This window comes from Bradyrhizobium sp. WSM4874, assembly GCF_055811835.1.
On record NZ_JBVVPR010000042.1, the window covers coordinates 1 to 55,977 of the forward strand.

Annotated in this window: 56 protein-coding genes and 1 pseudogene; 20 read left to right on the top strand and 37 right to left on the bottom strand. The window is 58.8% G+C overall.

What is annotated here, in order from left to right:
• Positions 1–242 precede the first annotated feature (242 nt).
• The 3 genes from AC0L3P_RS31200 to AC0L3P_RS31210 form a co-directional block, all read right to left on the bottom strand.
• Entirely contained in the window at positions 243–2,660 is a 2,418-nt protein-coding gene (locus AC0L3P_RS31200; RefSeq protein ID WP_354129571.1) for a patatin-like phospholipase family protein, read from the bottom strand.
• The gene (locus AC0L3P_RS31205; RefSeq protein WP_354124931.1) at positions 2,650–3,708 is read right to left on the bottom strand and encodes a hypothetical protein; all 1,059 of its coding nucleotides are present in this window, start codon (positions 3,706–3,708) and stop codon (positions 2,650–2,652) included. Before AC0L3P_RS31205 ends, AC0L3P_RS31200 begins: the two co-directional genes overlap by 11 nt.
• A 95-nt stretch (positions 3,709–3,803) precedes the next feature.
• Positions 3,804–5,198: a metallophosphoesterase family protein gene (locus AC0L3P_RS31210; protein ID WP_354129570.1), complete on the bottom strand. Its 1,395-nt coding sequence runs from the start codon at positions 5,196–5,198 to the stop codon at positions 3,804–3,806.
• Positions 5,199–5,673: 475 nt separating this feature from the next.
• Between AC0L3P_RS31210 and AC0L3P_RS31215 the strand changes: the two genes are divergently transcribed.
• The 3 genes from AC0L3P_RS31215 to AC0L3P_RS31225 are packed head-to-tail and all read left to right on the top strand — an operon-like array spanning position 5,674 to position 10,205.
• Positions 5,674–6,819: a phage tail protein gene (locus AC0L3P_RS31215; RefSeq protein WP_473307906.1), complete on the top strand. Its 1,146-nt coding sequence runs from the start codon at positions 5,674–5,676 to the stop codon at positions 6,817–6,819.
• Positions 6,820–6,821: 2 nt separating this feature from the next.
• A complete protein-coding gene (locus tag AC0L3P_RS31220; RefSeq protein WP_473307908.1) occupies positions 6,822–9,734 on the top strand; it encodes a hypothetical protein in 2,913 nt (970 codons plus the stop codon).
• 9 nt (positions 9,735–9,743) lie between these two features.
• The gene (locus tag AC0L3P_RS31225; protein ID WP_354129566.1) at positions 9,744–10,205 is read left to right on the top strand and encodes a hypothetical protein; all 462 of its coding nucleotides are present in this window, start codon (positions 9,744–9,746) and stop codon (positions 10,203–10,205) included.
• Between the two features lie 100 nt (positions 10,206–10,305).
• Here AC0L3P_RS31225 and AC0L3P_RS31230 read toward each other — a convergent pair whose 3' ends face one another.
• On the bottom strand, positions 10,306–10,527 hold the full coding sequence (locus AC0L3P_RS31230) for a hypothetical protein (RefSeq protein WP_473307910.1): 222 nt from the start codon (positions 10,525–10,527) through the stop codon (positions 10,306–10,308).
• Positions 10,528–10,999: 472 nt separating this feature from the next.
• Here AC0L3P_RS31230 and AC0L3P_RS31235 point away from each other — a divergent pair, with 472 nt between their 5' ends.
• The 4 genes from AC0L3P_RS31235 to AC0L3P_RS31250 all read left to right on the top strand — a co-directional run bounded on the left by AC0L3P_RS31235 (position 11,000) and on the right by AC0L3P_RS31250 (position 15,056).
• Positions 11,000–11,704, top strand: a complete 705-nt coding sequence (locus tag AC0L3P_RS31235) for a hypothetical protein (protein WP_354129564.1) — start codon at positions 11,000–11,002, stop codon at positions 11,702–11,704.
• Between the two features lie 66 nt (positions 11,705–11,770).
• Positions 11,771–12,046: a hypothetical protein gene (locus AC0L3P_RS31240; protein ID WP_473307912.1), complete on the top strand. Its 276-nt coding sequence runs from the start codon at positions 11,771–11,773 to the stop codon at positions 12,044–12,046.
• Positions 12,047–12,215: 169 nt separating this feature from the next.
• Positions 12,216–13,796: a S8 family peptidase gene (locus AC0L3P_RS31245; protein WP_473307914.1), complete on the top strand. Its 1,581-nt coding sequence runs from the start codon at positions 12,216–12,218 to the stop codon at positions 13,794–13,796.
• 1,056 nt (positions 13,797–14,852) lie between these two features.
• Complete coding sequence (locus AC0L3P_RS31250) at positions 14,853–15,056, top strand: cold-shock protein (RefSeq protein WP_473307916.1); 204 nt, start codon at positions 14,853–14,855, stop codon at positions 15,054–15,056.
• A gap of 373 nt (positions 15,057–15,429) precedes the next feature.
• Here the strand turns inward: AC0L3P_RS31250 and AC0L3P_RS31255 are convergent, their stop codons facing one another.
• On the bottom strand, positions 15,430–15,609 hold the full coding sequence (locus AC0L3P_RS31255) for a hypothetical protein (RefSeq protein WP_247412147.1): 180 nt from the start codon (positions 15,607–15,609) through the stop codon (positions 15,430–15,432).
• A gap of 65 nt (positions 15,610–15,674) precedes the next feature.
• The gene (locus AC0L3P_RS31260; RefSeq protein ID WP_473307918.1) at positions 15,675–16,166 is read right to left on the bottom strand and encodes a helix-turn-helix domain-containing protein; all 492 of its coding nucleotides are present in this window, start codon (positions 16,164–16,166) and stop codon (positions 15,675–15,677) included.
• Here AC0L3P_RS31260 and AC0L3P_RS31265 point away from each other — a divergent pair.
• Entirely contained in the window at positions 16,165–16,389 is a 225-nt protein-coding gene (locus AC0L3P_RS31265) for a DUF6894 family protein (RefSeq protein WP_473307920.1), read from the top strand. The two genes, AC0L3P_RS31260 and AC0L3P_RS31265, sit on opposite strands and share 2 nt — an antisense overlap.
• A gap of 155 nt (positions 16,390–16,544) precedes the next feature.
• Here the strand turns inward: AC0L3P_RS31265 and AC0L3P_RS31270 are convergent, their stop codons facing one another.
• From AC0L3P_RS31270 to AC0L3P_RS31295, 6 genes are all read right to left on the bottom strand, one after another.
• Positions 16,545–16,769 carry a hypothetical protein gene (locus tag AC0L3P_RS31270; RefSeq protein ID WP_473307922.1) on the bottom strand — a complete coding sequence of 75 codons (225 nt, stop codon included), beginning with the start codon at positions 16,767–16,769 and terminating at the stop codon, positions 16,545–16,547.
• 12 nt (positions 16,770–16,781) lie between these two features.
• Positions 16,782–17,555 (bottom strand): DUF4145 domain-containing protein, encoded by a 774-nt coding sequence (locus tag AC0L3P_RS31275; RefSeq protein WP_473307924.1) that lies wholly within the window; start codon positions 17,553–17,555, stop codon positions 16,782–16,784.
• A 418-nt stretch (positions 17,556–17,973) separates the two neighbouring features.
• Complete coding sequence (locus AC0L3P_RS31280) at positions 17,974–18,300, bottom strand: hypothetical protein (RefSeq protein WP_473307926.1); 327 nt, start codon at positions 18,298–18,300, stop codon at positions 17,974–17,976.
• Positions 18,301–18,328: 28 nt separating this feature from the next.
• Positions 18,329–18,946 carry a hypothetical protein gene (locus tag AC0L3P_RS31285; protein ID WP_473307928.1) on the bottom strand — a complete coding sequence of 206 codons (618 nt, stop codon included), beginning with the start codon at positions 18,944–18,946 and terminating at the stop codon, positions 18,329–18,331.
• A gap of 202 nt (positions 18,947–19,148) precedes the next feature.
• Positions 19,149–19,778, bottom strand: coding sequence for a hypothetical protein (locus AC0L3P_RS31290; protein WP_473307932.1), 630 nt, complete (start codon positions 19,776–19,778; stop codon positions 19,149–19,151).
• Positions 19,775–20,584, bottom strand: a complete 810-nt coding sequence (locus AC0L3P_RS31295; protein WP_473307934.1) for a hypothetical protein — start codon at positions 20,582–20,584, stop codon at positions 19,775–19,777. The genes AC0L3P_RS31290 and AC0L3P_RS31295 overlap by 4 nt, the downstream gene beginning before the upstream one ends.
• A 629-nt stretch (positions 20,585–21,213) precedes the next feature.
• On the opposite strand from AC0L3P_RS31295, the gene AC0L3P_RS31300 reads away from it, so the two are divergent.
• Positions 21,214–21,393 (top strand): hypothetical protein, encoded by a 180-nt coding sequence (locus AC0L3P_RS31300; RefSeq protein ID WP_247542505.1) that lies wholly within the window; start codon positions 21,214–21,216, stop codon positions 21,391–21,393.
• A gap of 204 nt (positions 21,394–21,597) precedes the next feature.
• Here AC0L3P_RS31300 and AC0L3P_RS31305 read toward each other — a convergent pair whose 3' ends face one another.
• Both AC0L3P_RS31305 and AC0L3P_RS31310 read right to left on the bottom strand, forming a co-directional pair.
• A complete protein-coding gene (locus AC0L3P_RS31305) occupies positions 21,598–21,867 on the bottom strand; it encodes a hypothetical protein (RefSeq protein WP_473307936.1) in 270 nt (89 codons plus the stop codon).
• Between the two features lie 2,045 nt (positions 21,868–23,912).
• Positions 23,913–24,470, bottom strand: a complete 558-nt coding sequence (locus AC0L3P_RS31310) for a DUF2939 domain-containing protein (RefSeq protein ID WP_473307939.1) — start codon at positions 24,468–24,470, stop codon at positions 23,913–23,915.
• Between the two features lie 1,323 nt (positions 24,471–25,793).
• Between AC0L3P_RS31310 and AC0L3P_RS31315 the strand changes: the two genes are divergently transcribed.
• Positions 25,794–26,675 carry a hypothetical protein gene (locus AC0L3P_RS31315; RefSeq protein WP_473307943.1) on the top strand — a complete coding sequence of 294 codons (882 nt, stop codon included), beginning with the start codon at positions 25,794–25,796 and terminating at the stop codon, positions 26,673–26,675.
• On the top strand, positions 26,593–27,516 hold the full coding sequence (locus tag AC0L3P_RS31320; protein ID WP_473307947.1) for a vanadium-dependent haloperoxidase: 924 nt from the start codon (positions 26,593–26,595) through the stop codon (positions 27,514–27,516). The genes AC0L3P_RS31315 and AC0L3P_RS31320 overlap by 83 nt, the downstream gene beginning before the upstream one ends.
• A gap of 163 nt (positions 27,517–27,679) precedes the next feature.
• On the opposite strand, the gene AC0L3P_RS31325 is transcribed toward AC0L3P_RS31320, so the two are convergent.
• Complete coding sequence (locus AC0L3P_RS31325) at positions 27,680–27,850, bottom strand: hypothetical protein (protein WP_473307950.1); 171 nt, start codon at positions 27,848–27,850, stop codon at positions 27,680–27,682.
• A gap of 282 nt (positions 27,851–28,132) precedes the next feature.
• Between AC0L3P_RS31325 and AC0L3P_RS31330 the strand changes: the two genes are divergently transcribed.
• Positions 28,133–29,242 carry an HlyD family secretion protein gene (locus tag AC0L3P_RS31330; RefSeq protein ID WP_473307952.1) on the top strand — a complete coding sequence of 370 codons (1,110 nt, stop codon included), beginning with the start codon at positions 28,133–28,135 and terminating at the stop codon, positions 29,240–29,242.
• A gap of 117 nt (positions 29,243–29,359) precedes the next feature.
• On the opposite strand, the gene AC0L3P_RS31335 is transcribed toward AC0L3P_RS31330, so the two are convergent.
• The 14 genes from AC0L3P_RS31335 to AC0L3P_RS31400 all read right to left on the bottom strand — a co-directional run bounded on the left by AC0L3P_RS31335 (position 29,360) and on the right by AC0L3P_RS31400 (position 41,823).
• Positions 29,360–29,803 (bottom strand): hypothetical protein, encoded by a 444-nt coding sequence (locus AC0L3P_RS31335; protein WP_473307955.1) that lies wholly within the window; start codon positions 29,801–29,803, stop codon positions 29,360–29,362.
• 424 nt (positions 29,804–30,227) lie between these two features.
• A complete protein-coding gene (locus tag AC0L3P_RS31340) occupies positions 30,228–30,743 on the bottom strand; it encodes a hypothetical protein (protein WP_473307957.1) in 516 nt (171 codons plus the stop codon).
• On the bottom strand, positions 30,725–31,282 hold the full coding sequence (locus tag AC0L3P_RS31345) for a hypothetical protein (protein ID WP_473307959.1): 558 nt from the start codon (positions 31,280–31,282) through the stop codon (positions 30,725–30,727). The genes AC0L3P_RS31340 and AC0L3P_RS31345 overlap by 19 nt, the downstream gene beginning before the upstream one ends.
• Positions 31,283–31,287: 5 nt before the next feature.
• Positions 31,288–32,106, bottom strand: coding sequence for a TIGR04255 family protein (locus AC0L3P_RS31350; RefSeq protein ID WP_473307961.1), 819 nt, complete (start codon positions 32,104–32,106; stop codon positions 31,288–31,290).
• 89 nt (positions 32,107–32,195) lie between these two features.
• On the bottom strand, positions 32,196–32,420 hold the full coding sequence (locus tag AC0L3P_RS31355; RefSeq protein ID WP_473307963.1) for a hypothetical protein: 225 nt from the start codon (positions 32,418–32,420) through the stop codon (positions 32,196–32,198).
• 385 nt (positions 32,421–32,805) lie between these two features.
• Complete coding sequence (locus AC0L3P_RS31360; RefSeq protein WP_473307966.1) at positions 32,806–33,519, bottom strand: FkbM family methyltransferase; 714 nt, start codon at positions 33,517–33,519, stop codon at positions 32,806–32,808.
• 362 nt (positions 33,520–33,881) lie between these two features.
• On the bottom strand, positions 33,882–34,889 hold the full coding sequence (locus AC0L3P_RS31365; protein WP_473307969.1) for a COG3904 family protein: 1,008 nt from the start codon (positions 34,887–34,889) through the stop codon (positions 33,882–33,884).
• A gap of 83 nt (positions 34,890–34,972) precedes the next feature.
• Complete coding sequence (locus AC0L3P_RS31370; RefSeq protein ID WP_473307972.1) at positions 34,973–35,218, bottom strand: hypothetical protein; 246 nt, start codon at positions 35,216–35,218, stop codon at positions 34,973–34,975.
• Between the two features lie 166 nt (positions 35,219–35,384).
• The gene (locus AC0L3P_RS31375) at positions 35,385–35,846 is read right to left on the bottom strand and encodes a hypothetical protein (protein WP_473307974.1); all 462 of its coding nucleotides are present in this window, start codon (positions 35,844–35,846) and stop codon (positions 35,385–35,387) included.
• Between the two features lie 396 nt (positions 35,847–36,242).
• Positions 36,243–36,683 (bottom strand): hypothetical protein, encoded by a 441-nt coding sequence (locus AC0L3P_RS31380; protein WP_473307977.1) that lies wholly within the window; start codon positions 36,681–36,683, stop codon positions 36,243–36,245.
• Between the two features lie 76 nt (positions 36,684–36,759).
• The gene (locus AC0L3P_RS31385) at positions 36,760–37,143 is read right to left on the bottom strand and encodes a hypothetical protein (RefSeq protein WP_473307979.1); all 384 of its coding nucleotides are present in this window, start codon (positions 37,141–37,143) and stop codon (positions 36,760–36,762) included.
• Between the two features lie 367 nt (positions 37,144–37,510).
• Entirely contained in the window at positions 37,511–39,916 is a 2,406-nt protein-coding gene (locus tag AC0L3P_RS31390) for a DUF3987 domain-containing protein (RefSeq protein ID WP_473307981.1), read from the bottom strand.
• Between the two features lie 148 nt (positions 39,917–40,064).
• Positions 40,065–40,265 (bottom strand): helix-turn-helix domain-containing protein, encoded by a 201-nt coding sequence (locus AC0L3P_RS31395; protein WP_473307984.1) that lies wholly within the window; start codon positions 40,263–40,265, stop codon positions 40,065–40,067.
• Positions 40,266–40,335: 70 nt separating this feature from the next.
• Positions 40,336–41,823, bottom strand: coding sequence for a tyrosine-type recombinase/integrase (locus AC0L3P_RS31400; RefSeq protein ID WP_473307987.1), 1,488 nt, complete (start codon positions 41,821–41,823; stop codon positions 40,336–40,338).
• A gap of 394 nt (positions 41,824–42,217) precedes the next feature.
• On the opposite strand from AC0L3P_RS31400, the gene AC0L3P_RS31405 reads away from it, so the two are divergent.
• The 3 genes from AC0L3P_RS31405 to AC0L3P_RS31415 all read left to right on the top strand — a co-directional run bounded on the left by AC0L3P_RS31405 (position 42,218) and on the right by AC0L3P_RS31415 (position 44,522).
• Complete coding sequence (locus tag AC0L3P_RS31405) at positions 42,218–42,424, top strand: helix-turn-helix transcriptional regulator (RefSeq protein WP_354210765.1); 207 nt, start codon at positions 42,218–42,220, stop codon at positions 42,422–42,424.
• Between the two features lie 69 nt (positions 42,425–42,493).
• Positions 42,494–42,769, top strand: a complete 276-nt coding sequence (locus AC0L3P_RS31410; protein ID WP_354210766.1) for a hypothetical protein — start codon at positions 42,494–42,496, stop codon at positions 42,767–42,769.
• Positions 42,750–44,522 (top strand): DUF3987 domain-containing protein, encoded by a 1,773-nt coding sequence (locus AC0L3P_RS31415; protein WP_354210767.1) that lies wholly within the window; start codon positions 42,750–42,752, stop codon positions 44,520–44,522. Before AC0L3P_RS31410 ends, AC0L3P_RS31415 begins: the two co-directional genes overlap by 20 nt.
• A 96-nt stretch (positions 44,523–44,618) precedes the next feature.
• On the opposite strand, the gene AC0L3P_RS31420 is transcribed toward AC0L3P_RS31415, so the two are convergent.
• The 5 genes from AC0L3P_RS31420 to AC0L3P_RS31440 form a co-directional block, all read right to left on the bottom strand.
• A complete protein-coding gene (locus AC0L3P_RS31420) occupies positions 44,619–44,855 on the bottom strand; it encodes a hypothetical protein (RefSeq protein WP_354210768.1) in 237 nt (78 codons plus the stop codon).
• A 725-nt stretch (positions 44,856–45,580) separates the two neighbouring features.
• A complete protein-coding gene (locus tag AC0L3P_RS31425; protein WP_473307991.1) occupies positions 45,581–45,757 on the bottom strand; it encodes a hypothetical protein in 177 nt (58 codons plus the stop codon).
• Complete coding sequence (locus AC0L3P_RS31430; RefSeq protein ID WP_473307993.1) at positions 45,754–45,876, bottom strand: hypothetical protein; 123 nt, start codon at positions 45,874–45,876, stop codon at positions 45,754–45,756. The genes AC0L3P_RS31425 and AC0L3P_RS31430 overlap by 4 nt, the downstream gene beginning before the upstream one ends.
• A gap of 85 nt (positions 45,877–45,961) precedes the next feature.
• Positions 45,962–46,186, bottom strand: a complete 225-nt coding sequence (locus AC0L3P_RS31435) for a hypothetical protein (RefSeq protein WP_473307995.1) — start codon at positions 46,184–46,186, stop codon at positions 45,962–45,964.
• Between the two features lie 8 nt (positions 46,187–46,194).
• On the bottom strand, positions 46,195–46,761 hold the full coding sequence (locus tag AC0L3P_RS31440) for a phosphatase PAP2 family protein (RefSeq protein WP_473307998.1): 567 nt from the start codon (positions 46,759–46,761) through the stop codon (positions 46,195–46,197).
• Positions 46,762–47,389: 628 nt separating this feature from the next.
• Between AC0L3P_RS31440 and AC0L3P_RS31445 the strand changes: the two genes are divergently transcribed.
• The gene (locus AC0L3P_RS31445) at positions 47,390–48,355 is read left to right on the top strand and encodes a TIGR03885 family FMN-dependent LLM class oxidoreductase (RefSeq protein ID WP_473308001.1); all 966 of its coding nucleotides are present in this window, start codon (positions 47,390–47,392) and stop codon (positions 48,353–48,355) included.
• A 545-nt stretch (positions 48,356–48,900) separates the two neighbouring features.
• Here the strand turns inward: AC0L3P_RS31445 and AC0L3P_RS31450 are convergent.
• Positions 48,901–49,191, bottom strand: a complete 291-nt coding sequence (locus tag AC0L3P_RS31450) for a hypothetical protein (protein ID WP_473308003.1) — start codon at positions 49,189–49,191, stop codon at positions 48,901–48,903.
• A 334-nt stretch (positions 49,192–49,525) separates the two neighbouring features.
• Between AC0L3P_RS31450 and ligD the strand changes: the two genes are divergently transcribed.
• The 3 genes and pseudogenes from ligD (at position 49,526) to AC0L3P_RS31465 (ending at position 51,414) form a co-directional block, all read left to right on the top strand.
• Complete coding sequence (gene ligD, locus AC0L3P_RS31455) at positions 49,526–50,449, top strand: non-homologous end-joining DNA ligase (protein ID WP_275174546.1); 924 nt, start codon at positions 49,526–49,528, stop codon at positions 50,447–50,449.
• 522 nt (positions 50,450–50,971) lie between these two features.
• Positions 50,972–51,147: pseudogene (locus AC0L3P_RS31460) on the top strand (DUF3606 domain-containing protein).
• A gap of 57 nt (positions 51,148–51,204) precedes the next feature.
• Positions 51,205–51,414, top strand: a complete 210-nt coding sequence (locus tag AC0L3P_RS31465; protein WP_275174545.1) for a hypothetical protein — start codon at positions 51,205–51,207, stop codon at positions 51,412–51,414.
• A 68-nt stretch (positions 51,415–51,482) separates the two neighbouring features.
• On the opposite strand, the gene AC0L3P_RS31470 is transcribed toward AC0L3P_RS31465, so the two are convergent.
• Positions 51,483–53,255: an adenylate/guanylate cyclase domain-containing protein gene (locus AC0L3P_RS31470; protein WP_473308007.1), complete on the bottom strand. Its 1,773-nt coding sequence runs from the start codon at positions 53,253–53,255 to the stop codon at positions 51,483–51,485.
• A 376-nt stretch (positions 53,256–53,631) separates the two neighbouring features.
• Here AC0L3P_RS31470 and AC0L3P_RS31475 point away from each other — a divergent pair, with 376 nt between their 5' ends.
• Entirely contained in the window at positions 53,632–53,961 is a 330-nt protein-coding gene (locus AC0L3P_RS31475) for a hypothetical protein (protein WP_473308010.1), read from the top strand.
• 321 nt (positions 53,962–54,282) lie between these two features.
• On the opposite strand, the gene AC0L3P_RS31480 is transcribed toward AC0L3P_RS31475, so the two are convergent.
• Positions 54,283–55,845 carry a winged helix-turn-helix domain-containing tetratricopeptide repeat protein gene (locus tag AC0L3P_RS31480; protein ID WP_473308012.1) on the bottom strand — a complete coding sequence of 521 codons (1,563 nt, stop codon included), beginning with the start codon at positions 55,843–55,845 and terminating at the stop codon, positions 54,283–54,285.
• Positions 55,846–55,977 lie beyond the last annotated feature (132 nt).

The window sequence follows — 55,977 nt, forward strand, 5'->3', positions numbered from 1 at the left end:
ACGCTATGCGCAGCTCAATCGCCCTCCGCACCTCGACGAATTCGAATGACCTCGGCGCCCTGCTCGCAGTCCAAAGGCGGCAAAGCCGCTCCGCTAATTTCGTAAATTCGAGAAGTCCAAGGATTCTCTGCGCGTTTATTGTGGCGCGTGCGCCGCTACTTAGGCTTGAGCGTAGTCGACCGCTGATGCGCACCTGATAATCTATAATCTACTTAGCGCGCTTTCGCTGCGATCGCCGAGTTTCACGGAAACGGAAATCGCAGGGGTTCGGTTCGCGGCTCGTTTTCGAATTGGGCCGCTATGGCCCCCTCGCACACGTCGTATCCAAAGTTGACGAGGTCCTTTTTATCCGCCTCGTTCAAAGGCGCAAATCGCGTCGCGAGCGCGGCAAGCTCCGATGCCCGCGTTGGACTTATCTTTGATCCGTACTTCTCGAAATTTCGGATCGACCAATATGCACCTCTCTTGTTGTTGGTTTCGAGCGCTTCTATAACCTGTCGACGACGTAGAAGGCGAAGCTGATGATCCAGGACCTCGACGGTGCGAACGGCTTGCTCGACAAATCCAGCGATCCCACCCTTGGGTTCGGGGTTGTCCGGCGAGTCTACGCCGCCGTCGCAAACGAAGATCGTCTTATGCCGCCTCCACGCTGCCTCTAGCCCCAAGTTGTCGATCAGGCTTCCTGTCGCCAAATAGACCTTCTCACGAAACCGGAATTCCGCGCTGTTAGGCGGCTCCCACTTCGCCGTGCCCAAGTGCAAGACAAGGGGGGAAAGGGTTGGCGGTAGGGCGTTCGATGCTGCTACCGCGATCGCGATAAGCTCTGGGTAGTCACGAATGATGCCCGTTACGGCGTCGCCGATATAGGACTTGGAGAATCGGAAGAGCGAGACACGCTGTAGATTAGTGGAGCTGAACACGAAAACAGGTTGGTCCGGCAAGTCTTGCAAAGTCTTTTCACCAAACAGAAAGCTCGCCAGCTTTCCGGCCATCACGTCGGCAGGATTGCGTCCCGGCAAAAGGCCGAGCAAACTCGACGTTACGTCAATACTCTGGTCGGCGAATTCAAGCAGCGGCTTGGCGATTACGTCTGAGAAGTTTACGGCGACGCCGCCAACGAAGGAGAGTTCGTTCCAATGCATACCGAGCACGCCGGCAACGACCGATCCGCCAGCCACGCCCGAAACTCGTCCTAGTCGAGCTAAATAGCCGAGGTCGTTAAGGCGCCATACTGCACCGAGATCGAAGAGCATGGCGCGATAGCCGCCGCCCGAGAGACAAAGGGCTATTTCGCGCCCCGGAGAATTCGGAGCTTCATCGGGCTCCTCGCGGGAAGATACCACCTGAGCCTGAGCCGAGAGGCTAGACCGCTGTTCGCGGCGAAGCTTCCAGTTCCAAAGTACGAGGCCGACCGTGTCGTGGCCAATTGCAAAACAAGGTACCACGCCGCCTTCCCCATCAACGACCTTGATCGGCTTCAGGAGACCCGCCGTCAGGAGTATTCCCGTCGTCTCTCCGAAGCCCAGTTGTGTCCCGGCAAGCCTCTCCTCCAAGTCGGCTTCGCTCTTGATATCGGTCGTTACCGTGCCATCAGGCTGAAGTCGGAGTAAGTCGCATAGCGCCTCCTTCCAGAAAGTCACCTCCTGCTCAGCTTTGAGAGGAGGGAGTCGAAGTGCGGTGCCGCGGTCATGTAATGCCTTGTGCACAAAACGTTCGATCGTTCCTTCGACGTTCCCGAGTTCGGCCAGATCGGCGAGTGTGATTTCGTTTGCTTGCCGCGATCGCATCAATGAGTAGAGCTCGCTGAACGCAATCTGCAGAGCACCGAGCCGACCAAGCGGTACTTTATCGAGTTGTTCGATCGCGCTTTCTATTACGTCCTCGTCGATCGTGAAGCCGAACCGCTGTGCAGGTCGCTGCAACGCTTCTTTGATTTGCGACTTCGTCAATTCGCCGAGGTAGTAGTCAGTCAATCCCGTGCCACGGAAGCCCATTCGTAGATGCGAGGCGAATCTGCCAAGATACTCTGTGCGGAGAGAGACCACGATCTTCATCGCAAACCTAGCGATCGAGAACGCGGAAAGGAAATCAAAGAACGCGTCGCGAGCCTTGGATTCAAAGGCGGGATTGGCCAAGGTTAGGACCTCTTCTCCTTGATCGATGATCAAGACCAGCGTGTGCGGGACGATGAGGCTTAACCGTTCGAGCACGCCGAGCAACACGGAAGGATCCCGGCCGGCCGACCGGACGAACGCAGCCGCTTTGACTGCGGCCGGGTCCGGTAGGGCGGCTCGCAAGTTTAGCTTTCGTTCTCCGGTCGGCGTTTGGATAGTTAACGGGTTCGAAGTGAATTCGAATACCGCGTTAGCTAGCTTAGCTAAAGGATCTGCCGTCGAACTGATGAAAACGTCTCGAGTCTTGCCTCTGCGGGCGAATGCGATCCCCGTATCCCCATCTTCCAAATAGGGAATGATGCCCGCTCGCAAAAACGAGGACTTTCCGCAGCCGGTAAGACCGTGAAGAGCGAGAATCCGAGTATTAGAGTCCGCAAGGAACGTCGCGCATCGTCTGATGTCGACATCGCGGCCCGCGAAGAGATGAGCGTCGTCCTCTGTATATGAGGCGAGGCCCTTGTAAGGCTGCTGGCTCTCACTGGCCATGGGGTATCTCCAGCCGTCCGCTTCCGACTACGTCGTCAGAGAAGTTCGTTTGCTTTGAGAGGCTTGGTGCTCCATCCTGGCACATCCGAAAATTCGGGTGCGCGTAGATCCCGTAGACAAGACTTAGAGGGAAATGATCGCGATAGAGGCGGCTCATCGCCTCTCCGAGCGTTTTACCGTCCTTGAATAGCAAGTGGAGCAGCGAGGTGCTGAAACGCAACGCAAAGACGTCCGGAACATCCGTCTCGGTGCCCACAAATCCAACATGCCCGGTCACGCTTGCCGGCAGCAGGAATGTTCCTCCAGGGTCGGCTGCAGCCGTACGGCACCCGTTGATGAAAACGAGGCAGCCCGTCTCGTTGTCTCGTTTGGTATCTGCCAAAATCAGAAAAAGCCCGCTGGCGTTGATAGTGTCGTCGGTTCCAATAGCGAGCTGATTCGGAGTTGCATGACAGTAGAAGTACAGAAGGCCGATTTGCGACGCGCGTTCTTGCCATGAATCCTTCAATGCCTGTTCGGTGTTGATAGGCATACCGTAGCGCTCGTCCAACCAAGCGGAGAAGCTTTTCTCGACCTCCGACGAGATGGTGTCCTTCGCTTTGCCGAAGACAGATGGATGAGCGACTCGAAGCATGCCGAGCGACGATGCATCGCCGACCTGGCTAGGTTTGATTCCGATGTAGCGCACGGTCGTATCGTGGGCGAAGCACCAGAATTGATGATAGGTGTGCCACCATGCTGTTTGCTCAATCCCCCGCCAGTCATCCGGCAAGAGTTCCGGGTCTCCGGAGTACATGAGGCCCCAAGGTACCAATACGCTATCGGCTACTCTGAATTCGATGCGGAAGGGCTCGCCGAGCGAAGCGTAGTATTTTTTGACGCCTGCGGCGTCTTCGTCGCCTTCCATCCTCAGGAACAGCGTTTTGTAAAGCGCGTTTCCCTTGCGCGCCAGCTGCTTGAGAATTGGCGCGGCAGTTTCGGCCTTGTCCTTTAAGCAATGGTTCACGAGCTCGAGAAGTACTTTGCGGATGTCGGCGGCATAATCCAAAACCGCTTGCCTGTTGATCGTGTACGGTTGCCACTCGTTCCACTGTACCCTGAACCGAGTGGGCCCATGCTCGTGGATTTCGACGTGGACCGTCCTCACGTTACCATCCTCTCGCGCCAGACCTCCATGGTCGCATGCTCTTCGCCCGGTTTGACCTGTACGTAGCGAAGAGAGTAGGGGAAGTTTTCGTAAGAGCCGGTCTTCAGAATGTGCCATGGCCGAGTTTTTTCTTCGGGCGCGAAGCGGTAGTAGCGCGTCCAAGATCCGGTGTTAAAGTAGGTAAGACCAGGCACCTTCCGGTCGTGCGGTTCGTGAGTATGGCCCATGATCACCGTATTGACTCCACCAATGGCCGCCTCTGTGGCGCCGACGTAGAGATCTTCGGTTTCGTTGACCTTGTACGCCTCCTTCAGGCTCAGCGTGCCTTCCTGAGCGCCGAGCAGCGCCGCGGACTTCTCGCCGAGACTGGATACGAGTTCGGGGTGCTCGGTGAGATATTCGGCGAGCAGCTCAAGATTTTCGGGTGTGGCTACGAACGTGACGAGCTTCATCGGAAGCTCGAAGCCGCTTCCACGCAAGGCGCGCGTCAGGACTTCGAGCTCGGGGGCGGTAGCTTCGTCCACCCATTTGGCCAACAGTTGTAGCCTGTCGGAGCCGATGGGTGCCTCTATCGTCAGGAGATCTTCCTTACGCGTCGCCGCGATCTTGATCGCGTACGCGAGCATTTTTGCCACGCTGACCGACGCGTCGAGCGGGGCCCAGCCGGGTGTCAGCGCAGATGCGCCGAAGATATGAAAGAAACGGGAGAACGGCTTGACGTTGTCGACGTAGGGGTAACGCGCGTCTAGCCCATTGAGATATTTGATCAGAAAGCGCGTGCCGACGCACTCGTACAAACGATCATTCCCGTCCTTCCCCTTCAGAATGGGCGGCTCGTTCGCGCTCCAGCGATCGTGCCCGTTCACATGGAAAGAATTGACCTTGTCGTATCGATGACCATGTTCGATGTGCAGCCAATTCATTCCGTTTGGGTGATAGTGGCTTTCAAGGCAGAACGTGAGCTTCTTGGAGCCTCGATCGACGCCAACAAACTCCGCGAAGCGTTCTCGGACCCGCGGCCAGAAGAAGTCCGGATCGTGGTTGCCCGGCATGATTACTAGGTGATTGCGTCCGTCCGCGAGAAAGTCCTTCAGTGCAACAAATGTCCCGCGATGTCGCGTCTGAATATTGGCAAGCTTGTTCAGCGATTGCTGCTCGGTGAAGCATAAAGGGATGCCGTCTTGCGTCTCGGATTCGAGTGACGATCCCGTCCAAGGAGATGCCTGCACAAAGTCCAGAAAGTCGCCATTTATGACCAGCTCGACGTGTTCGGACCGTTGCTTGAGATCGGTCAAGAAACCCGCCAGATGCGCCTCCAGCTCGTCATCGAAGTCATCGAGATCTCCGTCACTGATGTGAAGGTCGCTGATAACGGCTAGTAAGCGCTGCATGCCGCTCTCCCTTGCGAGATAGCCATGGTCAGGCATTCGATCATTGCTTCCGTACGGGCGAATTGCAATCATAAAGTGTGAAGATTGAGAAGCGCCAACCCCTCCTATCGCGGGAAGGAGCTCGCTATCAGCCGCTCTGAAAGCCGGACAATTGCCTAGGTCGATGTTCCATCAGCCTGCTCAGAGCTGTGAGGTCCGCCTTGGGTCCAAAGGCCGACCTTTGGAGGCGGATTGGGCCAAGTCCGCTAAGGGCCATTTAACCTCACTGGGCTCGAGAGAGCTCTTGGAGATTGTGCGAAGTCGAACAACAATTCCGCTTCCGCAGCTCGTGGAGGAGCAAAACGGAGCCTGAAGTGTCCCTAATGTTCCGCTAACCACTCCAGAGTCATAATTGATCTCACGGACGTCTAAGCCGCTTCGCCGACGGCACCCACCGCGCAATCCCGCGCTCTTCCTCTCACCCCGCCGGCGGCAGATGTCCTCAACCCCCTACAACCGACAGAATTCGTTTGCGCTTTTCAGCGCTGAAAATCCATCAAAGCAGCAACCCGGCACCGCTCTCGACGCCGAGTTCAATGCCGTCAAGATCGCTGTCGACGACACCCAACAGAACCTGGCCAAAATCCAGGATGACGATGGCGCTTTGAAGCGGGGAAGCGTCGGCAAAGCGCAGTTCGACAGCAGCGTCACACTCGGTTTCGCGGCCCCGGCGCAATGGGCAAGCGGCGTCCTCTACGACGCCAGCATCAGCACGGTCTTCTACAACTCGATTTTCTACATCGCGAACGTCACGCACACGTCTGGTGCGTCGTTCGAAGCCGACAAATGGGATGAGATCGCCGACTTCACCGCGGCCGCTGCGATACCGGACGGCTCCATCACATTCATCAAACTGGCCGACGGCGCGGTGGCCGCGAACAAGCTTGCCGACGGCGTCGTGGCGAATTCCAAGCTCGCGACTGGTTCGGTCACGACGAACAAATTGGCCGATGCCAACGTGACGTACCAGAAGCTCGACATTTTGGGAATCCTCACCCCCCTGGCCAATCTTATGCTTCCGGCCGGCATGGTCCTCCCATACGCCGGCGCTTCTGCACCGTCTGGGTGGCTGTTTTGCACCGGTCAGTCGGTGCTTCGCACTGATTACCCAACGCTGTTCAGTGCGATCGGAACGGTGTTTGGATCGGCCGACGGTACTCACTTCAATGTGCCTGACATGCGAGGCCGCGTGCCCGCCGGCGTCGACGGAGGCGCAGGCCGCCTCACGGATGCTATCGCAGGCATCGATGGGTTGGGCGACGCGGGGGGCGCTCAATCTCAAACGCTGTCTCTTGCGCAGCTACCGATAGGCATCACGGCGACGAGCACGGGCACGACTACCCTCACGGGCACAACCGATAATTATACGGCTTGGACGACAACGAACTCGGCCGGTTCGGCTTCGCCCGGCGGCAGCCAGCTCACTGTTCCAGGGGCGCCCGGCGGGCAATTTGGGAGAATGACCTTAAGCGGAAGCATCGCAGCCGGCAGCGTCAATGTCACTTCGAACAACACCGGCGGTGGCGCGCACTCAAACGTTCAGCCAACGTTGGTTCTCAATTACATCATCAAGGCCCACTGACGGTGCCGCAGATCATCGATTTCGAAGGTCAGCAGCACGAATTCCCCGACGACTTCACGCCGGCGGACATTCAGCGCGCGCTCGCGAGCGTACCGGCCCAGGCCGCGCCCGCCGCGCCGCAGATGGCCGTTCCGGTGACGACGCCGAGCGGGCGCATCTACGTGGCGCCTGCCGACGTGCCGCAACAGCCGAAGCCCATCGACCGCCCCGCGTCGCTGCTCCCGAGCAGCGTCGGGGGCGCCGTGCGCGACTTCACGGTTGGCGCCCAGGGCGTCGGCAAGGGGCTCACCGACATCGTCACCGGCCCGTTCGACCTCGCGGCCGGCGCGCAGAACCTCATCACCGGCGGCATCAACAAGCTGGCCGGCACGAACATCCCGCAAGCGATCCCGGCGTCCAAGCTGGTCGAGAAGGCCACCTCGGTCCTCCCGGGCATCGATCCCGCGACGATGTCCTCGAGCGAGAAGCTCGCCTATGACGTCAGCCGTTTCGGCACCCAAGCCGTCGGCACTGGCGCCATGCTGGCGGCTCGAGCGCCGAGCGTCGCCGCTGCGACAACGCGCTCGGAGACGCCCATCGGGCGTGTGCTCGATCACATGGCCAGGCCATACACGGACGCGCCGGCGCGGACACTGGTTGGGGATACGATCGGCGGCATGGGCTCCGGCGTAGCGGTGAACGGGGCGGACAACTACGTCCCCGAGCACGCCGTCGTCGGGGACACATGGCCAAAGGCGATTGCTAACGCGCTTGCGCCTGTCGTTGGAGCCGTCGGCGCGAACAGCCTCCAAGGCACAGCGGAGGGACTTGCGGGCCTAATTCGAAACATCGCGACAAAGTCCTTTGGCTCCGCCTCTGCGCCGATCCCGCTCAATCCGAACACCAAGGCGCCGTACAGCAGCGCTGACGTTGACCGCGCAGCCGCCAAGATCCAAGGCACCGCGTCTGGCTCGCCCCGTGCGCTGGCGCAGGACATACGCGAGAATGCGGCAGCGTTGTCGAAGCCGACTGAGGCAGGAGTCGAGCCGTTGCAAGGCTCGGCCATGCCGACTTCAGGCCTCCTTTCACGCGATCCTGGTCTTATCGCCGCGGAGCAGGGCGCGCGCCTCAAGTCTTCACCTGACTTCGTCAAGCGCGACCAGAATGTCAAAGCCGCAGCCGCAGAGCGCGTCGAAGCTGTGCGGGACCCGGAGGCTGACCTGGGTGCCGTGATGCGCCGCGCTGCGCAGGCGCGTGAGGAGCGAATGGGCGCCGCGGAGAGCGACATCCTCCAACGGGAGGATGCGACCCGAACTGTTGATCAAATCCGGGCAGACCAAGGGGAACCGCTCAGCGCGCTCGCGAACAGCGAAGCCAAGGCAAATGCTTCGCGACGACTGGATGAAGCCCTGGTAGACCGAACCTACATCCCGGCTCGAGCCGAGAAGAACCGGCTGTTCGATACAGCGGCCGGGCGGCATGAGGAGCTCCCCGCAGACGAGATATTTGGCGCAATCGATCGCGTCCGCCGTCAGGCAAGCGGGCTGGCCCCAGGCGTGCTGCCAGAGGACTTCATGCGGCGGCTGAATGCCCTTCGTCCACAGATCGTTGAGCATCCGCCGGAAAGCGGGCAGATGGTCAACGTCGGCGGGCCGGGCACCGCATTTGGCGGCGATCTGGCCGATCTGCGTAAGTTCATCGGCCCGGCTATCGAGCGCGCGCAATCATCTGGCAATTTCGACTTGGCCGACAATCTTTCCGTTCTAAGGCGCGCGGTGAACCGGACAATCGAGGACGCGCCAGGGTATTCAGAAGCCAATGCTAACTATCAGCGCTTCGCTGAGCGCTTCCGCCCGGAGCGAAACGATGAAACAGCACGGTTCACGCGCGAGCTCGATCGTGGCGGGCAGAACGCTGATGGTGAGCTCAACAGGGGCTCAACGCCTCCGAGCGCTACGGCAGATCGGTTTTTGGCGGCGCCGGAGAAAGCAGCCAGCCTGACCCGCACGCTCGATGGGTCACCGGCGGCTCCGGCCGGATACGCGGCGCTTCGCGATTATCTTCGTGCGGACTTGGCCAAGTCGGCCCTCAACAATGACGGCACGGTCAACTCGATGCGCGCGAACGCTTGGGCGCGAAACAATGCGGACGTGTTGGCGCAATTTCCGGCGGTACGGGGCGAGTTCGACGAGATCGCCGCCGCCGCACGTCGTGGGGAACAGATGTCCGCGCAGGCGCGATCGGATCTTGATGCTGCTCGCGCCGCCCGCGACGTGACAGAAGCTGAAATCGATCGCTCCGCTGTCGGCACCTTGTTTCGCGAGGATCCTCGCGACGTCGCGCAGAAGCTCCTCGGCGGCAAGTACGACGCCGGGACCAAGCTTGACGAGATCAACGCGCTTATCAAGAACGACCCCCAAGCGGTGCGCGGTTGGAAGGCTGCTGTATCCGAGGTCCTCGCCGACAAGGTCCAGGGCACTCGGCAGGTGGGCGAGACGCTCGAAGTTCAATTTGCCAGGTTGGCGCGAGAGTTCAAAGATAATGAAGCGCTGCTCGCAAAGACGTTCTCGCCACAAGAGATGAACAATCTCCGGCAGGCGCACAAAATCCTGTCGTACTTCAAGGAGGCGGAGAAGAGGGCGACCGTTGGCTCGGATACCGCCGAGAAGCTCAACATCCCCGGTTGGGCTCAGTTGGCTGTGCGGCATTTCAAAGGCGATCTCGCGGGCGGCGGCTTGATAAAGCGCTTCAAACTTCTGCTCGAGATGCTTCCGTCTAGCAAGCAGAATGCGGATGAAATCGTGCACATGACGTGGTTCGATCCGAACGTTGCAGCCTACTTGCTCGAGAGACCAGTGAAAAATCCGAACTTGGCACAGTACAATATTGACTTGCGCCGCCTCATCGCGGCCGCGAACGCGTCGCGCGAGAACTAAGGAGCTTGCATGCCATCGATCGCAGCTTACGACCTCAGTGAACAGCAACGCACTTTGGTGCGCCTTATCGTGAACGAAGGTAAGCGACCCGAGGAGGCCGCAGAGCTCGCAGGCTATCATCCGAAGTCCGTTTACAAGACGATGCGCCTGCCGGCAGTCGCGGCGGCGATTTCGGAATCAATCCAGCTCGACCTCGCTGTGGTTGGGGCACCACTGGCTTACAGGGTGGCGAAGTCACTGCTGCAGGATGCCAGTGTTAGTGCTCGTGTGCGGGCGGACCTTTCAATCAAGGTCCTAGACCGGGCAGGGCATATTGCGCCCACTCGCAAGGACTCGTCGTCGCAACAAAAGGCGCTTTCCGAGATGTCTCGCGATGAGCTCGCAACGTTCATCGAACGCAATCAAGCGGAAATAGACAAGGTTGAAGGCGAACTAGCGTCGAGGGCGAAGGATGTGTCGTATCTAGGGTAGTTCGGTCGACGGGAGCGCGCGTTGAAGTATCTGGCGTGTGGCCGCAATTGTCGGCACCCCATGGATCGATCCGGCGGCTCGTTCGGCCGCTTTTCGGGAATTATGTCGACACATCTGCGCTAAGGACGCCCAGGGCAGCAGCACATGATTGGTGGTCAAGCCGCGCCACGTTGGTGGTGGTGTGTCCCGCACACCACCAGCACCACGTCGGCATCGCCCACGCTTTCGACATGCTGGCCGTCGGCTGAATGATCGTGTAGTTCAGTGCGTCGATGTGCTTGAAATATTCGCCATCGAACGCGCGCTTCTTCACATCCATCATCAAAGTGATTGGCTGAACGGTTGCTTGCTTGGAGGGTAATCGCATCGCCGACATGCGGTGATTAGAAAGCGGGTCGAGCCGGACAATGCCGGTATCAATGTTGCGGGGTTAAAGTATCGCGTTGCTTGGCCGGTATCCAACGCACTTTGATTGCGAGCTAAAGTGTCCGACCAGCAGCATCCGCCTTGTCGAGAATTTGTTATGAATTCAGTGGGAGAAATCCCAACTTGTTTGCTCGTGTACCGCATCAATGAGCCCCAGAACAGGGGCACTAAAATGAAACTGGTAGAACGGCTGACTTCGTCAGCACAACTGACACCACGCGAACGTGAGGTTGTGATAGCTGGTTTTCACTATTCGATCAAAACATACACGAATATTATTGTACGGAGGTTCAGCCGTCTCAAATCAGACAGGACGAACCTCCTCCGTCGCTAGTGCGCTGCAAAAGTCAAAGTATGGAGGAACAAAAATGTCTGGTTATCAGCAGTCAGCGGACGTGATGGTCCCGCCTGGTACGACCGTCAACCAGATCGTTCAAGCCGTTCTTAATGAGTTAAACCGCCGCCAACCCGCGACGGCTTCCATGCCCGGGACGTCACCTGCTTCCGCAGGGCCGAACCTTAACCCGCAATTCAATTTCGGCATCAGCACACCAGTCGGAAATTTCGGGGTCGGCTGGAATAGCGCTCAGCCGGGACAAGGAGCACTGTCAACTCAGAGTTTATGGGGCGATATTACCGGCTTCCTTGGCCACGAGGGCAAGCAAATCCTTGAAGGAGTTGGTCAGCAAGTCGCGCAACAGCTGCCGGGGATGATTGGTGGCCTCCTGAAGAGTCTGGCCGCGTCGCCCGAGTTCGCGCAATATACCCAACAGGTCCACGCCCAATCTGCGGGTCCGGGCGGTGCTTTGGCGCCGCAATTCGACTTCGCCAACTTCTTCAAGAGCGCAGCCGACACGATTGGCAAAGCAGTCACGCAGTACGTGGTTCCAAACTTACCAATGATCGCGAGTACCCTTCTTGCGGTCGCGTCTACTCAGGGGCCGCAGGTCCAAGCCGGTCAGGGCCAATGGGCGCCACAAAGCTCTCAAGGACCGATGCAAGGCTTCCAAGGCCAGCAAGGCATTGGACAACCGATGCCGCAGGGCTTTGGCCAACAAAGCTTCATGCATTAGGTCGTTTCGGTCCCGGCCGAGCAACACCTTGGTCGGGCCGTTTTCTGGCCGTCGGGAGACAGTAGGATGGCTGATGTCTCAGATAGCAAGAGCTTCACGATCACTCCACGTGACCCCACTGGGGCGGCAGGTCCGGTCTCCCCGATTGCTCAGGCCCTCGTGCAAGCGATCCCAGGAGCGCAGCTCGTAAGAATCGGAACTCTGGCGAATGTCGCGACCGTGGTGCTTCCCACGTCTCAGGAAGCCGCGGCCCGCGCATTGCTTGACGCAAACTGGTCGCTGGACCCGAACGCGCCGCTTAATCTCGGCGGCAACATCGGCGTTGGTGTTGTAACAGGATAGGAGTGAGTCCATGTCGCGGAATCCCTCACGCACGACTACGGCGCGGCAACCTTCGACACCCTTGTCAGGCGCGGAGCCAGGGGACGGCGCACAGGAGGCAACTGCAGAGGTCACGACACGTCGGAAGCAGTACATTATCGGTCCCAAGCAGGCGGCGGGACTGTCCCCAATGGCATCAGAAACCATCCTTACGGCCTTGCAGGCGACACCCGGGGTTCAGATCGACGGCTTTATCCAACTCAGCCGCCCCCAGGTATTCGCTGCGGGCGGGCTGGGTGGGCGCTATGTCAAGGCCAGCATGCCAGTCGATCGAGGGCTTCAGCTGCAGCGTCAGGCAATGGCTAGCAGCACCCTGTTCATGCAGGAGAATGTGCGACTTCAGCACATGAGCGACACCGTGCCATTCGATGTCGGATCGCTGCTGCCCGCACCGGCGGCTGCGACTGCGATCGTGCCTGTGAACGTGCGCGTACTCGGCAGTGACGGCCGTCCCGTCGTGAATGCGATGGTCAGCGCGTATGGTGCTGGCTTCGTTCAGGCAGCCACGGATGGAGCGGGGCTGGCGACGCTAAACTTCTTTGGTGGTACCGTCGACGACCTTGCGGCACTCTATGTAAAGCCCTTTGCTGATTACTGGGAGCGGTGGATCCCATCGCCGTCATTGCGCAGCGATCGCGAGAACCTGGTTACACTACAGCCGCTGGAAAACTGGCCCGGGGCCAACCTGCGACGCGGTCAGCCCTTTGTCGGATGGGGTGAGCGTTTGATGGGGCTGCAGGGCAGCGACGCAAGTCTGACCGGGAAGGGGGCTAAGGTTGCGATTATCGATTCCGGTTGCGACACAAATCATCCCGCTCTGTCGCACATCAAAATTGGACTTGATCTAACTAACCTTGATCCGAACAACAACCCTGACCCGAACACCTGGCGCAATGATGTCATCTCCCACGGCTCGCATTGTGCTGGGGTGATCGCAGGCAATGGTAACAACGGTATTCGCGGCTTCGCACCCGAAGCTGAGGTGCATGTACTCAAGCTGTTCCCTGGCGGCGCGTTCGACAGTTTGATCGAGGCGCTGGTCTATTGCGTGAACCACGAGATCGACGTCGTAAATTGCTCGCTGGGCAGCGATCAGGTCAATGAGGGCGTGGCTCAGCAGATGAGTGAGGCACGCAAAGCTGGCATTGTCGTCGTCGTCGCTGCCGGCAACAGTGCTGGGCCGGTGCAATTCCCGGCGCGACTGCCCACCGCACTCTGTGTCTCTGCCCTCGGTCAAGCGGGGACTTTCCCGCCTGACACCTATCACGCCCAAACGGCACCCTCGCAGCTGCAGCCTGGGATGACGACCGGCGCGAATGGACTGTTTGCCCCGAAGTTCACCTGCCGTGGACGGGAAGTGCGACTCTGCGGTCCAGGTGTGGCCGTCATCAGCTCTGTGCCGGGGGGCGGCATGGCTGCATGGGACGGTACCTCTATGGGAGCACCGCACATCACAGGTTTGGCGACGTTAGTAGCGGCGCACCATCCGATGGTGACCGGTATGGCCCGCAATGCGAACCGCGCGGAGCAAATCCAGAACTTCGTGATTAGTCGGGCGCAGCCGGTTGGCATGGACAGGCAGTTTGTCGGGAACGGCCTTCCGTTGTTCGTGGGGCATTCCGAGCCAGCGCCGAGCCCGGGAATAGCGCCGCAAGCGAGCGACCTGCAGAGCATTGTCAGTCATGCGTTTGACGATGTCCTGACCCATTAAAGTCTGGAAGCAAGCGCGATGGCTTCAGGGGAGATCGCCGTGGCGCTTTTGATTTCGTATTGGCAGCGCGAGTACGGGCTATCGTAGGGCTATTTTGCAGCCGATCAGCTCCCTTCACCGGGTCCAACCGATGCCTGGCGCTGGAGCAATGTTTGCGCTTCCGCAGGCGGAATAGCCAATCCTCCCGATCCGATTGAAGAAAGGAATGATTCCGCACAGGAACTTAGAAGTGCCAAGAAATGCATGCCTTTTCCTTGTCCATCTGTTCCAGTGAGGGGGTGTGGACAGCTATCGTTCAGATTTCATGGGTTGCCGCCGGAGAACTAGCGCTACATTGATCTGGCGATCGAGGATGGGCGCCTCGTCGCGCCAATTTAAATGTCGTCAATCTTGTTTCTGTTAATGGTTCAAGGGCGAACCATGCAAACGGCACTGGGACGGAGACATACGCCGAAGGCGACCTTCTTAGGCCGCATGCTGCAGTCGACGCGAGCGCAGCCGGATCTGGCCGGGCCATCGATCGACAAAGTCAGCCGATAGCTTCACGTTGTGGCTGCACCGGAAGTCTTGGCGACGAGGAGGGAGCTAGCGAAACCTCCAATTTTTCCTCTGCGCGTTCGTTCCTCTAACGAGCGCTCGATGTCGCAAATTAGGGCGGCCTGCCACTGCTAAAACCTGGCCTGACCTCCTCGGTTGCCGCATCCGCCGATGTCAACGGACCATCAGTGTTTAGTCCTAGCAGAACTAGGCTGCGCCATCGCGGTCCATGCCGCGCAGCATGAGCTCGTGGTTGTTCGCACCTATGCGGCTGAAGGCAGAAGGTCTTCGCTCCAGCGTCGCGAAGGTTGATCGAGCTAATCAATGAGGTCCGAAGCGGTCGGGCGACATAGCGATGTGCACTTACGGTTGGATCGACCGACGCGGCAGGGACGCCTGAGCGAAGCGATTGTTCGCCTCGCGTGTGGCCTAGCAGCCGCTAGGATCTGCGGCGCGCACCAGCCTTGCTTTTGTCTGAGTTCCAGTATTGGTTTTAGCTTTTGGAAAGGGAGACGTTACGTGGCTATGGGGACAGTGAAGTGGTTTAATCCGACGAAGGGTTACGGGTTCATTCAACCTGACAACGGCGGCAAGGACGTCTTCGTCCATATTTCGGCGGTTGAGAAAGCCGGCTTAAGCAGCCTCAATGAGGGAGCCAAGGTCAGTTTTGACATCGTGAACAACCGCGGAAAAGACTCGGCTGAAAATCTGCGGATGGGGTGAGCCCACCAACGCGCCGTGAAGATAGGCGCCAAACGAAAAGGCCGCAGCGGCGAACCACTGCGGCCAGCCGGGTAAAATGAAGACGTGAAATATTGCTTCCAGCCCCGGCAAGACAAGCCTAGAGCGACAGTGCGGGGGCGCAATGTCGTCGATGTCACACTTATGGAAAACTTAAACGTCAGTCTTGCTGACTTGCTGACTGAGGGAGGGCCCGCCGGGGCTGGCGGTAGCGAGCCCTCAACCTCTAGCACGAGGCCGCGAGATTCAGCGGCGCATCGCAAGACGAATAATCTGCACCCGAGCGTGTCAGATTGATGTCAAACCAGTATCGAAATTCGGCAGGTCGGTTCTGTGTGAGCCAGCGAGCTTTCAATCACCGCTGATGGCCCAGACCAATTCCCAAGTAGAGCGCCTTCTGACGTAGCGAGCCCTCGGTTCGCTTGGTCATCTTGGCTATTTTCACGACAGGCGTTCGTGCCTTTGAGTGCGCCTTGAGTTCCTTGACGTCGGACGTGGTCCACTCGCGACGAACTACTTGTTTCTTCTTAGGCAAGCGGCGCTCCTTCAATCTTGAGGGCGCGGTCTAACAACATAATGCGCAGTTCGCAAGCAGCGCACTTAACCGATCCATTGCGCGAAGGCGCGCCTGCTGGTTCGGCTTACTCGGCCTCGCTGCTTGCGGAAACGTTGTAACCGACCGTAGACGGCCTGGCGACTGCGACCCAAGCGCTCGCCAAGCTCGGTTGCAGTCATGCCCTTATCGAGTAGCGCAAGTAGTTGTGCTTCTTCTTCAGGCGACCACGGGCGGATCTCTTGTCGATCGTTGGACATCGATTCATGCCAGCACAGGCGCTGCGGAGCGCCATCGTACGTCCAAGATCGTAAACGATGAGTTCCAGGTTTGGCGCGCGTTGACCGCAGCAACAACGCTCGACGCCTCCCGCTAGACAGCGTGGTTACGCTAGCTGACCTTGTGCGACGACACACGCGGCGGGTGCTGCGGGGAGGGCACCCAATGATCCGCTTCGCCGGACCCTGTCGTTTTTGACAGGTGCGGGCCGTCCCGACGTGTGGACATGATCGCGTCTTAAAGACGAGGACCGCGGACATGCGACGTTACTACTTCCCGATTTTACACAACGGCGAGACACAGGCGGACGCAGTGGGAGAGCTATTTCGCTCCGCTGAGTTGGCGGTCCAATACGGCGCCCGTGTCGCGCGCGATATCGCCAGCGATCCAGATTGCGACCGTGATGCGGGCACGGTCGTGATCGTGGTTGACGCCTACGGTGCCGAGATCGCGCGGCATAGGGTCGGTAGTGTTACCGACTAGCAGGTGGCATTGAGGTTTGTTGCTGCCCATCATTTCCAAGCCCAAAGGACATGCAGGGCGCCTCCCAGAAGCGCTAAAACCGAAGAAACTCCGCACTAGCGAGCTTCGCGTCTCAATGGAATCCACAACGGCGCGGGGCAGCGCCAGGTGTGCGTTCAGACTACCTTGAACGTGTTACGCCGATCGCGCGCTCTGATACCGCGAGCCTTTCGGAACATCTCAGCGACCAAGTCGTAGGCTTGCTCTCTCGACATTCCTTGGGCGACCTTGATCTCGATGAACTTTCCGAGGCCGTCCAAGAGTTCACGCTCTGCATCCGTCATCTGGTGCTGAAGCGTGTCCATTTCCTGTTTTGGCGCATCTAAGTCGTCGTCTGGCATAGCCTATTATCCTTAAGAGGCTGGACCAGAACTTTCGGGCGGGGCCAATAGCTTCGCCTTCTTAGCCTCCTCAAGCTCAAGTAACTTCTGCGCGCTAAGGGCGGTGATGTCTGCTAGTCGGCGAGTTCGTCTTTCACGCTCAACGTACCAGTCTATGAACAGCATTTCGATCAAATCGATCAACATCTGGGCTTCACCAGGATCGATTTCGACGATCAGATCGACATCCTTCTCCATGTGCGCCCCAATGTTGCCGACACTGCGCACAGCATCGATTGCGTCGACACTCTCATGGGTCACACCTTTCGCTGCGGTGTGGTTGTCCAGTTGCTTTCTAAGTTCCTTGATCTCGTCTATGAGCCGCGATTTAGCGATGCCGCAGTAGTCGCGGATCATTCCCTGTAAGCACCGCCTCGCGAGAGTAGCGCTCGCTTTTGGGCTCAAATCTCGAATGGCGCATGCTTCGAAGTAGTCTTCCCGAAGCGCTTTTGGAATGTAGTCCGGTTGTGGCTTCGATGCGCCTTGTGGCTTCAGATGATAGGTCTCAATAACATTGGTTGATTGGAAGTCGGAGTGGGTTTCCGGGCCGGTGGTCAAATGAGCATTCAGCGTGACGTCGCGGCAGTCCGGGTTGGCGCACGCTGTGACCATGATGTAGAAGCCGAGATTTCCATACTTATTGTTGTCTTGGCCGAGATAAATATCCCGAGTGCGTCGCTGGCCAGCGGTCAAGGTTTGCGGCCGGTTGCAGTGTGGGCAGGTCCAGTTCTTTGGCTCATCCGCCATGCTTAATCCTCGGTGCCGCGCGCGATGTCATAGGAAAGGTCCGCAGAAGCAATTTGCTAGGTTTGGCCCCGAAAGCCGGACAAAATCCAGGCGCAGGCGAGTCCCAGCAAGAACGCGGAAAAAACTGGGACCAATGCAGCTGCAAGATAGCTCACAAGATCGGATCATAAGGGTAAGATCGTCAAACTTCATCCCCGTGCCATAGAAACAGTCAAAGGGGTTGGATCCACCGCCGCGTGCCTTGGCTGCGGCAAAACACTCGTTTTCTGCGGCTGCGATCATGCGGGGAGAAATCACGCTTGCGTAGGTGAACCAGGCGATTGCCGCAATCCAGATCGCGGAAACTATAAGCCAGAGGCGAAACAGTCCGCGGGCCCAGTTCAAGACCATGGCTCTGCAGCTAGGAGCGCCACCGAGGCTATCGTTCATAGGTGCGGCCGCCGGTGCTGATGCCATAAAGTGTTGCTGAGTAAGGAAGTCGAGCGAGAATCGTCGCGTTCTTTGCTATCGCTCCTGCTGTGATCCCTCGGCACAGCAGCGTAACACCTCCGCTATTTCGTGCGCAGAACGCGTCTGGGCTATCGATAAAGGCCAGCCCTTTTGCGCTGGTCCAAGGTTTACGGAGCAAAATGACTGTACTTCCCTCGGGAAGAGCACCGATCGGTTGAACGACAAAGATCGATATGAATTGTGCGCCGATGATCACCGCAACGATCGCAACCAGAACAGATAGCCAAGCTTTCATGAGGCCGTCTCAAAAACCGCTAGGGAGCTCATTTGCCCGCCTTCATTGAGCTCGACTTAGATGTCGTCCAACGGCAGGTCTCTGCGATCCGGTTCCTGGCAGCTGTGACGTCATTCAACAGGAACGCGCCGTCGCTAGATCTTCCTTGGAAACCAGTTGCTCTGATGAACAGCTTGCCTTGGTCCGGGAGTAATTTCATGAAGTCTCGGGCGTTAGGAACAAAGATCGCCCTTCCATTCGTGCTGCCGACACCAGCGACAGTTGCTGGTGGCTCGCCGTTGATCCGGATTAGCAGGTCGTAGCGGTTTCCCGTGCCAGAAATAACGAGATCGGGCGGGATAAAGACGGCCTCGGATTTGTTCTCCCAGCATCTGAGGATCAGCAACGCTTCGCCGGCTTCGCCCTGGAGCATTGCAACGAGCTGATCGCTGTCATCGATCGGGGATTTGCTCTCTCGGAACGTCCACTTACCTTTGACCGGGGTGGGCTCGGTGCTTGAGTCTTGATCCTCGGCTTTTTTCCCGATCGTGTCGAAGCACTTCAATCTATCTGCGTCGCTCGGCATCTTCTTGCAGACCGCGAATGCTAACGGCTCGAACTGAGCGTCAGCCGACGGCGCACAAATACCCGAGATCCAGAGCGCCATTAGGCTGGCTGCAATTATCGTCCTCATTCTGATTCCCCCAGCCTAAATTCAACCGCAACCAAAGGGAGAGCGCAAGCCGTAATGCATCGGTGCGGGTTGGGCTTTAGTGGAAGGGCGCAAACAGTTTTGTAGTCAGCGCAAGGAAGAACGGCGAGACATACGCTGTGCGCGTCGGCATCGAGAGCCATGTTGGTAACATCCATCACGTTCGCTGGAAGACGGCAGCCGGGAAGCACAGCGGATTGTTCTCTGTTCGGCTATCTTGAAGGACCGCCTTGTCATGACGATACTTTTCGACCGCCCGGCGCAGCCTCCGCTTCTGCTCGGTTCGTGTTTGCAGCATCATGTTAGGAAAAAGGTTGCGGATGGTGTTTAGATCGGCGCCGGGCGCTAGCTTCTCCTCATTGAGCGAGAACCACCAAAGTTGAAATACCTGTACAGGGAGTGGCAAGCGAGCCGTAACAGAAAAATAGTCCCACCAGCCGATGAATAGTGCTGCGTCATTTACCGTATCGTTGAATGCTGCCAACAGCTCGTCATCCTCCCTGCGCAGGCCCTCCTTCGTGCTCAGATGTTTGAACGCATTCCAGTATTGCCGTTGAAGACGGCGGATTTTTCCGATGTGTAGCTGCGGGTAGGTCTTCAGTATGTGGGTCGAGAAGGTGCGAATGTTCTCCGAAGCAGCTATTGCCTCAATCAATTCGCTGCCGCCACAAGCCAGACATTGCACCGCGATGGGATCCCGATCTTTGATAAACAGGTCGAGCGCGGTGCCAAGCTGATGTCGGGCAACATTCAGCTTCGTGAGAGTGTTCGGCGTCGACAGCATCATTTTGCTGTCTCTAACGAGTGCGCTCCGGCTGCTGGAGAGGCGCCAGCGTCCGTCCCAGGAGGCAAGCGATTAGCAATGTGCTCCCCCATCTGCATGACTGCGAACGCGATCGAGTTAAATTCGGCAGCCGAAAACGAGAGCCGATGACCGATTGCAAACTCCCTGGTTGGTAACTCAAGTCGGACCATTATTTCTGCGTGTGTCTGTCCTTCGTCAGGCTCGATAATGGAGCCGGCACTAACTTCGACTTCGTCGCCGTCGCGGATGTAGAAGATCTTGATTCGGGGGAAACTCAGTTTGAATGTTGGTGCGCCCTTGCAGTCTTCAGCACCGACGATGCCGCCGCGGTGCTCAAGGCAATTACGAGCCTGCTGGAGCGAGAGCGAAGCGGAGGGAAATTCAAGCGGAACGGTCAACCGCCTGTTGACTGCCCCTAGCAAGTCTTCGAATCCGGCGTGCTGGGCTTTTGATTTGAGCCGCGCAGTGAGGCTGTTGATCTGTTCCTGTGTTTCCGGCTGCTTATCCAGTAGCCCAAGATAGACATAGGCCTGCTCGAGCGTTTCTTTCGCTCCACGTACTACGTCGTGAAAGCCGCGCGCCAAGATCCAAGCTTCATAGGCGGCTTTCCGTTCGTCGGCGCTTAGCTCGGGCGACTTGAAATTGATAAAGTTTGCTGCTTGCGGAGGCTTTGACAGGTCAGTGCCCGCCATGGCAGCGAATGCGAAGTCGACCATTTCTGTGGAGCGAACCACCGCTACTTGAACGGGTTGTCTGATGGCATTTCGATTCAAGACCAATCGAGGCATCTCGCCTCCAAACGCGATTGTGGCAATCTGATCAAAGGGGAAGCACACCGCCAAGGCATGCAATCGGCAGGGCCGCCATCCAACCGCAACCGAAGCGGGAGCGCAAGGCGCAGCGCAACATAGCCCGTAGGCTTTTAGTTGGGGATCACTTCCCGTCGGCCGTTTTGCCGGCGCGACTCAGGAGCGGCTTTCCGTAGCGCAATTAAGCGCTGTGTGGAGGCGACCATGTCGCGTGTCCAAGCATATCGGTCACATGAGGAGCGTAGTGCGGCCAGGCGGAAATGGATGAACGTCCCTGCCGGCATGACAGTAGAGAACCCGCTGGTGCGGCAATGCCGCAGATAAAGGCGGATCTAGATGCTGCGCGTGTGAAAGCTTCTCGCTAGCTAAAATCCCTAGCGTAAGTGGCCGGCCGGTTCACGGTGGCGGGTCCCTGTGCTAGCACCGCGGGTACCGTGCCGATCGTGCGGAACGTCGCGGCGTCGGTCGCAGGAGCAGCCTTTTAGCCGTTCCTGCGACCTTCACTTTTGAGGCTCCGGCGCTCGGATCCCCAATTAAATCAGCTTTCGTTTCCAAACTCGCTGAGGTTGTGACTGGAAAAGTACCGACTCTGAGTGCATGATAGGCAGATGCAGGTGCAATGCCCAAAATGCAAGGTGATCGTCGCCATTGGCAAAGCCAAGTGGTTCTTCGACGGCGGCGAATGTAGGGAGCTTCGCGGTACCGTCGCGGGCGATGCTAAGGAATATGAAAAGTGCTCGGTCCTCATCGAAGCTGTGTCGACCGTCAGGAAGAATGCCGCCACCTAGGCGAGTGCCTTCGTCCCGTGTCGCCGGGGTGAGCAAGAGCGAACCTCCCAAAAACCAGCCAAAGCGCGGATGCTCCCAGCTGCGTGGTCTCGCCGAGAGGCGGCCCCGGCTTTGGGGAGACATGGGGTTAAGGGGCCGGGGCCGCTCCGCCAGCTCAGGGCGCCGAGCCAGCGCGGATTCATGCAGAATGTACCCGGCTGGTTCCTAACGGAGCGCCATGAGGTTATTCCCAGGCGCCAACAGCCGCACGTATGTTCCACTCTCATGCAGCTCTAGCCAACCCTTCTCGATGGCGCACCTGATGCCGGCGCCGAACTCGGGGCCGCTTCCCTTGAGCGTGTAGAGGAAGGGATAGTTGATCTTCTCAATGTGGATGCGGCCGTCCTGGACCGGCTCTACGCTGGCGGCGAGCTTGAGCAGCTTGCGGGCTGCGGCTTGTGGATCGGCAAAAGGGCGTTCGGTGACGTGCTTCATCGCTGGAATCAAAACCTCGCGTCCCTGCTTGGCCTGACTTGCCCGCGGCTGTCATGCCAGTTCGGGACGATATGCACAGATCCTGCGGCGCCGCATGCCGAGCAGACCAGGCGCAAGCCGACGCGCGACCACGGCTGATCTCGCGGGAGTGTGTCGAGCCGCACGTCGACCCTGCGATCGCAACGGCCGTTCAGGCATTGGATGTTGCAGGTCACATGGCCGTCGGCCAGCCATTCCGCAGGGCTGCGGGGCGGATAGTGGCCGGACCATTTCGTGTATCGGCGAGTGCGCATGCCGCCAGCAAAGCGGCATCGTAAGTTCATCGCAAATTATCGATTCCTAGTAGCTCCAGACCCGCGCGAGCTACTGCGTGTCGTGGGTGTGGAAAAGCCGGTTGCACAAGAAGCGCAACCGGCAGCGCGGCAAATGCGCGGCGGGTGAGGCGGAGAAGCCGCCCCGCGGGTTCTATCGTTTAATACGCGCTGCTCGAAGATTTGCATTCGTAGGCGAGCGTGACCAGGTTTTGCCCGCACTTCATCTCAGAACTAGAGCGGCTGGTGGTCCCAAAGAGATTGACCCGGGATTCGTGAGAACACTTTTGAAGAGACTAGCAAGGCCGCCCCGCTGGCGGGCCTGTTCCAATTTGGTGGAACGGTCTAGGGCGCCGACGGTTGGAATATGCCCTCGGGTGTCGTTTCACGTTAAAAGCCTGAGGCGAATAGGGAAGGTAATCTTCGGCCTCAGGTCCGCCCCGTCATGGGGCCGCTTTTCGGCAAGCCTGACCGAAAGATGAGTAACACAACTGAAATGCGTCCCCCGGAAGAGGGTGGCATCGCCGCGGAACGTCGCGGCTTCGACGCTGGCAGTCTAACCGAAGCCCCTTTCGTACGGAGGCCCGCCTGCGGTTGAAGTCGCGGCGCCCAAAGGGAGGGCGCCGGCTCCGGAGCGCGCTGGTGGACAGTCCTGACGGCATCTTACGCGGTCGCCCTTCTCGTCATTGGCGGACCAGCTTGGACCGCGTACCGGCCAGCATCGTGTAGGCGAGGCGCCGCCAGATCAGGTTCATTAGAACTAGCATGTGGCATCCCCCGTGTTCGATACCGGCACCTTCGATTCCCTCTGTTCAGCGAGATTTCGCGGGGGGGGAATGGCTTCGTGCATTGTTGCGATGGCGGCGGGTTCAGCCCTCACAGCATATGATCTGTTCACAGCCGGCAGAAGGCCTTCACCCCAGGCAAGAAGGAGCCCCGGTTCACGCTGGCGGGGCTTTCGGCTTTGGATTACCTGCGGCACGAGAGGCGCCCTCCAAGGCCGCTTCGATGGTCTTGAGCCGCGTACCTCGGCGGGATCTTCCGTTTTGCTGCTTAGGCGCGGATGATCGGGACACTCGCGTAACTAGCCACAGATCGCTGCGGCAGCTGGCGCACTCATAACGCTTCAGTTCGTAGCCTTCAGTCACGGGGAAAACAGCTTTGAGGAGTCGAGCTTGGCTACAAACGGTGCATCCGGCTTCGCCATTCACGATCGCCTCCCGCAAGCAATTTGGCCGCAATGATCGAAATCAGAACTGAGTCTCGGTTCAGGAGCAATAGCGGCTCACGCTGGCGGGGGCCTGTTTCGATTCGGCAGGGCGGTAGTTGCCCGGAGGTGTAAACGCCGATCGATGGATTTACCGTCCTCACCTTTGGGCGGTCCGGCAATGGCGCGCGGCGGTGACAAGGAAAAGGCGCCAACCCTCATCTGCAGCAGATGTCAGCGGCCAATGGAGTTTCTCGCGTTGCTGCCCGCAATTGCAAACCTACCCGCCGCCTACGCCTACAGGTGCATGCGCTGCCTGAGGGTTGAAACCATCGTTCTGGGCTGAGGGAAGGCGCCGCCAGAGGACTGCTTGGGTTGAGCTCGAAAGTCTGAGGCGAGCGTTTCATCTGCCACGAGACGAACTCGTCTCCTGCATCAAGGCCTTCCCCGCAGACCAGCAACGGCTGGTTGTCGGACGTGGCGCTGAGTAGAGCGCGAACCTCGCTTCTCCTCTGAACGTGGTGGGCTCAGCGCGTTGGTAGCCGGTCCACTATGCTGGACAAGACCTTCGGCGGCAACGTGATGCCGGATAGCTTCCAGGTCGCCCCTTCATAATGCAGGCTAACGCTCCCGGCGTCCTGATTTTCTCCGAGCTTTACCGCAAACTCGACCGGCTTCACTGGCGTCATCCGTCCCGCGAGAACAAAGATGTTCGACGCGTCGAGCTCGGCCAGCGACGACATCGTCCCAAACGTGATGTTTTCTGCTGCGTTGCGAACGGTGCCGCTGCTCAAAAGTACGGATAAGTTTTCCGATGTCATGAGCTTGACCGCGAGGTCGTCGGCAATTGTCGCACCGAATGCGTTGATTGCCATCCGTTCGAATGGCCGCACCGGCCGCTTTTGGCCAATGCGATCGAGGTATGCGGACACAACCTGGTCGAGGATCGAATGCCGGATGCGCGGCAAATTCGTACGGGCCATCACCTTAGCGCCATCTCCGCTTTGCACGGCCGAAACTAGGGTCCAGGCAGCAACGAAGGCTGACCCGGCATAGATGAAGAGGCAGATCAGGAACGCCGCCACGATGCCACGATCCACCTCATGGAGCGGCAATCATGGTGTAAAGGGCATTGTTCCAAGATGCGATCGGCAAGGACCTCTGACGCCTCTTGCGCGGCTGTCACCATGGATCGATCTGTTCGTCAAAACAGCGCTTGGAGAGGCTCAGGGGGAAGCCCTTCATCCATCGGGGAATGCCTCAAGCAAGGTCCGATCGATTTGGTTGTCGTTGTCAGGAGGGCTGAGAGCTCCTGCGTTCCAGCTTGGTGGCGCGAGGCGGCGGAATCGGACAGACAGGGCGCCCGGCTTGCGACTTCGAACGCGGCGCGAAGTAGGGGGTGTGAAGCGTATTGGGGGCACACCGCGGGTGCTGCGCTCTGCTTCTTCGACCAGACCTCGAAGATGTTCCAATTCTGAGAGCTGAGAACTGAGTTCGCTAAGTTGGTTGACGTAAAGGATTGCGCGAGAGCCTCGCATAAATATCCTCCGCAGCACAAAAAGCACTATCAGGACGGCGTCAGAGCAAAAGAGCGCGAGTAGCAAAAGTAAAAGACTACCAGAGGTAAAATAGCGGATTAATATGTCAGCCTCACTGCGGCAGGGTGTCGCTGCTTCAGCGCGGTTGACGCACGCCGCTCTCTCAAGGACTGCCATGGAAAGTGGCGCTTAGCCGAAAACGATTTTTTCAATGCCGTGCGCGCGGTTTTACGCGAAAATGACAAACCGGAGAAAATCCCGGCCTAAAAGTGCACGGTGCCCTTGGCTCACCGCTGCCGCGACGATTCCATTTTAAGGGGGGCGCAGCACGTTCCGTTAGTTACCACGAGGCTGCCGACGTAAACAGGCAATCTTGAGGGACCTGGTGCCGTGTGGGCCTCCCCAATACCTCTTCGAAGTTCTCTGCGCGGCTTTCGCGTTCGCGAAACCGCCAGCTAGCGCGGAGCAATCGGCGCCCGTATCGACCATTGCAAAAGTCCACCTAAAGGGGTCATCGGGCTTGGGATCTTGAACCCGATCCCATGAAAACCCGAGCTTGATGCACAGTCCGCCGCGGATTGGATCAGGCGTTTCTACGCCCCGGCCGTCCAGCCTCAGCACCGGAATTGTCAGCCCAATCATCGTATCAGCGACTCTCGTTGAGGTTTGCGGTGAGGTTCGTCAGCGAGCGGCCCAATCCTAGTTGCGTTAAGGGCCAATAACGGTCATCGGCACTGTCTCATTCGATCATACTGTATTCGATCATACTGTGAAGCACCTCACACACTTCAGGACGGCAGGCGCGATAGAGCTTGTCGGCAAGCAGCGTGCGCCAATGGTGGCCGCACTATGGCTCGGAGGAGAACCTCAATGGTTATCGCTTACCCCAAGCGTCATCCGCCATTCCCGGCCCCGACAGGGACTGCCGTCCGAAAGCTGGTCGATACGGCGTCGGGTGATCTTGTTCAGGCCTCCGAGCTGCACTTTCATAAGGCTCTGCAACATGACAGTGACGGCCGCGTAGTGCCCGCCTCGTTTAAATCGTTTTTGAAGGCCCTTAACGAGCATAGCCCAGAAGATTTTCAGAACATCGTCACGGCAGGAAAACGTCCGCTGGTCAATCCGCAAGCAGGCCTCGCGGCCGATCGGATGACCGCGGCTGGTTGGCTATTTTCATTTCCGAAAGCGCCGGAACAAGACGGAAAACACGACACCACCGCAGCAGAAATGATTGAGCTTTACTGGATGGCGCTCCTCCGTGACGTCAACTTCGCCGATTATCCCGGGAATGCGCTCGCGCAAGCGGCTGCGACTGAGCTGAGCGCCCTTAAGCTCTATGCCAATCCAGCAACGAGCGCTCACCCAACCTATCAGGCCCGGACTGTCACGCCGGCAACACTATTTAGAGGTGGCGAATGGATTCCTGCCGGACAAACAAACCACGAACATCTCGGACCCTATATTTCACAATTTCTTTGGTTCGATGTACCGTTTGGTTCATGGTTGTTCAAACAGGTTGAGGGGCGCGCTGTCGACACAGACTATCAGGTCGGCGGTGTTCCTCACATGATCTCGTGGGATGACTGGCTTAAAGTGCAAGATGGCGAACCTCATGCTTCCTCGAAGACAATGCCCCTGAGTACACCGGGGCGCTATATTCAGAAAGGGTGTGATCTCGCGCGAGGCGTATCTGAACGCTGCGCTAATTCTACTTGCCTCAAAGGCCGAGCTGGATGCGGGAAATCCCTATAAGCGGCCTGCGCCAATCTTTCCTCGTGAAGAGGGGTTCGGAACGTTTGGCTCGCCGTTCATACTTTCGCTAGTGTGCGAAGTTTCCAAATGCGCACTGAAGGCCGTGTGGTATCAGAAGTTTGTCGGGAACCTTCGCCTGCGACCGGAAGCTTTTGGCGGCTTGGTCCACCGCGCGCTGCACCCGTCTGGCTTGAAAGCCGCCGAGGCGAAAGTGGCGCTCTCAAGCGGCCTCGCGGTTCTGGAAGGATCAAAGAGCTCTGGCGGCGCGGTTGCGAGAATTAGGCAAGCTAATGCTGCTCACGGCTCCAACTCCGATACCTATCTCTTGCCGATGTGTTTCAAGGATGGTTCGCCGGCGCATGGCTCCTACGGCGCAGGACACGCCACAGTGGCCGGCGCATGTGTCACAGTGCTCAAGGCGTATTTCGCGGGCTCCCAAAAACTCAAAGATGTCGGGATCACGCCTGTGATGCCGGACCCCACCACGGATGGAAAAACATTAACGGATGTCGGTGTGCCGGATGCCAACGACCTAACCATCGGAGGTGAACTCGACAAGTTAGCTTCCAACATCGCGACCGGCCGTAACATGGCGGGCGTGCATTGGCGCACCGATTACAGCGCGTCCGTACTTCTTGGTCAGCGGATCGCAACGAGCGTCCTGTATCACCAGCGGCGCGACTACCACGAGCGTCCCTGGAAGTTCAGCTATCTGAGCTTTGGCGGAAAGGTGGTTGAAGTCGAGCAGGACAAGGTCACTTATGACGGTGCCACGATCCTCGATGGAGACGATGACCTTGACCCGGCTCTGGAGGCGGCCAAGCTTTCGATTATCGTGTAGTGTCGGCTCTTTCATCTAGAGTGAGTTGTTGATTGGGCCCGCTGCGATGGCAAACGTCATGCCGCCGCGGGCCCTCGACAATTTATCATTCCGAATCGCACTTGCCCGCTTTGGGTCAAAAGCGGACATGCGTCCACTCCCTCAGGGGCAGTGGACGGCGCCCTCAAGCGTCCTCAGGCGGTAACTTCGCGACCAGATGAGGCCAGTTGCGCTCGATGATGCCGCGCATCTCCGCGTCGACTTCGTCGATGGTGTCGAACATCTCAAGCCGGATGCGCAGCTCTTCCAGTTGATGCGGTTCGAGCACGTGGCCTTGGTAGACTTCGATTGGCATGGCCTTGTACTTGATCTGCCCGCCGGCGAGCCGCCTGAAATCCTGGTGTCCGTTAAGGGCGGTTATCGGACATCAGAAATAGCCGATGCAGCATGTCGCCTAAGAGCCAATACCGGAAGTGATCGCTCTTGTTCCAATCGGAGGACTCAGGCAACCGCTTCAGCAGCTTTACCGGGTAATTCCGAACGCCCGCCGAAATTGCATATCTTAGAGGCGTCGTTCGGGGCAGCATCGCTATTGGGTGGAGGCTCCAAGACTGAGCCGAACATGGGGAGGTCTGTCATGCTTATAATTCTGTGCCTCTACCTCGTCGCGCTTTGGGCCGTATTCTCGAAATTCAGGCTGGCGCGATGGGGCTGGTTGTCCGGTACCTTCTCGCTGCTCGTGGGCGCGTTTATCCTCGCGACATTTCTCGCGCTCTTCAATTATCTCACGCCATCCGGACGCGTGACGGTGACTGGCCGCGTGGTGGAAGTGACCCCGAATGTGACCGGCCAAATTGTCGCCATCCCGGTCAAACCGAACGTGCCAGTAAAAGCGAATGACATACTGTTCCAGATCGACCCAGCGCCGTTTCAGTACAAGGTTGCGCAGTTGCAGGCGTCACTCGCCGGGGCAAAGCAGCAAACCGAGATACTGAAAGCTAATTACGATCAGACTACAGCGAACGTCGTCGGTCTAACCGAGCAGGTAGCCTTCAACTTGAAGCGCCTTCGGGATATTCAGAAGCTCTACGAGGAGGAGGCCAACACGCAATTTCAGGCTCAGGACCGCCAAAATGCGTATGATACGATCCTAGCGCAGTTGAACATCGCCAAGGGCGCGCAGCAGAGCGCCAAACTGGCGCTGGATTCTGAAATAGGCGGCGTCAACACGACCGTCGCGCAGCTTCAGGCTCAACTCGACAATGCCACATGGGAATTGTCGCAGACTTCCATGCTCGCACCTGCGGACGGATACGTCACCGTCGTAGCGTTGACCGTCGGCGACCGGGCGTTGCAGGCGCGCTCTGCGATGTCGTTTATTGTCGAGAAGGAGATCACGCTAGTCGGCCTGTTCGCGCAAAATGGCTTTCAGACCATCAAGGAGGGTGCTGCCGTCGATATCGTTTTCGACAACGTCCCCGGCCGCATCTATCACGCGAAGATCATTGAGATTCCGAAAGGCATAGGTCAGGGACAGATTGCCGTGTCGGGGACGCTTGCTCGCACCAGCGCGCTGGGCGGCGCGACAACGTTTCCGGCGATCATATCGATACCCGACGAAATGAGCCGTGAGTCGCTTCGGTTGGGAATGTCAGGTAGCGTCACGGCCTTTGCCGAAAAGGCGGGCGTGATCGGCCTTCTTGCCTCCATTCTCGTCTGGATCAGTTCATATACCGCTTACCTCTAACAGTGCTGGACCGACGACGCCGCTCGGTTGTCGGCTATGGGTCAAAAGCCGACGCCGGCAGGAGGAGGGCGTTACTCTCCTGGAGTCCGCTAAGGGCTGTTATCGGACCTCAGAGCCTTAGGGCTGTGTCCTGCGGTGTTTTTCAGTGGCGGTTAGGCTGCCCGGGTCTAGCTGGCCACCTTGAATCGCATCGATGCGTATTGCAACGTGATAGAGGTCTTGGCGCCACTGCTTAAGAACTTCAGCATGGCCAGCGTATATCTTGGCAAACATTTCATGATTCAAGGGGGGAGGTGCGTCTATCCTGTTGTCCTCTCCATCCGCCCGGCCCAAAACTGCAACCACATCAGCTGCCAGCGAGCTTCCAAGCAAACCAAGGTTAGGAATGTTGGAAACAAATACCGGCGCTTTAATATTGGGAAATAAGATCCGGGTCGTGTCGGGCACTGGCAGTCGCTGCTTCTGAAATGCTTCATGCATCTTGGCGAAGATCTGGGAGTTCGTTTCTGCCCCCGCGACTTTTTTCCAGACTATGACCGTTTCAGCCCACAAAGCTGACATGAGAACGTCTCTTTCGTTCTTGCGCTTGTCGGCCTCAACGCTGCGCCCGAGTTCAACTTGATGGATGCGTGCCTCCCTGTCGAGTTCAGATTGTGTCCGCTGAGAGCGAACGAGATTTGCGAAACCTCGCCGAGCTTGCTGGCCAACAATGGCGAGCCCTATGACGGCCCCGCAGAGAGTTGCAGTACCTGGGTCGATCTTCCAACTGGATCGAGCTGCGGCTCAAGCAACGTTGAGACCGAATATCGCGATGGTGGACATAAGCGCGACCCGATGAGCAGACGGTGCCGGGACTGGTGATCGTGGTCCACGAGAAAGCGCCGGCGCCCGATGCGGCGGGCATGGTGATCGACCTTACGCCAAACCCAAGCTCTTGAGCCCTTTGAAGCATCATCTCCGAAGGCTCAGTGGGCACGAGCCGCCATCAAAAGAGATGAAAGCGGCCCTTACTAGCCAGCCGTCGCGCGAATTGGGTCGATCTAAACTCGTCGAGTGCTCGCACAAATTCGACGCCGCAATGGGATTTTGAACCTACCGGATTTTTCGCATTCGGCGCCACCGGACGATGGCGATATGCTTCAGCAACCTGCGTGTCGTGGTCTTTGAATTCCCAGACCCCATCGGGGGTCCGATCCACCGCGACATTACTTTTCCGAGCCACATCGCAATATTCAAAAACCGTATGCACGCTGAGGGCTGCCTTTCCCTTTCCGTCCTGCCAGTTCTGCCGATGGTATTTCGCTATCTGCTGCAGTGATTCGACCTCGGTCGAATTTACGGAAAGGTGACTGTTAGCGATCGGATCCAAGTTTTTGATATGATCCGGTTCGAATGCTGCAACAGCAGCGCGCGCACCGGAAAGCCGATGCTCTTCGAAAATGTACCTTGCCAGGCGAGAACTCGCCGCAAAAGTCGGTTTCTCTAACCTTCGGCGCGCCATTGCAGCGGCTTTGCACGATGGCTGAGCAGAATCATTGCAACGAGTTCGTTGTTCTCGGCACCCTCGAGGATATGCCCCTTGTTCATGAGCCCAAAAAGCACTGCGGTTCGAGCGAACTTGATGTCCAATCGTTCCTCAGGGGACTTGAACCACTCTGCGGTTAAGGAGCCATCGGATGACAACGAGATCTCCGGCTCAGTAGCTTCGACTTTGATCTTCATCCATAGATCGAGAAAGTCAGCCAGCGAAGATGGACGCAACCGCTCGCTCGATCGGGCAGTTGAAAAGTGGAATCGATCCGAGGCCAAACGCAGGAGTCTGGCGTAGAATCTCCTGGAGAGTCCCGAAACCTGCAGCTTCGTCCAGTTTGCAGAAATCGCAGCGGGAAGACTCTCTGTGGAAACTATCGCGGCGCTTTGCGAGGGTGAACGAACGCGCGGCTGCGTGCGTCCGAAGCTAGCGGTCGTTGTCGCGGCCGAAGCGTCGTCGAACTGGCCCTCAATTTCGAACTGCGTGAGGCTGGTGGGGAAATCCATCATGGCGGTCAGCTGAATTTGTCCAAAACAATGGGGCGCATAAAGCGCTTGAAGAATGGGCTCGTCACGTCGTGCGCACTATCGAGCCATTTCTCAAGGATCGGGATAAACTTCGCACCACCTCGAAATTTTGGCAGGTCATGAAGTAACACAACTTTCGTTTCCATGCGTATTATTGCCGGCCCGGTCGGGCCCTTGCGAGCCGATGCAAGATCAAGAACGAAGGTGCCTCCACGCTTGAGCGGACGTTGGATCTGCACACGCCCTTCGGATTGCGCGCCGAATGTTGCCGACGGAAAGAGCGATTCCGACGCCTGTAGGCTCAAATGTGTGCCTGCGTTTGCGAATTCAACGATGTCGGTAGTATCTAGGAGCGTCTCGTCGAAAGCATCAATGTATCGCAGCTCCAAATGAACCGGTTCGAACGGAAAGCCCTCCAGTTGCGGATAGCTCTCAAAAAATGTCTTCAGCCCGCGCAGTGTTTGCATCCGAAAGGATGCCCAAGTGTAATCAGTCGACTGATTGCTAGCGAACACTCCCGGACCGATTTGTAGGATCGGAAAGCTTGCCTCGGGGGCCGTGAAGTACCGGCGACAAACCGAGTGGCCAATCACCTCTTCGGGCCGAACCATATCCTTAACAAACGAAAACCCCGTCTTGGCAGCCCGCGGTGTGAATGCCGCCATCAGTGGATGTATACCTGGATCGGTGATTAGGGGCGGATTGCCTTGCAGCTTCCATCGCAGCTCAAATACTACCTCGGCCAAGGGTGCGTTGGGCAGACGATCAAGAGCCTTCTTCTTTTTTGCCGCAGCCTTTTTACCCATAGTTCTTGCCCCGAATATGTGCCGGAATAGCACCTAGGAGGCGGTTCTGCAAATGCATCAATCCGGTCGGTCCTATACGCCCGCGCACATCAGTTCTTGATCCGGTTCTCGCGCACGTCTTTTAGGATCGCTTCGTAGGTCGCTATAACCTGCTTGTTGCGATCGATTGCCTCCTGGGTAACGTCTCTCCATGCGCCGGTGCCCTCGCGCTCGCCGAGCTTCATCCTCCCTGATTCGAGGGGCTCGAGATCGCGCCTCAGTACCTCAAGCTGCTTCTCGACGCCTTCGGCGTATTCGCGCCAGTCGACGGCCATTGTTAGTCCTCCCTGCGGTCGCAACAAGCGTGGCGCAACCGGAGGGCGAGTGCAACGCCTCAGTTAGTAGGCCTCGCGCGCCACCCGTTCTCCTGATGCGGGATGGTGGCGGTGATATCGACGTCTCTGCCCGAGGACTGGCGCCCTGCCGCAACCCCGAAGCACAAGGTCAGCGTCAACGCAGTCCCCAGCAGCAGGACGGATAGGAACTGGCTCACGCGCACCCCCACAACCGGAACATGATGAGGCAGCGATCAGGCGTGGGCGAGTCGGAAAATGCAGGCCGGCTGACGTAGAGGCAGTTTTCCCCAGGTTGTAGAACGGTGGATTGGCACCTTCGACCTTGGGACCTGCCGCGACCCAGGAGCGCCCATCCGCAGCGCAACTATTTATCTGGAGCTCTCGTGGGCATGGCCCACATCTCTCGCTCGGCGATTGGCTGCAGTAGGAAGTTGTGGCGTTTGAGAATGGCGGGGGCTTCTGCGAGAGTTTGATCATGCAGTGCGAGGAAGATGGCCGTCCTCTGCTCTGAGAGCAGACGGGAGGCTCCAGCAAACGCGCGTGTTTCGGCTCCTTCTATATCCATTTTGATTAGATCCGGGACAGGAAAGTCGTCCAGCGCAACGGTCTGAACAGGCATTCCCGTTTCGGCGAGCGTCCCCATGTAGCCGTATTTCCCGAGGTGCGCATTGGTCGCGAAAAAAGCCATCCCGCTTTGGTCGGAGACGGCGGCTTCGATCAGTTCGACGTTTTTGACGCCGTTGATGTGCAGGTGCCTGCGAAGCTTCTTTGCATTTTCCGGATTCGCTTCGAAGGCAAACACCCGGCCTTGATGCCCAACAAGCCGAGAGAGCATCAGCGTGTAGTATCCTGCGTGCGCACCAACGTCGAATACCGTCATTCCCGGTTTTACCCGTGCAGCGATCGATTTTGCGATGACGCGTTCGTATGTGCCGAGCCAGCAACTATGATTACCGGCCCCGACAACCCACTTCAGGCCACGGTTCGGCCCCATCAGGATTCGCGCCACAGCGGTTGGCGAGACGATCTGCAATGGCAACCGCAGGAGCCATCCTAACGGCTGGTTCGGGGCAAGCATCCGGCGCGCCCTCCATGTCTCGACTGAGCCACAGCTTGTCGCAACAAGAGAGCGCATCCTGCCACCGCGACCCCGGTGGAGCAACCGCGACCGCGAACGAAGCGCGCCAAGCGGGGGACGGGTGATCCCTTTCCGGAAGCGGCGAGAGCCCTAGTGCAAGACCCGACTGGCCTCTGCGAGTCGGACCCTTTCTCTCAACTCATCGAGCTCATCGATCGCGTCCAGCAATTTCACTAGCTCGCGGGCGATATGTGTCAAACTGGGCTTCGGGCGTCGTAAGATCCGCTGTCGCTGTCCCATCGATGCACGCCTCCATGCTCTGGGAGGTCCAATTGGCAAAGAGCGTGCCGGGAAGAGGACATCTATTGGTCCGCGACCTTCGACCAAACTCCCTTGCTGTCCTTCATGTCACGATGCGAAGTGCCGTCGTCCCAGTTGATGCAGGTTCGGACATCCTGGAAATCGTTCAAGGTGCATGCCTCACGCGCAATGACCTTGCCGTTCATGTCCTCGACCGTCTTCAAAAACGCGACTTTGCCTTGATTGTCCAAGTAGCTCAGGCCGATGTTACACACCTTCAGTTCGGGCTGGCAGGAGCGACTAAAAAGCGGCTTCCCGTTATTCTGACTCGCTGATTTTTCCATCGCCCTGTTGACAATTTCTCCCCTAGTCGGACTGGCATTGGGCGTTGTTCTTGCAGCGGAGAGCCCCGCTCCAGAAGGTGATAACGACAAAGGTGAATTCGGTGGGGTTTGTTGCAGACTGGCAACTGGCGGAGTGAGTTGAGAGGGGCGGCCCATCATGGTGACGCCCATCGACTGAAGTTCCTGCGGGCTCAGCCAAACCATGTCTTGTGGAGACGTAACGACTATGCGGCCGATGATTGTGGATGGGACGCCCAACTCTTTTGCGATTTTGGCCATCGATACCGTCGCAGCGCCTGATGCCGCCGTTTCCTCTCCATTTTCTCCGGACGCTCCGTGAACTCCAACTTGCGCTCCGTAGCCGGCGTTCTTGGTAGAGCCGGCAGCAAACATCAGAAAGCACGCCGAAGCGCACACCGCTGCCTTGCCCACGTTGGTGGATGTTTTGCCGAACCTTATGGCGTCAGCGATCTTTACCCCCTCGAGCAAATTGCCGCCGGGAGAATCCAGTCTAACGTTGGCGACAAATTTTCCGGCATCATTGGCTTGCCGAACTGACTGCGAAAACTTGTCGGCGTCACCAGGTACAATCTCCCCAGTGATCCAGATCGTTGCTTGGCCAGATTTACCAACGCCGACTTTTACTTCGGCAGAATGGACCATGCGTGGAAACAGGGCGAGCGCAAGCAGCAAGAGGACTGAAGATATTGGGCGCGACTTAGCCATTACCTTTCGCCTTAAAAAGAAAGGCGTCCGAGCTCGTTGTCGCTAGTTGGCGACAATTCGTCGAACGTCTTGAATGGTTGGAATCAATAACGCGGCGTCCGGTGACCCGTCTGACCGGTGGACGGATTGTAATTGCCGCTGGTGCCGAAGTTGTCGCGTTGGGTGCTATTCGGATTGGTCGCGACGTAGGGCGCCACGTAAGTCCCGGTGCTGCGAGTGTATCCGGACGAGCTGTGGGTACTCGGATTTGAGCCGGTGCCGCTGAGATACTGCGCTTGTGCGGCGGTTGTGGCGAGCGCCAGTGCGGCAGCCAAAATGAGCTGTTTCATTCTTATCCCCCCAAAAGGTTTTATCGAATGCCGTATGCAACCACGTTGCAGAGTGCGGGTCGAGTCCGACCATCGGATGAGCAGGATTATCCTACCGGTACAGTTGCCATCCCTCGAGACGCTGGAGGACCTCCTGTCGCTGGCAGGGAGGACAGCGGTCATGCGGTCAGCCGCCCACGGCAACACGTGTCCATCGGATCGGCCGGTTGGCGAAACTGGTGTTGAAGTAGCCCTTCGGCGGCGTAGGCACCTCATATAGTTTGCAGATGCGCATGAGCACGTGCTTTTTAAGACCCAGGCGACTTGCGACCGCCGCCATCGGCGCGTTCCAGACGCGAAAGCCGAGTTCGCTTCGCGAGATGCCGGTGTACCTTTCGACGGCGTCGTTCTGAAGGGCGGCAAGGCGGTCGACCAGTTGCTGGCCGCGGGCCGCCGCGAGCATCGCTTGTTTGATCTCAGGTGAGGGCTCGTACGGTACCTTGTCCATTGCCGCAGTCGTCGCATCCGGCGGCGCCGGGTGTGGCGGCTTGTCACTAGCGCCGACGTCCTCCGGCGGCGACCATGATTGGCGGTCGGGGTTACGCGTGAATATCGCTTTGACTTCGAGGACGTCCTGTTCGTTGCGCATGCTTTGCTCTCCCATGAGCCCCCTGCATGCTTTTGGGATCACTGAAATTGCGGCCCGTCAACCGTAGGTCGTTTGTCGGTTTTATCGACTTCGCCCGAAAGTACCTTCGTACCGGGCTTTTCCTGCGCTTCTCGCGTTTTGTCTGGTCGGCTCCGCTCGCTAAACCCGGCACGCGAATGTGGGTCACTCCGAATCACTATCGAGTTTGTGCGTTTTGGCGATTTCTTATGCGCGACTTTGGCGCCCGAACGGGGTTGTAGCGCCCCGTGTTCGGCTGTCCGGGCTACGTCGCAAGGACGACAACTGAGAGGATTACTTTTCGCGCGGCAGCTCGCAGGCGCGCCTGCCGCGCTATCCGGCTGCGCAGCGGAGAACAACGGTCCTCGACGAATGTAATCAAGTCGGCGGGCGGACGCCGGCGACAGCAGCGGCGTGGAGCATTTTCTCGCGTCCGAAGAGATTGAACGGCTCGCCCTCGCTCCCTTCGATCAACGTTTGCGCCTGCAGTCTCATGAACTCGTCGGCGTATTCGCGCCCCTGCGTTTGTTCGATCGCAGTGTATTGTTGATTCAGTCTCGCAATCAGCCGATCGCCGGACCAGCGAACGATCGTTTGCTGGATGCGAACCATCCAATAGGCCACGAACACAGGAGCACCGGCGACGATAAGCGAGAGGTAAAGCGGCGAGAGCCAATTCACCTGTCCGTCGAAAGTCCGAGCAACCCACCAATACGGCTCATGCCAGAAGAGCACAGCCAGGCCCGCGATGACCCCCAGCAGCGCGATCGCACTCGCGAATCCCAAGGTGAACACCGTGTAGAACCGACCGCGGGGCATCGGGAAGACCTCCGTTCTTGGCTCAACGCCAGATTGCCGCAGCTGGAAGGCCCCCGCAAGCCCTCCACAAGGCCACTCAGTCGAGATAAGAGGGGCGCTGGACGCGTTGGACCGCGAGGAGGGCCCGTTGGATCGCCCGCTCTCTGCGCGCCCTCAGCAGCGCCGCCGCCGTAGGCTTCTTCGGCCGTGCCTTCGAGCGCTTCTTCCTGACCTTCTTGACAGGAATAGGTATGCCGGGCGCGTGGTGGAGTTCGCAGCGCTTGTTGAGCTGGCCTTTTCGGATCCTGCTCTTGGTCGTGAGAGCCCTGAAGGTGCGGTCACAACCGGGTTCGGCACAAACCGACTGATAGCGGATCATCTCGACGTAGCGGTCGTCGCGGGTCCAATGATCCTTGGTGCCGAGGATCTGGTACCGCCGGCCTCGGGACTTGAAGGAGCGGCCAGGAGCGAAGCGGTTCATGGGTGCCTCCCGTATTGCGGGCGCATGCCCGCGACCTGGATGAGGGCGAAAGTCGGGGCGGGCGCCCCGACCGCGGAGGAGCGGCCAGCAGGGAAGCGTGTCAGCGGTGTCAGCGGATTCCGCCTAAATGGACTCAGGGGAAAGTAGAGGTAAGAGGGGGTAAAAAGCCTTGGTGTATCCGCGCGCGCAAGTGACACCGCTGACACCTCCGCTGCTGGCGACGGCTTCAAGGCCTCCTTGCCGTCAGCGGTGTCAGCGGTTGTCAGCGCATCGCGCCGGGCGCAGTCCACCGTGTCAGGCCGCAAATCGAGAGCCAATGACGCTGACAGCGTTGACACCCGCTGACAGCGCTGACGGTCTCGCATTTTCATAGCGAAGCTCCTGTAGCGGCTCGCCGAACGCTCGCGGCCTCAGCGATCTCGCCGCGGACGGCATCCCGGCGTTCAGTTTCGGCCCGCCGAATGTCGTCGAAGCGCCCATCGTGAACTGCCGGATTGATCCGCCAGCTGGCAGGATCGGAGTTCGTCATTCGAATCCATCCGTCAGCCTCAAGGCGGCCCATCACCGCGAGCAACTGCTTCCGGTTTCGGCCCAGGCTGCGCGGCCGCGCTCTTCCGACCTCCCTGGCGGTTATTCGCTCCGAATTGCGCGTCAGAATGTAGCCGGCGATCCAGCGGGCTTCGTGATCGTGGCCGGCACTGTCGAGGACGGTCGTATGGATGAACAGGGCGTGGGCGTAGAGAAACTCTTCCACATACCGTCGAGCTCGCCTGGCGGTGTCGGCTGAGATGAGTTCATCGGGTGGTGTTTCCAATGCTTCCGCGATGATGGCCCACTCGATCAAATGGAAAGCCAAAGCGTAGCGGCCGAACTCGGCGTCCGTCTTGGCCAACCAGGTCTTCAGACCCGAGGGGATATCGGGCCGGGCCATCTCACGGGATTTGAACGCCTTGATGGCCCACAGTTCCTCCGCGGCTCGCTGGTCAAAGCGGTAGGTAGCGTCCTCGAGACCGGCGAGCGCCAATGCCACGCGCGGAATAGCCGCCTCAATCGCAGGAATCTCGGGATTGTCTTCGCCAAGTCCGAGCTGCCGAATGGCGATCAAGGCGAACCGTTGAAGCAGACCGTCGGTTGCGAGGTCGGGGGCTAGCCTGGCGATGAGGTCGTCTTGGATTCCTCCAATGATCGACACCGCGAGATTTGGCGCCTCCACAGAGCCGCGACCTTGCCGATCCACACGGTAGGGGCCGCCTTCTTTCGCCTCGAGCCAAAGCGCCCTGTCTTTGGAGCCCTTCGACCGATAGGCGTCCATGCCGCCCAACCATCCCGATAGTTCGTCGGAATACTGAATCAACGGCGCAACTTCCGGGGTCTCGGCAAGGCGAGTGACAATCGCCTCCGTCGTGCTGTCATTTGAGATTTTTGACCGCGACTTAGGTGGCGTCGGTTTCACGATCACGTCAGCCGGATGCAGATACTCCTGCGCGTGTTCTTCGGTCTTTTTCTTCGCCGGCTTTTGTGCCGAAAACGCCAGTTCCGCCCGATCGAACTCGGACAACTCCTTGGCGAATGCCACCGACCAACGTTCGTTGACCGGGTTGGCGAAAGCGAGCGCAGCCTTCACCGCGGCCGACTTGGCGGAGCCCGGGTCGCCGACAAGCGCGGTCCACAAGACGCAGAGCACCGACCAGGAGCTCCGGTTTTGATACATTTGCAGCCGATTGGTCGCCGGGATCAGCGAACCCACGACAGCTACGGCGGCCGCGGTAATAGCGTCTTGGTTCACGCCAAGCGATCGCGCCCGGTCCCTTCCGAACGCGTTCAGAAAAGGCGGAACGATGCCGTCGAGCATGTCTTCTGGCGGCTTCTCCTGTTTCCACAGATCGGCGGGTTCATCCCAATCGCCGGCCGGCTGGGGTCGCCCGTCCACTTCAACAGCCTCGAACTCCACTTCTGCGCATGCGATGCCGGGAGGATCCTGCGCGTACGTGTAGGCGTTGGCCACGCGCGTTTCGATGTGCTCGTGACTCTTACCTTCGGCGCCCGACCAATGGTCGACGATCAACTCAAGGCATTTTTCCTGGCTGATGCCGAAATCGCGGACGGAGCAGGCCACGACGTATGTTCCATGCGCGGGCGCGCCGGCGGTGAGGTAAGATATCGCCCGTTCAATGTTGGTAGGTTGATCGAGCTCGACCAAGGGGCTGGCGCGATCGAGAGCAGATCGCTCGCGGGGACGTCCGCATGCTGCGGCCCAAGTCTCGGGCAGCTCGGCGATACCTTCCTGGTTTGTGAGGTCGTATTTTTTTCCGTCAATGGTGCTTCCACAGCCAACCACGTAACCGCCGACGCATTTTACATCGACCCCGGGCCCAAGCTTGGAATTGCTGTTCCCAAGCGGCCAGGGCGCTACAAAGTAGCGGTGCTCGCCTCCAGACGCGGTGCTGAAAGTCGTCGTCGTCGGCAGCTTTCCAAGCTGGTCCTCCAGCTCCGCAATCGACTGCAACCCCGGTTTGCCGTCTTTGATATCGATATCAAGAACGACCAGAACGCCATTCTGGAGCGGTAGACCCGTGCGAATGCCGATGTTGCAGGCGCGATAGCTGCCGCCCCACAGCTTCCTCACTTTACCTGCGTCGCGAGTGGCTACGTCCTTCCAATTCCGATCTAGCGCCGGCGTTTTTTGATTTGGAAGTAACGGGAAGACGTCGAACCCCAACTCGGCGAGGCCAAGCGCGGTTCGTTGATTGTCAACGATCGTTGTGTTATTCATCTCTCACGTTTTCAGTTCTGGCCCCGTTCGACCTGGCAGTCGGCGGGGCCATTCTTTTGGCGCCCGCGGGGACGTGGTTGTTTGGCCCTCATTATCTGGTGTTCGGGAATGCTTGGCCGGCGAAGGGCGCGCGCGCGCGTTGGCAGCTTTAGGCCGCTTCTGTTTCCGAGGTGGATTTACGTCGGCGGCTCCACATCCAAGCATCAAGATCGGTTACGTCGTAGAGCACGCGGCTTGGAATAGGCGTGATGTAAGCGGGGCCGCCACCCCGCACGCGCAAGCGCTCGAGCGTGGCAGTCGACAGTCGAACGTGCTTGGCGGCTTCTTTCGTGTCGAGAAATTGCTGCATCTTCCTCTCCGTTTAGAGAGAGCTGGCGGCCCACCAAGGAGCCGCTAGCGCCCACTGACTGGATCAGATGCTAGCAAAGACCATCAGGAGCCATCTCCCTTTGCATTTGTGGGTTTGTCGATTTTAGTGATTCACATCGCAAAGTTTCTTCGGAGGCTGCTGATTTGGAAGGCAAATCGGGCCGCGTGCCGATAATCTTGCGAACCTCCGCCTCCAGAATCGCGGTGACTTGCCGCTTTTCGGGCAGCATGTCGTACTTGTCGTAGACCGCCGTGACGTCGCCGTTGACGTGGTCCAATAGCGCTTTCACATCCGGCCGCGGGGCGCCTCCACGACGTGAGATCGTTGCGGCAGTGCGCCGCAGATCGTGCGCGGTGAAGTGTGCCAGTCCCAGAAATGCGCGGATGCCGGCCCGGTCCGAGGCGTCTTTCCCCCTCTTAGTGCCCTTTTTCTTGCCATTCAGTGCCTGGCTGATTGAGGCCCGCGAGATCGCAATCTCTCCCGAGCTGTACTTGCTCGGAAAGAGCACTTCCGCCGGCGTGTCGTCGATTGGTTCAGGCGGATTGTTGTGGCCTATGCTGGGCCGCCCGCTTGCGGTCGCTTCTCTGATGATCTCTTGAGCGAGTTGGGAGAGGGGAACGATAACGGCTCGATCTTTCTTCACGCGTCCCGGCGGCATGTCGTAGACCGCGCATTCCGTTGCCAGCCCGGTCAGCTCGGCAGCCTTGGCGCCTGCCGCTTGGTATGGGCGGACCATCGTGGCCAGGATGAACCTGATCGCGAGTGCCACGGGACGATCGACCGGGCAGCCGGGTAGGTCGAGGCCCCACCATAAGGTCCGAATCTCGTCATCGGTCAGGACCCGGTCGCGCTCCTTTTCTTTACCGCCGCGGCGTTCCATTCCTTCCATTGGGTTGGTGGGGACGTACTTCCGGCCCGGTTGTTTGCCCCACTTGAACATCTTGTGGAGGATCGATTGGGACCGGTTGGCGCTGACGGGTGCGGTCTCCGCGATCACATCCAACAGCTCCGCGGCATCATCATCGGTAATGGATACTGCCAGCAGGCGTCCCCATTCCTCACGCGGTCGCTTGAGGTATTGGACGTCGTTTTTCCAGCTCTTCTTATTGGCGCCAGGAATCTCCGTCGGCCACTTTCCAGTCTGATTGAACCCCTCGATGATTTCCTTACCTCCGGCCCCAATCACGTACTCAGCTACGTATTTGTCGGCAAACGCATCGAAGGTTAGTTGGTCCCGTTTGGGGCGTTTTGCTCTTTTCTCGGCGGCCGGGTCGGCGCCATTAGCCACGGTCCCCAGCAGGATCTTGGCTTGGGTGCGGGCGGCCTCCGGAGCGATTTTGCCGACGGCGGCCAGCGTGAGCCGGCGAACGGGCGCGGTCCGGCCGGTTCCGGCCCGGTAAACGATGATGAATGACTTTGCCCCGGTCGGCCGCACGCGCACGCCGAACCCGGGAAGCTTGGCGTCCCAAACGGTGTATTCCGACGCCTGCTTTTCCAGTCCGTCGACTAGCGTTTTGGTGATGGTTTGTCCGCTCATTTGCCCTCCGGGAAGCACGGGGGAAGCACCGCGGTGCCAATCACAGCAGGTGATGGATGGCACGAGGTGAGCGGGCGGACAGTTTTCCTTGCGGCGTTAGGGTCGGTGAGGGTGTCCGAGGGCTGGTGAGGGACTACCAGACATGTCTGGGAGACTAGGGGTCGGAGGTTCAAATCCTCTCGCTCCGACCAATAAAATCAAAGACTTAACCGGAAGTCTGGAAGCTGGCTACAAATTTTATAGCCAAGGTGTAGCCAGTTAAGCGCACCCCACAATTTTCCCGCGCCACCTGTCGATCCCCGCCGACCGCGATATTTGTTTAGGTCGGCCTTAGTGATCTGAGGCTGCACCCGCAATAGTAGGTACATGCAACGTCAGCCACGGGAGGCGACCTATGGCAAATATCAGGGTTCAAGAGGCGGCTGAGTACCTCGGCCTTTCGAAATCTTTCTTGGATAAGGCCAGATGCTACGGGACCAACGGTCCTGCGTTTATGCGTTTCGGAAAAGCAGTCGTTTACAGCACCGATGAATTGGATCGTTGGGCGCGGACCTGCACGGTCGCTAACGACAACAAACAGAGCGGCACCCAGGCCGCCTAGCTCGATCGGCCCTCTAGCCGAGAGCATCGCGCCAGCATGGCGCAACCTCGTAAACGAGGAATTCCACACTTGAAAATCACGTTTATCACACCGTCGCCTTTCGACGGTGGCGGAGGCATGCGAGAAATCGCGCGCTTTGACCTGCAGTTGTCTGACGAGGTCAGGCTTTATGGTTTGCGACTGATGCAAACCCGAGAGGGACGCCGCCTTACTTACGCGCCATCCTCTGGCGGGCGGCGTTTTGCGACGTTCGCACCGGCGTTGGTCGACACCATTACCGCAGCAGCAATTTCCGCATTCAACGACATGGGGCATGTGACCGCCAATGGCAGCGCTCAATACTAAGACCGCCGACACGTCCGCTGAACCTTCCTTTCGCGAGAAGTTCGAAGCAAAGGACGTCACGCGGATTGCGGATCTCTATTTCTTGTTCGCCGATACGCTTGGAGCAGTCATTAGGTTGGCTCCACTAGCCAAGCGTGGTGGAGTCGACTGGAGCAAAAAACGTTTGGTGGCCGGAGAGTACACAAAGCCTGCTGCGGATGACGTACCCGAGACGTTCGCGGAAATCGAACGTTGGTTCGTACTTGTCGATTACGTCGACGGATGCTCAGATGAAAGCACCTTTGCGGTCTTCCTCGCGCCGCATCTCGGGCGCGGTGAGGCTCCGGTCGTCTGGCAGCTCAGCGGCCCAATAGGCGATGAGCAGGTCGGGCGCTCGGTGATTTTCCGTGACCTGAATTTGGGCGATATTCTAGAGTGGCAGGTTAGCGTCTATGGCATGCCGGATGCAGCCAACGACAACGCGCCGCCGGACGAACGAGACCTACCCGCGCCTCCAGAAAAGATGACCAATCCCATGGCGCCTGAATCGGCGGGCGGGTTGTTGGCAGATGTCGCGCGTTGGATAACGTCGACCGCCATTGTGCCGGTGCCAGAACTTTCGATGGTCTCGGCCGTGGCGTTGATTGGCGGCATGTTTGGCGACCGGGCACTGGGGCCAACACTTTCCGGTCTCAACATGTTCGCAACAACGCTGCTTGAGACCGCGGGGGGCAAAGGGCATCCACCGAAAGCAATCCGTGCTATTGCCGGCAAGGCGGGAAAGCCCGGCGCGGTGACCAATGGTGACCCGACCAGCTACGCGGCGATAGAACGGGTGCTGCGCAAGAATCCATCCACCGTGGTGGTGTTCGACGAATTTGGCGTCACACTTCAGGACGTAAATGGCCGGAATGCATCGGCTCCAGCCGCGTCACTCCGAAAATTCCTGCTCGCCATCTACGACCAGGCAAACAGCGTCTTTGACGGGCGCATCTACGCTTCAGCAGAAACCAAAAAGGATGACGCACCGATTAAGGGGCCAGCCTTGACCGTGCTTGGCATGACGACTGCGGAGACGTTGTACGCCGGCCTATCTGAACGCTCCATATCGGATGGTTTTATCAATCGATTCGTGTTTGTTACCGGAACCCCACCAAAGGAAATCACACCTCCCAAACTCCACCGTCATAACGCGCCGCCTGAAAGCTTGGTTGAGGCGCTGCAGGCTGCGGTGAAGAACTTCCCTAGACCAGCAAGCATGCTTGGTGTTGGAAAAATCGTCATCGAGTTCGAAGATGGCGAAGCCGGTGCGGCTTATAAGCGTTGGGGCGAGGTATTCTCGTGGCAGCATCATGAGGCGTGGAACGAGACCGAGCGTAACATCAATGGCCGCGCAGCCGAGAACACCGTGAGGTTGGCCACCATCCGCGCCATCAGCCGAAATCCAACCAAGCCGGTTATTTTGGTGGATGACGTGGAATGGGGTTGGGCAATCGTACACGCATCAATCGAGCTGGTCACATCCGGCGCCGCGAAGCACATGCACGCATCGCCCGCAGAAGCACTGCGCAAAGCCATCGTAGCCGCGTTGAGGGAGGCTAAAGATTATACGCTTCCCTTGTCGAAGTTGATGGTCCGCAAGGGTATCTCCGGCGCCGAAATGCGCGAACTTCAACAGGCTGTGCTCTGGCTCACGCAATCCGGCGAGGTAATGGACATGTCAGGCCGGCCAACCGTCGGTCGCGGTAGCAAACTGAAATGGAACGGGACGTAAATCTCGCTCCAAAGTGGTTGGAACGGCGTTGGAATGGGACCGGAATTCTGGAACGGTGAGTCTGTAAGAGACGGCGCAATTCCACTTCATTCCACTTCATTCCAACGGCTTTGGAATGGGAAAGAGTAAGAGAAATATATAGTTAGATACAAAAATCTCTCTCATTCCAATATTCCAAATCATCCTCTTTTTAATCTGTCTCCACCCTTCCGAGTGTGCCTCAATAGATGATTTGGAACGGTGGAACGGGCCAGCAATGAACGGAATCCAAATGACCATGCCGATCTGCACCGCAGCAGCGCCGACGACGATGCCTTCACCGTGACGTACCATCGCAATCTCGGATTGGAGCCACCTCCCGCGACCAACAGGCGCGTATCATTGGCTGACCAGTTCGGCGACGTAGCGCAGCGCTGAGGCGACTGAAGGTACGACGTGAAGAACTCAGACAGGAGATTATCGAAACCGGACGCGCCGAGGTGGTGGGCCACAGATGGGCCGTGGTGCTGGAAGACCGACCAGCAGACGGCTCGATCAGGACGTCCTGATAGAGCGCTTCGGTGCCGGAGGCTGTCGACGCGTGCCGTGTTGAACGGAAGGGTGCCTACCTCCGCCCCGAAAGGCTGTGAGGGGCGGCTCCACCGCTCACGCCTCCCTGATTTCCTTGGCGCCTGTTTTAACGCGTAAGCGCTTGATCGCGTTGGCCATGGGGCCGATTTGCAAAGAGGGGTAGGGGCCGTTCCGATCCCTGCCGCGATCCGCGTTAGCGACCAGTCGTACAGTCATAGAGTTTAGGCCGCAAGTTTCCAAAAAGTGTCACGGGCAAAAAAAGTTGCGAAATCCGCGGCGTCGCGTGTGCAAGTTCAGCGCCGGTCTGCGGGGTGACCGCGCCAGAAGCCTGACTACCCCTCTGGGGGCGGTCACATCGGCCCAGAGCCGCAATGATCGGGACGATGGCCACGCCGAAAAGCACCAAGGGTGCAGGTTCATTGCCCGTCCTGTAGCTCAATGGTGGTCTCCTTAAGAAGTCCCGCGTCAGCGTCGGTGCCAAGGGGCTTTCAGTGGCGGCAGGGTGCCGACCTGAGCTGCTGTCCGGCAGCTTGGTTGTCCAGGCTCTTGAGCTGCTCTCGGTATTCCCGCGCGGCTGAGAAGGTCTCGCGAAGCTCATCATCCGACGTCTGGGCCGCGAGGGCCTCGGCCCGGTCAGCCTGGTTCTGGAGAGATTCTGTCGTCATCCGCCCTTCTTCCTTTTCTTGTTCAGTGGTTTTGCCTGCGCGCTGAAGCCCGCGGCCAGAGCCTTCACAGGAACGATGCCCATCAGCCAACTTTGTTTCTGCATGCGTTTCAGACGCATGAGGCTATCTGTACGGTAGTCCGGAGCGGCCTCAGCCCTGGGTCGTTCCCCCAGGGCCTGGGCCGTTTCATTAACTCCGACAGCCTCACTCCGTCGCTCGCAGACCCTTCTTTGTCGGCTCGTAGCGTTGGCCGTGCTGCTCGAGCCAGCCGCCTTCGACCATTTTCCGCGCCAGAGACATGGTGCATATCGGCTGAGTGCCGCCGGGATGGTAGAGCGCGTCTCTGTACTGAATCAGGTAGCCGTATACACGGGCCACTCGCAGCGGCTCGATCATCCCGGGAAAGAGAACGAAGGGCTTGTCGGTCATTGCTTGTCTCAAGCGTGGGTGCTTCCGCGTCGCGCTGCACTGATGCGTCTCGCCGCTCGTTCGATAGCTGCGCCCAAGGTCAGTCCCAGCACGACATCGGTCGTCCAGTGCGCCAGCACGGCCACTCTGGTTGCTGCCAACGCGCCCCCAGCTGCCAGGAAGACCGACGTCTTCTTGGGATAGGCCCAACTCAGAGCCGAGACGATCGCACCAATATGCACACCATGGCCCGAGGGAAAGGAGTCATGCGGCTGGCCTGACGTCTTAACCCCATGGCGATCCGGACCTACGACGACCCGGTCGGGTCGTGTGCGATCCATCACTCGCTTCGCAATTTTCGGCAGCATGACTGCTGCCGCGAGCGATACAGCCACGTGATTTGCGACAAGGCGTCGCCGTCTATCGCCTCCGCGCGACATGATCCAACCTACGGCCGCCAACGTACCGAGGACACGAGCATCAGCCGCCCATGTCATAGATCTCGCAAAGTCCTGAATAACGGGATTGGTGTGGCGGGCTGCTGAAGTGGCTATCGCTGTATCTATTTGGGTAGGCGGCATTAACAAATGTTTCATGGTCTCTTTTGGTTGATGGCGAGCGCGAGAAACGCGCACCTGTGACGACGCGCCGCACGCTCAGGCGTTCCTACTTGCCAGCGTAGCAAGACGCTGCCCGGGGTGTTTGGAAGCAAACACCATCCTCTATTCGCCGTGGGGCGTGGTGAACCCCACGCAAATTGGAAACGTGCAGTTCGTTGGGCGTTCAAAGTACGACCCTGCTTGAGAGGGTCGACAAGTCACAGGGACTATCGTGCGAGATGCGCGGGTAATCTCCGTTGCGCTGCTTGCGCTGCTGATGGCGGGCTTGCTCGTCTCGGAGGCAGTCCGCCGCGAGACTGGCGACCGGCTGATGCCAGAGTGCCACCTGCGAAACATCACCGATGTTCAAGCCCGCGAGTGCGCGGTCACGTCACAGATGCAAACCCGAACTCGTTCATTTCAACCAGGCGGGTAATATCCAAATCCAAGAGTTCGCGTCCAAGAGTTCGCGCCTCTCGTCAGCAAAGGAACGGCGGCTTGCGCTGAGGAGTTGCAGGTACACGCCGGCTGCACAGGGTCCGCATCTGCATCAGGTCTGCTGTACTGCAGCAAACCGATTTCCCGCCAAGGTGCCGACGGATCTCATCTGCAAGAGCGAGAAAAGATGGCGCGCTTCGGATACCACGTTTCGCACGAGCAGTTTGCGCCTTCGGATCTGCTGCGTTGGACCAAGCGCGCGGAGGAGGCGGGCTTCGACTGCGCGATGTCGTCCGACCATTTCCATCCGTGGAGCGAGCGCCAAGGCCAATCCGGGTTTGCCTGGTCGTGGCTTGGGGCCGCTTTGGAGGGGACCTCGCTAGCCTTCGGCGTCATCTCCGCACCAGGTTATCGTTATCACCCCGCCGTACTAGCTCAGGGCGCTGCAACCCTGGCGCAGATGTACCCTGGTCGCTTTTGGCTGGCGCTCGGCAGCGGTGAGGCGATCAACGAATGTATCACTGGTCTGCCATGGCCCGAAAAGCAGGAGCGCAACGCACGCCTTCTTGAATGTGTAGAGATCATCAGGGCGCTTTTCGCGGGCGAGACCGTTACTCATCGTGGCCGCGTCACTGTCATCGAGGCAACGCTCTACAGCCGTCCGGGAGAGCCGGTCATGTTGGTCCGTGCCGCCGTGAGCGAGAAGACGGCAGAATGGCTGGGCGGCTGGGCCGACGCTCTCATCACGGTCCAGGCGCCTCCAAACCAGCTTGGAAAGGTGGTAGAGGCGTTCCGCCGGGGCGGCGGGCACGGCAAGCCCGTCATCCTGCAGGTGGCGCTATCATGGGCACCGAGCGAGCAAGAGGCTGAAGCCGAGGCACTCCACCAATGGGCTCCAAATGTCGCCGGCGGAGAGGTGAACTGGGACCTCCGTAGGCCGCAGGACTTCGACACGGTCGGCCGCCTTGTGAACGGGGAGGACATTCGTCGGTCAGTCCTGGTCTCCGCGGACCTGGGACAGCACCGAGCGTGGCTGGCCGAGTACGCCGAAATGGGGTTCGCCGAAATCCACCTGCACCAAGTGGCTCGGCGGCAACTAAGCTTTATCCATGCATTCGGGGAGCACGTGCTGCCGGCCTTGAGAGAGGTTTAAGAGGAGGACCCGGCACAAGTCCAAGCTGCAAGTCCGGTTGAGGCCCGAAGCCGGGGCGGGCATTGTAGTAGTTCGGTCACTCGCTCCACGTATCAATTGAGATGGCCCGGTAAAAATAAACTGCCCGCACAATTAGCTTATGTTCCTGCGGCTTTCGTCTACCCGGAGCTACAACTCCCCCAACAACGGAAAAGGGAGTTCGAAGTTGATCAAGCGCAGGCGACGATTCAAGCAAACAGTTTCTCTCGAAACGCGGCTGACGCGGTTCGCCATAAACTTGCGAGAGCAAGCGGACCAGAAGCCTCCTGGGCACGAACGCAGCTCGTTGCTGAAGCGCGCCTATAGTGCAGAACGAGCAATTGATCTGGAGCGGCAGCTACGCGAAAACCACTAAAAACGGCCTTCGCCAAAGGGGCCTTCTCCACACTTCTCATTCCCAAAAGCTCAGCTCATTCCCCCAACCTCAGCCCACACGGCAGGCTTTGTCTGGGGCCGAGGAGGATGGTTGAAGGTGTTAGGCGGATATTCCTTCGGGCGTCTGCCATTCAGGCGCGGCGTGCCTTTTTCTTCGTGGGCTGCTGAGGCACCCGCATCGAACGGTGTCGCGATCTCGCCGCGGTGGGGCAGCACGATCGGCAGGTCACATACAGCCGTAATCGATCGTTCTTCCAGGCCGGCTTCGATGATAGCAACTTCGTCCGAACGGCTTGAATGGCGTTCGCCGGATCGATACCGGAGACGGCCTGCAGCTCGCCGAGCATCTTGCGCCGATGCGCGAGCGCAATTCTGCGAGAGCGCGCCGCTCCTCGCACATACCCTGCGACGATCAATTCCATGGCTTTTGACGTTCCGCATCGACTCCGGAGCCAATCATTGGTGCAAGCAAACTCCCGCCGGGCGGGTCTGTGTTATCGGCACCTGATCTCCCGCCGGCCGGGCGCGCCGCAGCGGCGGCGGTACTGAGAAGGATTCATCACATCGAGTTCGCTTCCTGTTCGGCAGCCGTTCTCGTTGACGTTGAAAATACAACCTGGAAACGCGATTGCGGTTGTATGTGAGAACGCGCGGGAACATCGCATTGGCCTCGCAGTTGGAGAGTCCTAAGTAAGGTAGGTAGACTGCCCCGCCGTCGGCCCAACACCGGCGGCGGGCTTTTTGTGAGTTGCGTTAGTGGCAAAGCGTATCCGGGCACCGGCCAAGAAGCCGCAAGCTGCCATGCCGGGCTTTATCAGTCCGCAGCTTGCGACCCTGAAGATGAAAGCGCCTTCGGGGGCTCAGTGGATTCACGAAGTCAAATACGACGGCTACCGCATCCAGCTTCACATCGACGGCGACGACCGGAAGGCCTTTACCCGTAACGGCCACAACTGGGTCAACCGTTTCTCGGTCATTGCCGGCGCCTTCGATATCCCGGGTCAGGCGATCGTCGACGGCGAGGTGGTCGTCATCCATGAAGAGCGAACCAACTTCTCCGAACTCCAGGCAGACCTTGGCAGGGGCGACCAGGACCGCCTGCAGTACTTCGCCTTCGATCTCCTGTGGCTGGACGGCAAGGACCTTCGCAGAATGGCTCAGCTTGCCCGCAAGGAGCTGCTGAAGCAGCTGATAGACGAGAACGGGCTGGAAGCCCCCATCTTCTACAGTGAGCACCATGAAGGTGACGGGCAGGTGCTGTTCGAGGCGGCGAGCAAGTTGAACTACGAGGGTATCGTCTCCAAGCGGGTTGACGCGCCGTACCGGTCGGATCGGGTCGAGGCCTGGCAGAAGATCAAGACCGTCCAGCGCGAGAAATTCCCCGTCGTTGGTTTCGTCAAGGACCCGTCCGGCGTCGCCGCGCTGTACCTCGGCAAGCAGGAAGGGAAAGAGCTGCGCTACATGGGCAAGGTTGGCACGGGCTGGAGCCGGACGAAATCGGCGGAGATCCGCAAGGCCCTCGACACGGTCGTCAGCCCGAAGCAAAAGCTCACCAAGCCCGTCAAGAAACCGAAGGCCACTTGGGTCGAGCCGAAGTTCTACGCCGACATCGAATACCGGGATATCACGTCTGAGGGCCTGCTCCGCGCCAGCTCGTTCAAAGGTTTGTCCAAGAAATAACTCATGTACATTTGGCCCTCTGCATGCGGGTAGTGATACCTCCGCCTGAGAGCGATGCAGATGCGGTGGCGTTGAAGCGCCAACATTCAACAGACGGGCTCTATTGATGCCGCTCGCGCTCGCCAAGGGCAGGACCCTCCCTACGGGACGAGAGCAGGGCTCCTGCTCAAGCAAACCTATACGCAGATTAAGCGATCAGCGCGGAGCCGCCAGCTTCATGCGAAACTGTAGGAACGGGGCGCAGCAGGTCAAGTTTTCCGAGCATATGCAACCTCCCCAGACTGACTTGGCCTCCGCCCTCCCGGAGGCCTTCCTTTTGGGAACACAGCTTTCTTTCGTGCGTTTTCCTCGCCAGTGAGTGGAGTACCGGCATGCCGGATCGCGTAACCCGAGCGGTAAAAGAAGCCCAAGCCATCCTGGCTCGCTATGTCGAGCCTGGGCCGAGGGACAGCGAAACGACGATCAATGATCTGCTGGCCGTTCTCGACGATGAGCGGCTTGTAAAGGCGATGGAGGAGGAAGATGAGCGACAATCTCACGAAACGGGATCAGCGCGACCGTAGCAAAATCAACATGCATGAAGACTTCGAGGTCAAATACTGGACGAAGGCGCTTGGTGTCTCGAAGGACGAACTGCAGAAGCCGTCGATAAAGTAGGCAATTCGGCCGCCGCTGTTCGCAAAGAGCTGGTGGCGTAACGAGGAGCGCGGTGTGCTTGCGATCTTTGGAGCAAGGCCCGCGCGCTTTTTCATGCCATGACCAATCCCAACTGCCCCATCTGCTTCGGCTTAGGCTTCGTCTGCGAGAACCACCCGGACCGGGCCTGGAGCGAAGAGCTTGGCTGCCAGTGTGGTGCCGGTGATCCGTGCGCCTGCAACAGGTCGCTGGACATAGATGCGGGAATTGAAGAGCCGGATGTCAGCCATATCATCGAAGACGCAGGCGTGAAGAAGCCCTGCCATTGAGCCGCTTCATCGGCCCACGACGCGGACAAACTGGAACAGCATCGTCCAAGAGGCCATTTGCCCTTGCTTCAACTCAACTTGTCTTCCGGAACTCCGGCCAAGCTTAGCCCCTCATAGATCCGCTCCCGCTGGTTCAGAAAGGTCGGGTTTTCACTGCGCCGTTCATTGCGAAATCTGGCGATGGTAAAGTTCGGGTCAAGCCGGAGGCCGGCGTTCCGCGCCTCCCGTGCCTCCGCGGTGCGACCGTTGAGCGCCAATGACGTCGCGAGGAAGAAATAAGGCATGGCAACGTTTGGATTCATTCCGACCGACTTGCGCAGCCGGTCCATGGCCGAGTCCAGCCGACCGAGGAACAAGTCGGCGATACCGAGCAGGGCGTACCAGCGATCTAGCCCGGGGTCGCGCGGGCTTAGCCGGATCGCATTTGTGAGGTCGGCTTCTGCTTCTTCAGCACGACCCAGCAGTACTTTCAGAAAGCCTGCATCAGCATGGGCCCAAGCCAGATTAGGATCCATGGCAATAGCGAACTCAAGTTCGCGCAGCGCTGGTTCCGTCGCGCCCGAGACATGGAGGAGATTGGCGTGAACGAAATGGGCCAAGGCGTTGCCTGGAGCAAGCCTCAGTGCCTCGCTGATGGCCACCTCGGCGATGCGTAGCTGTTCGTCCCGATTGGTCGAGGCGAAGGTGCGAAGCTCGTTGCCGTGATAAAAGGCGAGACCAACAAGCGCCTCCACGTTGCTAGCGTCTAACCGGAGCGCCGCATCGAACAGGTCATATGCCGCCCGGTCGCGGCGCAGCGACAGGGGTTGGTTGAGGATTGCCCATCCCCGCATGGCGAGGTCCACGGCATCCATATTGTTCGGTCGTTCGCGCTCCGCGCGACGGCCCTCTGCGGCAACGAGCTCGATACCGACGGTCCGGGCGAGGCGCGTGGTGATCTCGTCTTGCATATCGAAGATGTCGGCGCGCGGCTTATCGAAACGCTCGGCCCACACGTGAGCACCGGTTCCCGTATCAATAAGCTGCGCGTTCACCCGAATGCGGTCCCCGCTGCCTTGCACGCTGCCTTCCATCACGTAACGCACTCCGAGTTCGCGCCCGATCACGCGCGCGTCCGCCGGCTTGTTTTTGAAGGTGAAGGCTGTGTTGCGTGCGATGACGAAGGCGCCAGGAATGCGCGACAGGTCAGTTGTCAGGCTTTCGGTCACGCTATCGACAAAATAGTCCTCCTCGCTCCTGCCGCCGAGATTGACGAAAGGCAGGACAACGATGGAAAGCCGCGGTGTGACAGCGTGCGGCGCCGCCGCTGCAGCAATTCGAGGTGACAGCGCGTAGACCCGTACCGGCTCGGCAAGGTTCTTCAGCTTCTGCTCACCTAGATCTTGCGCGGCCATATCAATTTTGCCACGCACTTGGTGATAGGCCGCACTAGACAGGCAAATGCCACCGGGCTCAGCAAAACCCTCTAACCTTGCCGCTACATTGACGCCATCGCCCATAAGGTCGCCATCGTCTTCTACGACCACGTCTCCGAGATTGATGCCGATGCGAAACTCGATGCGCTTATCCTGTGCGAGGCCAGAATTGCTCTCGATCATGGCCCCTTGCATCTCGATCGCCGAACGAACTGCATCCACAACCGAGGCGAACTCGGCCAGCAGGCCATCTCCAGTCGTTTTGACTATGCGCCCGCGATGGGTCGCGATCACAGGATCGATCAGGTTCTTGCGGACGGCCCGGAGGCGCTCGAGCGTGCCTTCCTCGTCAGCTGCCACCAGCCGACTGTAGCCGACTGCATCGGCCGCGAGGATCGTTGTCAGCCTTCGATTTGGCCGCTCCATCGCCAAATCTCCCTCCTGGCTCGGTCGGACCCAGTCTACGCATTTAGCTCTAGGTGCCAAGGGATTCGGTGATGAGGGGCGCGGTTCGGTATGTCGACTTCTCGCCCTTCACAAAGTGCGTCTATAGACCGGGAGTGCGCTGGCATCAGCCGAAACGGCGCTAAGTAGAACCTTCTGGCTGTCTACCCGGAATCCCCACGAGGACACGGTGAAAAACTGAGGGCGGTTACATCGCCCAAGAGTACCGCACGCTAACGCGACATGTCGTCCCCTGTTTGAACGTGTCAACGTTGCAGTCCAAGTTTTCAGCAGTTTTGCGGAAAGGTTCGGCGATGCGCACGTTGATGCATTGGCAGGGTTTAGATGGAGAACAGCCATGCGAAAGCTTTCCTTGGCATTTGTTGCCGCGTTGCCACTCATTTCGGTACCCGCTGCCGCGCAGCAAACGGGCGCGACGTCTCAGGCCGGTGTGGACCAAAACGTGCAAACTGAAGCCGACAAAGGCATAAAAACCCGTAACTCCGGCGAATCTGGCTATGTCGCTAATCAGGACAAGCCTGGCTCGGCTTCTCATGCTCCCGGGGAGACAACCAGCACGGCAGGAACGACAACTGGAAGCAGTACAGCCAGCGATCAATCAAACATCAACAGTTCGCAGGCCGACTACAATGCTTCCCTAAGGGACGGCTCCGCGCCGAAGAAATAGGGAAGCGAGACCGCTTGGAGAACAGGCGTTTCAAGCTTTCGAAGCACAATAGCAGTCGCTCGTGACGCCAGCGCCACAAGAACTAAAACCCGCGACCATCCTAAGCGGGTTTCTTCGTTCGGGGCGCGGGCCGGGGCCGCGCTTGGAGATGTCAACGGCCTACCAAATAGCGGATTGCTGGAGGTCCATTGAGCGCGTGTCATGTCGGCTCTCAAAGGCAAACCGGACAACGATCCAGCTGGCAGCGTACCGCCGCTTGTGGACCCAAAACCGACATAGCTCAGGAACGCGCTGAAGTCGGTTTTTAACCGGAAACGTCCATCACCTTTCCGGCACGCCAGCGAGGCGAAAGCCTTCACACGCGCGCTCGACCCCAGCAAGGTAAATCGGATTGTCGCTTTGTTGAGCAGCAAGAAAGCGACGGATGGTGAAACCCGAGTTGAGCGCAAGTCCCGTTATTGCAGCATTTCGCGCCTCATCGAGCGCGCCGGTCAGGCCCAACGCAGCGGCGAGCGACAAATGAGCGAGAGGAAAGTTGCGGTTCGCCTCGGTGCTTCGTCGCAGCCAACTGACTGCTTCGACGTCCGAACTAAGCTGTAGCTTGGCCACACCCACATAACACGTCCACTGGTAGGCTTCAAAGTCGCGAGGGGAGAGACGTAAAGCCTCGCGTATATGGCCTTCGGTCTCGGCAGCCCGACCCATGCAGAACTTGGCGAGGCCAAGGGCAGCATGAGCGTTGGCCCTATTCGAATCCAGCGCCAACGCATGCTCGAATTCGCGGATACCTTGGGCGGCCCGGTTCGTAAAGATCTGGACGTAACCCAGGGCCAAGTGGGCCGAAGTACGGTTTGGTCTGATGGACAATGCCCTATTCGCCATCGCCTCGGCCGCTGCAAGCCGCGCAGGCCCGTCATCGGTCGTAAAGCTGGTCGCAACTGCCGTATCAACACTTGCCAGGCCAATCATTGCTTCGACGTTGCCGGGGTCGAACTCTAGAGAGCGTTCGAAGAAGCTTCGCGCTTGCGTCACGCATTCAAAGCTAAACCCCTTCATCAACCAGGCCCGGCCTTGGAAGTACAGGTCCATCGCATCGGGATGCACCGTACGCTCGGCTCGTCGCGCCTCAGCCTCGATGAGCTGGGCACCTAACGTATTGGCGAGCCTCGCTATGATTTCGTCCTGCATGTCGAACAAGTCGACGACAGGCTTCTCGAAGCGCTCGGCCCAAAGATGCCGGCCGCTCTCAGCATCGATCAACTGCACGTTCATCCGAAGCCGACTGCCGCTGCATTGCACTGAGCCTTCGAGCACGTAGCGAACGTTTAATTCGCGGCCCACTTGCCGTACATCGACTGCTCTGGCCTTGTATGAAACGGCGCTGTTCCGTGCGATTACAAATGAACCAGCGATGCGCGACAAGTCCGTGGTCAAACTCTCGGTTACACCATCCACGAAATAGTCCTGCTCACGATCACCGCTCAGGTTAGCGAAGGGTAGCACTACGATGGATAGGCGGGGCGGCGTGTCGCCGGCTCGCTCGACTGAGCTACCCGTCTCACTTGCGAGCCTCTGTGTTTCCCGCACTGTACCTACGAAGCGGAAACCTTTGCGCGGGAATGTTTTTATTAGGCGCTGCTTGTCGCCCGTGTCGCCGATTGCGGTCCGAGCCGCGTTCACGCGGGTCGTCAGCGCGGCATCCGAAACGATACGTCCGTTCCAAACGGAGTTGATGAGGTCGTCTTTGCTGACGACGCGCTCACGATTTCGGATCAAATAGTTCAGCAGGTCGAATACCTGCGGAGTAACGGAGATCGTCTCGGCTCCATGCCCCAGTTCCCGCCGGTCCGTATCCAGCGTGAAATCCGAAAAGGAGTAAAGCAAGTGCGTCCTCCTGCGGTACGATCGCACCCCGCGGAGCTGCGATGTAAGCAGACGGTAAGAAGAATGAAAGCCGCTTGTAAAGCGGTTCCCATGATCTCCGTGCATCCTCGTGCGCGGCTGAACAGTATGAAC

Coding starts and splice junctions, on each gene's coding strand:
- AC0L3P_RS31200 (WP_354129571.1), bottom strand. CDS start 2,660: ATGGCCAGTGAGAGCCAGCAGCCTTACAAGGGCCTCGCCTCATATACA.
- AC0L3P_RS31210 (WP_354129570.1), bottom strand. CDS start 5,198: ATGCAGCGCTTACTAGCCGTTATCAGCGACCTTCACATCAGTGACGGA.
- AC0L3P_RS31215 (WP_473307906.1), top strand. CDS start 5,674: ATGTCCTCAACCCCCTACAACCGACAGAATTCGTTTGCGCTTTTCAGC.
- AC0L3P_RS31225 (WP_354129566.1), top strand. CDS start 9,744: ATGCCATCGATCGCAGCTTACGACCTCAGTGAACAGCAACGCACTTTG.
- AC0L3P_RS31230 (WP_473307910.1), bottom strand. CDS start 10,527: ATGATGGATGTGAAGAAGCGCGCGTTCGATGGCGAATATTTCAAGCAC.
- AC0L3P_RS31235 (WP_354129564.1), top strand. CDS start 11,000: ATGTCTGGTTATCAGCAGTCAGCGGACGTGATGGTCCCGCCTGGTACG.
- AC0L3P_RS31240 (WP_473307912.1), top strand. CDS start 11,771: ATGGCTGATGTCTCAGATAGCAAGAGCTTCACGATCACTCCACGTGAC.
- AC0L3P_RS31245 (WP_473307914.1), top strand. CDS start 12,216: ATGGCATCAGAAACCATCCTTACGGCCTTGCAGGCGACACCCGGGGTT.
- AC0L3P_RS31265 (WP_473307920.1), top strand. CDS start 16,165: ATGCGACGTTACTACTTCCCGATTTTACACAACGGCGAGACACAGGCG.
- AC0L3P_RS31260 (WP_473307918.1), bottom strand. CDS start 16,166: ATGTCCGCGGTCCTCGTCTTTAAGACGCGATCATGTCCACACGTCGGG.
- AC0L3P_RS31270 (WP_473307922.1), bottom strand. CDS start 16,769: ATGCCAGACGACGACTTAGATGCGCCAAAACAGGAAATGGACACGCTT.
- AC0L3P_RS31275 (WP_473307924.1), bottom strand. CDS start 17,555: ATGGCGGATGAGCCAAAGAACTGGACCTGCCCACACTGCAACCGGCCG.
- AC0L3P_RS31280 (WP_473307926.1), bottom strand. CDS start 18,300: ATGAAAGCTTGGCTATCTGTTCTGGTTGCGATCGTTGCGGTGATCATC.
- AC0L3P_RS31285 (WP_473307928.1), bottom strand. CDS start 18,946: ATGGCGCTCTGGATCTCGGGTATTTGTGCGCCGTCGGCTGACGCTCAG.
- AC0L3P_RS31290 (WP_473307932.1), bottom strand. CDS start 19,778: ATGATGCTGTCGACGCCGAACACTCTCACGAAGCTGAATGTTGCCCGA.
- AC0L3P_RS31295 (WP_473307934.1), bottom strand. CDS start 20,584: ATGCCTCGATTGGTCTTGAATCGAAATGCCATCAGACAACCCGTTCAA.
- AC0L3P_RS31300 (WP_247542505.1), top strand. CDS start 21,214: ATGCAGGTGCAATGCCCAAAATGCAAGGTGATCGTCGCCATTGGCAAA.
- AC0L3P_RS31305 (WP_473307936.1), bottom strand. CDS start 21,867: ATGAAGCACGTCACCGAACGCCCTTTTGCCGATCCACAAGCCGCAGCC.
- AC0L3P_RS31315 (WP_473307943.1), top strand. CDS start 25,794: ATGGTTATCGCTTACCCCAAGCGTCATCCGCCATTCCCGGCCCCGACA.
- AC0L3P_RS31325 (WP_473307950.1), bottom strand. CDS start 27,850: ATGCCAATCGAAGTCTACCAAGGCCACGTGCTCGAACCGCATCAACTG.
- AC0L3P_RS31330 (WP_473307952.1), top strand. CDS start 28,133: ATGCTTATAATTCTGTGCCTCTACCTCGTCGCGCTTTGGGCCGTATTC.
- AC0L3P_RS31335 (WP_473307955.1), bottom strand. CDS start 29,803: ATGTCAGCTTTGTGGGCTGAAACGGTCATAGTCTGGAAAAAAGTCGCG.
- AC0L3P_RS31340 (WP_473307957.1), bottom strand. CDS start 30,743: ATGGCGCGCCGAAGGTTAGAGAAACCGACTTTTGCGGCGAGTTCTCGC.
- AC0L3P_RS31345 (WP_473307959.1), bottom strand. CDS start 31,282: ATGATGGATTTCCCCACCAGCCTCACGCAGTTCGAAATTGAGGGCCAG.
- AC0L3P_RS31350 (WP_473307961.1), bottom strand. CDS start 32,106: ATGGGTAAAAAGGCTGCGGCAAAAAAGAAGAAGGCTCTTGATCGTCTG.
- AC0L3P_RS31355 (WP_473307963.1), bottom strand. CDS start 32,420: ATGGCCGTCGACTGGCGCGAATACGCCGAAGGCGTCGAGAAGCAGCTT.
- AC0L3P_RS31360 (WP_473307966.1), bottom strand. CDS start 33,519: ATGCTTGCCCCGAACCAGCCGTTAGGATGGCTCCTGCGGTTGCCATTG.
- AC0L3P_RS31365 (WP_473307969.1), bottom strand. CDS start 34,889: ATGGCTAAGTCGCGCCCAATATCTTCAGTCCTCTTGCTGCTTGCGCTC.
- AC0L3P_RS31370 (WP_473307972.1), bottom strand. CDS start 35,218: ATGAAACAGCTCATTTTGGCTGCCGCACTGGCGCTCGCCACAACCGCC.
- AC0L3P_RS31375 (WP_473307974.1), bottom strand. CDS start 35,846: ATGCGCAACGAACAGGACGTCCTCGAAGTCAAAGCGATATTCACGCGT.
- AC0L3P_RS31380 (WP_473307977.1), bottom strand. CDS start 36,683: ATGCCCCGCGGTCGGTTCTACACGGTGTTCACCTTGGGATTCGCGAGT.
- AC0L3P_RS31385 (WP_473307979.1), bottom strand. CDS start 37,143: ATGAACCGCTTCGCTCCTGGCCGCTCCTTCAAGTCCCGAGGCCGGCGG.
- AC0L3P_RS31390 (WP_473307981.1), bottom strand. CDS start 39,916: ATGAATAACACAACGATCGTTGACAATCAACGAACCGCGCTTGGCCTC.
- AC0L3P_RS31395 (WP_473307984.1), bottom strand. CDS start 40,265: ATGCAGCAATTTCTCGACACGAAAGAAGCCGCCAAGCACGTTCGACTG.
- AC0L3P_RS31400 (WP_473307987.1), bottom strand. CDS start 41,823: ATGAGCGGACAAACCATCACCAAAACGCTAGTCGACGGACTGGAAAAG.
- AC0L3P_RS31405 (WP_354210765.1), top strand. CDS start 42,218: ATGGCAAATATCAGGGTTCAAGAGGCGGCTGAGTACCTCGGCCTTTCG.
- AC0L3P_RS31415 (WP_354210767.1), top strand. CDS start 42,750: ATGGCAGCGCTCAATACTAAGACCGCCGACACGTCCGCTGAACCTTCC.
- AC0L3P_RS31420 (WP_354210768.1), bottom strand. CDS start 44,855: ATGGTACGTCACGGTGAAGGCATCGTCGTCGGCGCTGCTGCGGTGCAG.
- AC0L3P_RS31425 (WP_473307991.1), bottom strand. CDS start 45,757: ATGACGACAGAATCTCTCCAGAACCAGGCTGACCGGGCCGAGGCCCTC.
- AC0L3P_RS31430 (WP_473307993.1), bottom strand. CDS start 45,876: ATGCGTCTGAAACGCATGCAGAAACAAAGTTGGCTGATGGGCATCGTT.
- AC0L3P_RS31435 (WP_473307995.1), bottom strand. CDS start 46,186: ATGACCGACAAGCCCTTCGTTCTCTTTCCCGGGATGATCGAGCCGCTG.
- AC0L3P_RS31440 (WP_473307998.1), bottom strand. CDS start 46,761: ATGAAACATTTGTTAATGCCGCCTACCCAAATAGATACAGCGATAGCC.
- AC0L3P_RS31445 (WP_473308001.1), top strand. CDS start 47,390: ATGGCGCGCTTCGGATACCACGTTTCGCACGAGCAGTTTGCGCCTTCG.
- AC0L3P_RS31450 (WP_473308003.1), bottom strand. CDS start 49,191: ATGGAATTGATCGTCGCAGGGTATGTGCGAGGAGCGGCGCGCTCTCGC.
- AC0L3P_RS31465 (WP_275174545.1), top strand. CDS start 51,205: ATGACCAATCCCAACTGCCCCATCTGCTTCGGCTTAGGCTTCGTCTGC.
- AC0L3P_RS31470 (WP_473308007.1), bottom strand. CDS start 53,255: ATGGAGCGGCCAAATCGAAGGCTGACAACGATCCTCGCGGCCGATGCA.
- AC0L3P_RS31475 (WP_473308010.1), top strand. CDS start 53,632: ATGCGAAAGCTTTCCTTGGCATTTGTTGCCGCGTTGCCACTCATTTCG.